56 protein-coding genes (1 of these 56 running past the window's edge) are annotated in these 57,671 nt (G+C 40.8%); 31 read left to right on the forward strand and 25 right to left on the reverse strand.

What is annotated here, in order from left to right; translation table 11 throughout:
• A partial coding sequence (locus ACOAOT_RS08840; protein ID WP_420216676.1) for an ABC transporter substrate-binding protein occupies positions 1-495 on the reverse strand: 495 nt, incomplete at its 3' end.
• A gap of 106 nt (positions 496-601) precedes the next feature.
• Complete coding sequence (locus tag ACOAOT_RS08845; protein ID WP_420216677.1) at positions 602-868, reverse strand: DUF1858 domain-containing protein; 267 nt, start codon at positions 866-868, stop codon at positions 602-604.
• A gap of 369 nt (positions 869-1,237) precedes the next feature.
• Between ACOAOT_RS08845 and ACOAOT_RS08850 the strand changes: the two genes are divergently transcribed.
• A complete protein-coding gene (locus tag ACOAOT_RS08850; protein ID WP_420219401.1) occupies positions 1,238-1,936 on the forward strand; it encodes an EFR1 family ferrodoxin in 699 nt (232 codons plus the stop codon).
• A 61-nt stretch (positions 1,937-1,997) separates the two neighbouring features.
• Here ACOAOT_RS08850 and eutC read toward each other — a convergent pair whose 3' ends face one another.
• The 4 genes from eutC to ACOAOT_RS08870 are packed head-to-tail and all read right to left on the reverse strand — an operon-like array spanning position 1,998 to position 6,900.
• Entirely contained in the window at positions 1,998-2,771 is a 774-nt protein-coding gene (gene eutC / locus ACOAOT_RS08855) for an ethanolamine ammonia-lyase subunit EutC (protein ID WP_420216678.1), read from the reverse strand.
• A complete protein-coding gene (gene eutB, locus ACOAOT_RS08860; protein ID WP_420216679.1) occupies positions 2,772-4,139 on the reverse strand; it encodes an ethanolamine ammonia-lyase subunit EutB in 1,368 nt (455 codons plus the stop codon).
• A 12-nt stretch (positions 4,140-4,151) separates the two neighbouring features.
• Positions 4,152-5,480 (reverse strand): ethanolamine permease, encoded by a 1,329-nt coding sequence (gene eat, locus ACOAOT_RS08865; protein ID WP_420216680.1) that lies wholly within the window; start codon positions 5,478-5,480, stop codon positions 4,152-4,154.
• Between the two features lie 28 nt (positions 5,481-5,508).
• Complete coding sequence (locus ACOAOT_RS08870; protein ID WP_420216681.1) at positions 5,509-6,900, reverse strand: ethanolamine ammonia-lyase reactivating factor EutA; 1,392 nt, start codon at positions 6,898-6,900, stop codon at positions 5,509-5,511.
• Positions 6,901-7,225: 325 nt separating this feature from the next.
• Between ACOAOT_RS08870 and ACOAOT_RS08875 the strand changes: the two genes are divergently transcribed.
• The 18 genes from ACOAOT_RS08875 to ACOAOT_RS08960 all read left to right on the forward strand — a co-directional run bounded on the left by ACOAOT_RS08875 (position 7,226) and on the right by ACOAOT_RS08960 (position 27,028).
• Complete coding sequence (locus ACOAOT_RS08875; protein WP_420216683.1) at positions 7,226-8,362, forward strand: carbohydrate kinase family protein; 1,137 nt, start codon at positions 7,226-7,228, stop codon at positions 8,360-8,362.
• Positions 8,363-8,382: 20 nt separating this feature from the next.
• Positions 8,383-9,264 (forward strand): class II fructose-bisphosphate aldolase, encoded by an 882-nt coding sequence (locus tag ACOAOT_RS08880; protein ID WP_420216685.1) that lies wholly within the window; start codon positions 8,383-8,385, stop codon positions 9,262-9,264.
• Positions 9,261-9,941, forward strand: coding sequence for a D-lyxose/D-mannose family sugar isomerase (locus tag ACOAOT_RS08885; RefSeq protein ID WP_420216686.1), 681 nt, complete (start codon positions 9,261-9,263; stop codon positions 9,939-9,941). The genes ACOAOT_RS08880 and ACOAOT_RS08885 overlap by 4 nt, the downstream gene beginning before the upstream one ends.
• A gap of 179 nt (positions 9,942-10,120) precedes the next feature.
• A complete protein-coding gene (locus tag ACOAOT_RS08890; protein WP_420216688.1) occupies positions 10,121-11,227 on the forward strand; it encodes a sugar ABC transporter substrate-binding protein in 1,107 nt (368 codons plus the stop codon).
• A 112-nt stretch (positions 11,228-11,339) separates the two neighbouring features.
• A complete protein-coding gene (locus ACOAOT_RS08895; RefSeq protein ID WP_420216689.1) occupies positions 11,340-12,827 on the forward strand; it encodes a sugar ABC transporter ATP-binding protein in 1,488 nt (495 codons plus the stop codon).
• Between the two features lie 18 nt (positions 12,828-12,845).
• Complete coding sequence (locus ACOAOT_RS08900; protein WP_104436244.1) at positions 12,846-13,814, forward strand: ABC transporter permease; 969 nt, start codon at positions 12,846-12,848, stop codon at positions 13,812-13,814.
• 86 nt (positions 13,815-13,900) lie between these two features.
• Positions 13,901-14,848 carry a sugar ABC transporter substrate-binding protein gene (locus tag ACOAOT_RS08905; protein ID WP_420216691.1) on the forward strand — a complete coding sequence of 316 codons (948 nt, stop codon included), beginning with the start codon at positions 13,901-13,903 and terminating at the stop codon, positions 14,846-14,848.
• A gap of 7 nt (positions 14,849-14,855) precedes the next feature.
• Positions 14,856-16,169, forward strand: coding sequence for a sensor histidine kinase (locus tag ACOAOT_RS08910; protein ID WP_420216692.1), 1,314 nt, complete (start codon positions 14,856-14,858; stop codon positions 16,167-16,169).
• Positions 16,162-16,857, forward strand: coding sequence for a response regulator transcription factor (locus ACOAOT_RS08915; protein ID WP_420216693.1), 696 nt, complete (start codon positions 16,162-16,164; stop codon positions 16,855-16,857). The genes ACOAOT_RS08910 and ACOAOT_RS08915 overlap by 8 nt, the downstream gene beginning before the upstream one ends.
• Positions 16,854-18,170: an ABC transporter substrate-binding protein gene (locus ACOAOT_RS08920; protein ID WP_420216694.1), complete on the forward strand. Its 1,317-nt coding sequence runs from the start codon at positions 16,854-16,856 to the stop codon at positions 18,168-18,170. The genes ACOAOT_RS08915 and ACOAOT_RS08920 overlap by 4 nt, the downstream gene beginning before the upstream one ends.
• Before the next feature lie 177 nt (positions 18,171-18,347).
• The gene (locus ACOAOT_RS08925) at positions 18,348-18,707 is read left to right on the forward strand and encodes a GntR family transcriptional regulator (RefSeq protein ID WP_420216695.1); all 360 of its coding nucleotides are present in this window, start codon (positions 18,348-18,350) and stop codon (positions 18,705-18,707) included.
• 29 nt (positions 18,708-18,736) lie between these two features.
• Positions 18,737-19,435 (forward strand): ABC transporter ATP-binding protein, encoded by a 699-nt coding sequence (locus ACOAOT_RS08930; RefSeq protein ID WP_104436260.1) that lies wholly within the window; start codon positions 18,737-18,739, stop codon positions 19,433-19,435.
• Complete coding sequence (locus ACOAOT_RS08935; protein WP_420216696.1) at positions 19,429-20,229, forward strand: hypothetical protein; 801 nt, start codon at positions 19,429-19,431, stop codon at positions 20,227-20,229. The genes ACOAOT_RS08930 and ACOAOT_RS08935 overlap by 7 nt, the downstream gene beginning before the upstream one ends.
• A 235-nt stretch (positions 20,230-20,464) precedes the next feature.
• Positions 20,465-22,330 (forward strand): TIGR03960 family B12-binding radical SAM protein, encoded by a 1,866-nt coding sequence (locus ACOAOT_RS08940; protein WP_420216697.1) that lies wholly within the window; start codon positions 20,465-20,467, stop codon positions 22,328-22,330.
• Positions 22,314-23,024: a TIGR03936 family radical SAM-associated protein gene (locus ACOAOT_RS08945; protein WP_420216698.1), complete on the forward strand. Its 711-nt coding sequence runs from the start codon at positions 22,314-22,316 to the stop codon at positions 23,022-23,024. The genes ACOAOT_RS08940 and ACOAOT_RS08945 overlap by 17 nt, the downstream gene beginning before the upstream one ends.
• Positions 23,017-24,216 (forward strand): ribonuclease E/G, encoded by a 1,200-nt coding sequence (locus ACOAOT_RS08950; RefSeq protein ID WP_420216699.1) that lies wholly within the window; start codon positions 23,017-23,019, stop codon positions 24,214-24,216. Before ACOAOT_RS08945 ends, ACOAOT_RS08950 begins: the two co-directional genes overlap by 8 nt.
• Positions 24,213-25,568: a Trk system potassium transporter TrkA gene (gene trkA, locus ACOAOT_RS08955; RefSeq protein WP_420216700.1), complete on the forward strand. Its 1,356-nt coding sequence runs from the start codon at positions 24,213-24,215 to the stop codon at positions 25,566-25,568. The genes ACOAOT_RS08950 and trkA overlap by 4 nt, the downstream gene beginning before the upstream one ends.
• 17 nt (positions 25,569-25,585) lie before the next feature.
• Positions 25,586-27,028, forward strand: coding sequence for a TrkH family potassium uptake protein (locus tag ACOAOT_RS08960; RefSeq protein WP_420216701.1), 1,443 nt, complete (start codon positions 25,586-25,588; stop codon positions 27,026-27,028).
• Positions 27,029-27,085: 57 nt separating this feature from the next.
• Here ACOAOT_RS08960 and ACOAOT_RS08965 read toward each other — a convergent pair whose 3' ends face one another.
• On the reverse strand, positions 27,086-28,282 hold the full coding sequence (locus tag ACOAOT_RS08965) for an MFS transporter (RefSeq protein WP_420216702.1): 1,197 nt from the start codon (positions 28,280-28,282) through the stop codon (positions 27,086-27,088).
• A gap of 230 nt (positions 28,283-28,512) precedes the next feature.
• On the opposite strand from ACOAOT_RS08965, the gene rplU reads away from it, so the two are divergent.
• The 8 genes from rplU to rsfS all read left to right on the forward strand — a co-directional run bounded on the left by rplU (position 28,513) and on the right by rsfS (position 32,770).
• Complete coding sequence (gene rplU, locus ACOAOT_RS08970; protein WP_025233053.1) at positions 28,513-28,821, forward strand: 50S ribosomal protein L21; 309 nt, start codon at positions 28,513-28,515, stop codon at positions 28,819-28,821.
• Positions 28,822-28,823: 2 nt separating this feature from the next.
• On the forward strand, positions 28,824-29,162 hold the full coding sequence (locus tag ACOAOT_RS08975; protein ID WP_420216703.1) for a ribosomal-processing cysteine protease Prp: 339 nt from the start codon (positions 28,824-28,826) through the stop codon (positions 29,160-29,162).
• A 3-nt stretch (positions 29,163-29,165) separates the two neighbouring features.
• Positions 29,166-29,456, forward strand: a complete 291-nt coding sequence (gene rpmA / locus ACOAOT_RS08980; RefSeq protein WP_104436269.1) for a 50S ribosomal protein L27 — start codon at positions 29,166-29,168, stop codon at positions 29,454-29,456.
• A 116-nt stretch (positions 29,457-29,572) separates the two neighbouring features.
• Positions 29,573-30,856, forward strand: coding sequence for a GTPase ObgE (obgE, locus tag ACOAOT_RS08985; RefSeq protein WP_420216704.1), 1,284 nt, complete (start codon positions 29,573-29,575; stop codon positions 30,854-30,856).
• Between the two features lie 13 nt (positions 30,857-30,869).
• Positions 30,870-31,166 (forward strand): ribosome assembly RNA-binding protein YhbY, encoded by a 297-nt coding sequence (gene yhbY, locus ACOAOT_RS08990; protein WP_420216705.1) that lies wholly within the window; start codon positions 30,870-30,872, stop codon positions 31,164-31,166.
• A 34-nt stretch (positions 31,167-31,200) separates the two neighbouring features.
• A complete protein-coding gene (gene nadD, locus ACOAOT_RS08995) occupies positions 31,201-31,821 on the forward strand; it encodes a nicotinate-nucleotide adenylyltransferase (protein ID WP_420216706.1) in 621 nt (206 codons plus the stop codon).
• A complete protein-coding gene (gene yqeK / locus ACOAOT_RS09000; protein ID WP_420216707.1) occupies positions 31,818-32,414 on the forward strand; it encodes a bis(5'-nucleosyl)-tetraphosphatase (symmetrical) YqeK in 597 nt (198 codons plus the stop codon). The genes nadD and yqeK overlap by 4 nt, the downstream gene beginning before the upstream one ends.
• Complete coding sequence (gene rsfS / locus ACOAOT_RS09005; RefSeq protein WP_104436274.1) at positions 32,411-32,770, forward strand: ribosome silencing factor; 360 nt, start codon at positions 32,411-32,413, stop codon at positions 32,768-32,770. The genes yqeK and rsfS overlap by 4 nt, the downstream gene beginning before the upstream one ends.
• Before the next feature lie 112 nt (positions 32,771-32,882).
• Here rsfS and lexA read toward each other — a convergent pair whose 3' ends face one another.
• The gene (gene lexA, locus ACOAOT_RS09010; protein WP_349674158.1) at positions 32,883-33,503 is read right to left on the reverse strand and encodes a transcriptional repressor LexA; all 621 of its coding nucleotides are present in this window, start codon (positions 33,501-33,503) and stop codon (positions 32,883-32,885) included.
• Between the two features lie 171 nt (positions 33,504-33,674).
• Here lexA and yneA point away from each other — a divergent pair, with 171 nt between their 5' ends.
• A complete protein-coding gene (gene yneA, locus ACOAOT_RS09015; RefSeq protein WP_420216708.1) occupies positions 33,675-33,977 on the forward strand; it encodes a cell division suppressor protein YneA in 303 nt (100 codons plus the stop codon).
• 171 nt (positions 33,978-34,148) lie between these two features.
• A complete protein-coding gene (locus ACOAOT_RS09020) occupies positions 34,149-34,916 on the forward strand; it encodes an EFR1 family ferrodoxin (RefSeq protein WP_420216709.1) in 768 nt (255 codons plus the stop codon).
• Positions 34,917-35,036: 120 nt separating this feature from the next.
• Here ACOAOT_RS09020 and ACOAOT_RS09025 read toward each other — a convergent pair whose 3' ends face one another.
• From ACOAOT_RS09025 to ACOAOT_RS09085, 13 genes are all read right to left on the reverse strand, one after another.
• Positions 35,037-36,092 (reverse strand): tyrosine-type recombinase/integrase, encoded by a 1,056-nt coding sequence (locus tag ACOAOT_RS09025; RefSeq protein ID WP_420216710.1) that lies wholly within the window; start codon positions 36,090-36,092, stop codon positions 35,037-35,039.
• Between the two features lie 606 nt (positions 36,093-36,698).
• Entirely contained in the window at positions 36,699-37,163 is a 465-nt protein-coding gene (locus tag ACOAOT_RS09030; RefSeq protein ID WP_420216711.1) for a histidine phosphatase family protein, read from the reverse strand.
• 43 nt (positions 37,164-37,206) lie between these two features.
• Positions 37,207-37,620, reverse strand: coding sequence for a VOC family protein (locus ACOAOT_RS09035; RefSeq protein ID WP_420216712.1), 414 nt, complete (start codon positions 37,618-37,620; stop codon positions 37,207-37,209).
• Positions 37,621-38,030: 410 nt separating this feature from the next.
• Positions 38,031-38,504: a hypothetical protein gene (locus tag ACOAOT_RS09040; protein ID WP_420216713.1), complete on the reverse strand. Its 474-nt coding sequence runs from the start codon at positions 38,502-38,504 to the stop codon at positions 38,031-38,033.
• 105 nt (positions 38,505-38,609) lie between these two features.
• Positions 38,610-42,053 carry a phage tail family protein gene (locus tag ACOAOT_RS09045; protein WP_420216714.1) on the reverse strand — a complete coding sequence of 1,148 codons (3,444 nt, stop codon included), beginning with the start codon at positions 42,051-42,053 and terminating at the stop codon, positions 38,610-38,612.
• 45 nt (positions 42,054-42,098) lie between these two features.
• Positions 42,099-43,136 carry a hypothetical protein gene (locus ACOAOT_RS09050; RefSeq protein ID WP_420216715.1) on the reverse strand — a complete coding sequence of 346 codons (1,038 nt, stop codon included), beginning with the start codon at positions 43,134-43,136 and terminating at the stop codon, positions 42,099-42,101.
• Between the two features lie 212 nt (positions 43,137-43,348).
• Entirely contained in the window at positions 43,349-44,875 is a 1,527-nt protein-coding gene (locus tag ACOAOT_RS09055) for an LCP family protein (protein ID WP_420216716.1), read from the reverse strand.
• A gap of 246 nt (positions 44,876-45,121) precedes the next feature.
• Entirely contained in the window at positions 45,122-45,982 is an 861-nt protein-coding gene (locus ACOAOT_RS09060; RefSeq protein ID WP_420216717.1) for a Cof-type HAD-IIB family hydrolase, read from the reverse strand.
• 7 nt (positions 45,983-45,989) lie between these two features.
• Positions 45,990-46,721, reverse strand: coding sequence for a glycerophosphodiester phosphodiesterase (locus ACOAOT_RS09065; protein WP_420216718.1), 732 nt, complete (start codon positions 46,719-46,721; stop codon positions 45,990-45,992).
• A gap of 21 nt (positions 46,722-46,742) precedes the next feature.
• Positions 46,743-48,140: an ABC transporter substrate-binding protein gene (locus ACOAOT_RS09070; protein ID WP_420216719.1), complete on the reverse strand. Its 1,398-nt coding sequence runs from the start codon at positions 48,138-48,140 to the stop codon at positions 46,743-46,745.
• A gap of 42 nt (positions 48,141-48,182) precedes the next feature.
• Entirely contained in the window at positions 48,183-49,094 is a 912-nt protein-coding gene (locus ACOAOT_RS09075; protein ID WP_420216720.1) for a carbohydrate ABC transporter permease, read from the reverse strand.
• Positions 49,091-49,957, reverse strand: coding sequence for a carbohydrate ABC transporter permease (locus ACOAOT_RS09080; protein ID WP_420216721.1), 867 nt, complete (start codon positions 49,955-49,957; stop codon positions 49,091-49,093). The genes ACOAOT_RS09075 and ACOAOT_RS09080 overlap by 4 nt, the downstream gene beginning before the upstream one ends.
• 11 nt (positions 49,958-49,968) lie before the next feature.
• Complete coding sequence (locus ACOAOT_RS09085; RefSeq protein ID WP_420216722.1) at positions 49,969-51,069, reverse strand: ABC transporter ATP-binding protein; 1,101 nt, start codon at positions 51,067-51,069, stop codon at positions 49,969-49,971.
• Between the two features lie 236 nt (positions 51,070-51,305).
• Between ACOAOT_RS09085 and ACOAOT_RS09090 the strand changes: the two genes are divergently transcribed.
• Entirely contained in the window at positions 51,306-51,515 is a 210-nt protein-coding gene (locus ACOAOT_RS09090; RefSeq protein WP_420216723.1) for a hypothetical protein, read from the forward strand.
• A 27-nt stretch (positions 51,516-51,542) separates the two neighbouring features.
• Positions 51,543-53,360, forward strand: coding sequence for a glutamine--fructose-6-phosphate transaminase (isomerizing) (gene glmS, locus ACOAOT_RS09095; RefSeq protein ID WP_420216724.1), 1,818 nt, complete (start codon positions 51,543-51,545; stop codon positions 53,358-53,360).
• A gap of 62 nt (positions 53,361-53,422) precedes the next feature.
• Here glmS and ACOAOT_RS09100 read toward each other — a convergent pair whose 3' ends face one another.
• The 4 genes in view from ACOAOT_RS09100 to ACOAOT_RS09115 are tightly spaced (at most 1 nt apart) and all read right to left on the reverse strand, a layout consistent with a single transcriptional unit that may run on beyond the window.
• Entirely contained in the window at positions 53,423-54,643 is a 1,221-nt protein-coding gene (locus ACOAOT_RS09100; protein ID WP_420216725.1) for a phosphopentomutase, read from the reverse strand.
• Positions 54,640-55,797 carry an alanine racemase gene (locus tag ACOAOT_RS09105; protein WP_420216726.1) on the reverse strand — a complete coding sequence of 386 codons (1,158 nt, stop codon included), beginning with the start codon at positions 55,795-55,797 and terminating at the stop codon, positions 54,640-54,642. The genes ACOAOT_RS09100 and ACOAOT_RS09105 overlap by 4 nt, the downstream gene beginning before the upstream one ends.
• A complete protein-coding gene (locus ACOAOT_RS09110) occupies positions 55,798-56,892 on the reverse strand; it encodes an aminotransferase class V-fold PLP-dependent enzyme (RefSeq protein ID WP_420216727.1) in 1,095 nt (364 codons plus the stop codon).
• Position 56,893: 1 nt separating this feature from the next.
• On the reverse strand, positions 56,894-57,671 hold the 3' portion of the coding sequence (locus ACOAOT_RS09115) for a phosphotriesterase family protein (protein WP_420216728.1). Its footprint extends 101 nt past the window's final position; 778 of the gene's 879 nt are visible here — the last part of the coding sequence; its start codon lies beyond the right edge, outside the window; the stop codon is at positions 56,894-56,896.

Raw genomic sequence — 57,671 nt, forward strand, 5'->3', positions numbered from 1 at the left:
TTTGATCATCTGAGCCGGATGCATACTCTGTAAGAGGGCTTTCCCCATCTTTTCGATTCCTTCTTCCCCATAATAGCGGTAGATGTGAAGCAGGAATGCATTAAACATATCCAGATCCTTCATGGGAAGGCTGATGCTGTTTTCAAACTCCGGCTTCATTAAATCTGCCCAGCTCTCAGGGAATGGGCGGTCTCCTAATACATTGGTGTTAACCATGAAAACAGCAGGAACAATACCGATAATGGCATACTGGTTTTTGGGGTCCTTCAGTGATAAGTTCTCATTATCAAGATCAGGGTTTAAATGCTCCATACCGGAAAGATCTTCAAATACGCCTAAATCCTGATAACCGCCAATCATCTTTTTGTCAAAGAATAAGTCAAAACCAGCTGAAAGATAAAGATCTGACAGACCGTCAGGATTTCCATCTGCTAAAATAACCCGATCCTTTACATCATCAAGTCCCAGGTTTGCAGATTTTAAATGATACTCCACCTCATATCCAAGGGAAGCTTTATTTTCCTCAAGCCAGGATTCGAATTTTTCTAAAAGAGGTATGCGGATAGGACAGGGCAGTACGCCCTCGATACGGATATCCCCTTTATTTTCTGATTGTGCAGGAGTAAGACACGTCCGTTAGGCTGGGCGCCTTCTCACCGATTACTTCCTCCAGTTTCTTTATAAAAAGTTCCTGGTTTACCTTTCTCATAGCCAATGCTGTTTCTAAAGAAATGGTTTTTCCAAGAGTTCTGCGCATAACGGGATTGCTTAAATTTTCAAAACCATTGGCAATAAATACTTCAATGGTTTCCGGATAGGTTTCCGTGATATGAAAGATCGTATCAGAAGCTTTAAAATAATTTGACATAATAGTTCCTTTCTCTATGTTAATTGTAAGTTGGTTTCTGAAATTACGTTTATCATACCATAGTTTCTCTGTTTTGTTTGTTGTAAAAACAACTTATTTGAAATACTTTTGATATTATTTCTTGTTAAGACACTATCTTTTTCATTACTGAGATAGTATGATGAATTCATAAAAATTTGATTCGCAGAGGGGGAATACCATTGTTAAAACCAAAAAAAATCACCCTGGCTTATTTTTCAGGGACTGGTTGTACAAAAGAAGTCTGTCTGTGTTTCGCACAACAATTGGCAAAGAAGGGATTGGAAAGCAAAACCATCAGTCTGGAAAATCATGATCCGGGAAATTTAAAACCGCCGGATCTTCTGGTGAATATTTTCGCCTGTAGATGCCTTCCGCCTGGCTTCCATTACCGAAAAATGGGTAAAAGGGCTTCCAAAATCAAGCCGCACCATGGTTGCGATCGTACCTGTGTCGGGAGGAGGAGATATCTCACCCAATACAGCCTGCACCAATGGCCTGCAGACGGATGTCAAAAAAAAGGGATATCATCTGATCTATGAAAGAATGATTGTAATGCCGTCTAATTTCGGTACCAATGCGGGGGATGAAATTAATCAGCAATTAATACGCATATTACCGGAAAAAACAAAAGAAATGATTGAAGATATTCTGAACGGAGAACATCATTTTCTGATGGCAAAGCCCCAGGATCGTCTGCTTGCAATGCTTGGAAAAGGAGAACATGTGGGTGCAAGATTTTTTGGTGCTTCCATACGCCCCTCCTCACAATGCACTCACTGTGGGAAATGTTCACAAAAATGTCCAACACGGAACATTAAAATGGATCAGGGAATTCCCAAATTCGGCTTTCGTTGTATTTTGTGCTTAAGATGCATCTATTCCTGTCCGGTTCATGTACTGAAACCAGGAATCTTAACCTCTGCAGTTTTAAAAGACGGTTTTCATTTACAGAAGTATAAAAAACAGGAGTCAGTCGATATAAGTCAGGAACAGACTGAGTTTCATTTAAAAGGTGCCTGGAAGGGCGTTAGTGACTATTTACAATAAGCATGAAATCAGGCGGGGTATGAGTTCCTTTAGAGGAATCCGTACCCCGCCTGGTATGTATTTATAATTTTAAATCGATTCCGCTTGCTTTTGCTTCCATCATCGCATCCACAATTGAAATAATCTGTGCGCCAGCTTCAACTGGAGGCATACCATTCTTATGGATGTTAGAGACTACCGTTCTCTGGGATTCCGGCTTTTTCGTGCTTGATTCATATGCCATATAGGCACTTAAGCTTTCTCCGGTTGCAAGACCAGGTCTTTCTCCTATGAGAATAATGGTGATTTTCGAATGTAATGCTTCACTGATCCGGTCCATAGTCGCAACTCTTGCATATTTAACAAAGATTGGATCACCAACTTTATAGCCTTTTTCCTTCAGCCCATCCATAAGCATGGGATAAATATCCGGAAGATTACTGGTAATTGCAGGAGAACTGAGACCGTCACCTGCGATGATCTGTACGTCTGCATCGTGTCTGCAGTTTTCACTAATTATCTTCAGGGTGTCTTCGGAAAAACGTCTTCCAAGATCTGGCCTTGTTATATATTCATCTTTATTTTTGCATAAACTCTGAACCTTTAAAAATCCCAGCTGATCCACCACTTTTTCATCGACCTCTGACCAGACGGCATCCATGGCGACAGCATGATCAGCACGAAAGCGGAGATAGGTTTCCGTTTTCAGCCTGGTTCCTGCCTTGCCCACACAGATTCTTGCAGCCGTAGTCTTCTTTCTCAAATTGACACAGGACTGAAGGTCAGCCGGCTGGTTAACTGTTACCCGTTCTGTTAAATCAAGGGTAGAGATATCCCTTACAAGATCCTGATCCATTTACTTCACCTCCTGTGTGAAAATAGAGGGATCACCGGCGCGTTCCGTCAGTTGTCCGTCTTTCATAATCCCCAGTTCTTCCATGCGTTTTTCAAATTCTCTCATGGGGCGTTTTCCGCTTGTTTCCCGAAAGGCTGCTGCGTCATGATAACTGGAGGACTCGAGCATCAGCATAATATCATCCCCTGCCGGTATTCCCATTACATAATTGACACCGGCGCTGGCAAGGAGAACACCTAAGTTTTCCAGGTCATTCTGACTGGCTTTCATATGATTGGTATAACAGACATCGCAGCCCATGGGGATACCGGTGAGTTTTCCCATAAAATGATCTTCCAGTCCGGCCCGGATTACCTGAGCTCCGTCATATAAATATTCCGGTGCGATAAAACCTACTACGGTATTGACGCAGTAAGGGTGGTAACGCTTTGCAAATCCGTAGCACCGTGCTTCCATTACCAGCTGATCTGCATCATGATGACCTTCTGAAGAAAGTTCGGCCCCCTGACCTGTTTCAAAATACATGAAGTTGGGACCTTTGGAGCTTTTCTTTTCCTTCATCACCTCATAAGCCTCATCCATTAAGGCTGTACTGATTCCAAATGCCGTATTGGAGATCTGTGATCCGGCAATGGATTGAAACATTAAATCCATAGGACTGCCTTTTTTTAAAGCCTCCATCTGGGTGGTCACATGGGAGAGGACGCAGTTCTGGGTGGGAATCTGCCATTTCTCCATAAAGTCACGGAAAGCCCGCAAAATTTTATCCGTTTGCTCCACAGTATCTATGGCAGGATTTAAACCGATTAATGCATCGCCATTTGCATAGGAAATTCCTTCAAACACAGAAGCCATAACCCCTTCAATGCTGTCTGTGGGGTGATTGGGCTGCAGCCTGGAGGCCAGAGTTCCCGGAAGACCGATTGTTGTATTGCAGGTGGCCGGGACAATCAGTTTTTTAGAAGCCACAATGATATCAAGATTGCTCATCAGCTTTGTCACACCCGCTATCACCTCGGCAGTGAGACCATCACGAATCTCTTCAATGGCAGCAGCAGGAGAGGCAAGAATAAATTCCCGCAGTTCTCCAAGGGTTATGGATTTGATTTTTTTATAGGCTTCCTCATCCACTCCATCCTGAATGACTCTTGTGACTTCATCGGTTTCATAATCAACTACCGGATGGTTTCGTAAATCAGAAACGGATAAATCGGCAAGTACAACTTTGGCAGCAATACGTTCTGCTGCATCTGCTGCGGCAATTCCAGCCAGTGTATCACCGGACTTTTCTTCATTCGCTTTTGCCAGGACCTCCCTGACGGAACGAAATTCGTAGGTTTTACCGAATAATCTTGTCTTCAATTTCACCTTTTCGGCCTCCTATGCTTCCATTTCATTTTCTGCGGATACAAATCCATTTGCAAAAACCTTGTCTTTTACAAGGTAATAAAGAATAGCAGCTGCATAAACAATGGCAGCCAGGAACAACAGAGAGGCCTGGGAAACTACCAGGGCAACTACGACTACTGCACAGGTAACTGCCGCAATGGTTGGAATAAGGGCGGATTTTAACCGGTAAGGACGAGCCAGTGCCGGCTCTTTTTTTCTGAGAACAAACCAGGAGGCAATGGATAAAACTGCCATTACAGAAGAGCCGATGCAGGAGAAGACAACCAGGCTGCCTACATTTCCGGTGATTACAAAAAAGAGACCAATCAGACTGGTGCTCACAAGAGCAAAGACCGGAGTACCTTTTTTATCAAGGTTTGAAAGTGCTTTTGGAAGATAGCCGCTTCTGGACATGGCGTATGCCTGCCTGGAATATCCGATCATTATTCCATGAAGGCTGGCTGCCAGACCGAATAATCCAAAAAATCCCACCAATTTCACAAGAAATGAATGTTCACCATAGACTTTTGATAAGATTGCCGGAAGTGGATTATCAGTGGATGCCACAGCAGACAAATCTGAGGCAGAGTTTCCGGCAGTAACGATAAGGACAGCAACCGCCATAACAACCAGTGCTCCGATTCCCGATATAAATGCTTTTGGTATGTCTTTTTGCGGATTTTTACATTCTTCCGCCCCCATTGCTCCTGACTCCACAGCCAGATAAAACCAGACCACAAATGGAATGGCAGCAAATATGCCATGCATGCCGTTCATGGAAGCTCCGGAATAGAACAGACCGTGTACATCTACAGTTGGAATTCCAAGGATAAAATAAACAGCTACTCCAAGAATCGCCACTGCCGTAACAATTACACTGACGATGGCAGCAGATTCAATTCCCTTGATATTAATAAAAACAAAGATACAAAAGGCAGTGATAGCGGCGATATTGGCCGGGATGACAGGAAGCAGTCCATGTACATATGCACCAATGGAAAGTGCAATTCCTGGTGTTGCAAAGATATACTCAAGGAGTATGGAGAAACCGGCTATAAAACCGGCGAACTTGCCGAATGATTTTTCTGCATATGCGGTTGGACCGGCTGCAGACGGGATGGCCGTTGCCAGCTCTGAGTAACAAAAGACAAAGGAGACATAGAAAAGTGTGACAATGAATGTTGCAATTAAAGCTCCTGTAAAATTAGTCTTTTCAAACAGGTAATTCCAGCCAAAATACATACCGGATACAACTGCACCTACAATAATCGCCCATAGCTTAACCGGTGTAAGAGCTTTGTTCAAATTTTTTTCTTCCATAATGGAATCCTCCTGATTTTTCTTGTTTTTATTGATACACTAATGTTTTAATCACAACGGGTACCGCGCTTCCAACCGGTGATCCGATATCTATATAATCACCGTCCTCAACCTGGATCTGATCCAGGCAGATAACTGGTTTGCTGCATGGCGTATGAATCCGGATCATCTGACTCAGTGCTTTTGCAAAGTCTTCTTTTAAAAGCACAATTACAGGACTTTTTAATCCCTCATAAAGTCTGGCGATCTGATTTGCAAGAAGTTTAAGTTCCACGTATCCAGGGCTTTTTCCCCCTTTTATACTCACTGCAAGAATCTCATCCTCGTAAAGCTCCATAAGTGGTCTGGTACTTCTATATACATCTTCCCACTGGCTGGCAGCTGCCGGGCATTTTACTATGGGAATATTTCGCATAGGTAAAATAGAGGGTTCAACACCTACCGTACTTCCGCTGACGGACAGAGAGTGGCTTCCTGCTCCGATTACGGTTGCCCTTATTTTTTCCTCCGGTATGATAAGCCTGCTCTTATAGGGGGTAAGAGCCTGAGTGATTTTGATTCCAAGTAAAGGACCGATGTCGCCATACTGAAACCATTCTGCATGGCTTTCATTTTCATTTAATGATCCCACGTATTCGCCCACTCCACCGGATATGGATATAAAATCAAGATTCTCTGGAATGGTGAAATCTGTGATATATAACGGGAAAGTATCCTTATTCATTTCACGTAATCCAAGTGCCTGAAGGCAGCTGTCTGCCAGATAATCGCAGAAACGTTCCAGCACATTGATATCAGCAGTTTCACCCTGTCTGATTGCCAGTTTATGCCTGGTAATTATATGGAGAATCCGGTCTGAAATATAGGTTACGCTGCCAGTGTCATCCAGTTTTATCAGCCTTCCGCCAATATCCATTGCAAAAGAATCTGTACAGATACCGCAGTCAAATACAGCCGCATTTAAGGTTCCCCCGCCGATATCCAGGTTAACGATTCTTTTGCTCCTCCTTTTTGATTCTTCGCTGATTCCGGCTCCCCTCCCGGCTAAAACCGCTTCCAGCCTGGGTCCTGCGGCAGCAACAACAAAATCACCCAGATACTCTGATAACCAGATATTCACCTGCCGGGCATTATCCTTTCTGGCTGTTTCACCCGTAATGATAACGGCTCCGGTTTCTATGTTCTCCTTATGAATTCCACTTTCTTTCATAGCCGATTTTACCTGTTCCCGGATCTGTTCAAAATCTATGATATCTCTTGAAATCAGTGGTGTGAAGATAACCGGACTTCGATAGATAACCTCAGTCTCATCGATTTTAGTGGTGGGAAGAAGGGATGGCCCCATTCTGGTTGAGATCTTAATATTGCTGATAATAATTTCCGTTGTACTGGTTCCTATATCCACGCCAATACTGTACAACCATATACCTCCTCCCGGCAGCTTCACAAACGAAAGAACAAATAAAAAAGACGAAGGGGATTTCCTGGCAGGAAACGTCTTCGTCTTTCATATTTCGTATGAAGTTTTTATATTAACAACTAATATAAGGACTTTGTATTCATTTGTCAACAGTTAAATGAGAAAGTTTTTATATCGTTAGAATCTTAAGTAGGAAAGGAAAAAACATTGTGCAATATTCACATGACAATTGTCATATAGACAAGCTATGTAGTGATATATGCATAAATATTATTGACTTTCCTCCTGCGGTTGTTATGATGAAGACAGGAAAGGGGGTATTTATATGCCAGATGAGGCGGGAAATAAAAAAATAATTGTTGCCGGACACATTTCCCTGGATATTACACCGGTCTTTAAAAGCAGTGACGGAAGAAAAATTTTAAAGTCCTTTCAGCCCGGTAAACTTTTAGAAGTGGGAAAAGCCAACATATCCGGAGGCGGAGCGGTTTTTAACACTGGGCTTGGGCTGCATGCATTGGGAGCAGATGTCCTTTTGATGGCAAACACAGGGGATGATGACTTTGGACAGATCCTAAAAGGAAAAATACAGGAAAGAGGGTGTGAAAGCTGCATTACGGTTATTCCCGGAGAGGATACATCCTACACGATTGTTCTGGCACCAAAGGGGGTTGACCGGTTATTTCTTCATAATCCCGGTTGTAATGACACCTTTGGCTTTGAACATGTGGATTTTAGTAAAGCGGCAAAAGCAGCTCATTTTCATTTTGGTTATCCGACACTGATGAAGCGGTTCTACCAGAATGACGGACTGGAATTAAAAGAGCTTTTTTGCCGCATGAAAGAGCTTGGACTTACCACTTCACTGGATCTGGCGGCGGTGGATCCGGAATCGGAAGCTGCATCCTGCCGCTGGGACCGGATTTTTGATTCCGTGCTTCCCTATGTGGATTTTTTTGTACCCAGCATTGAAGAACTGGGGTTTTTGTTAAACCGTCCGCTCTATGATAAATGGCAGGAAATTGCTGACGGCGATGATATTACCTCCATTCTCTCTTTAAAGAAAGACGTGGAAACCATTGCAGATCAGGCTCTGCATCTGGGCACAAAGGCAGTTCTTTTAAAATGCGGTGCAGCGGGAATGTACTTAAAGACAGCTTCAAAACAGGCGTTTGCAGATGGCCCGGATTTCTTAAAAGGCTGGTCAGATATTTCTTACTTCCAGAACAGCTTTCTGCCAGACCGGATTCTTTCTGCCACCGGAGCCGGAGATACCAGTATTGCCGCATTTATTAAAGCCGTGCTGGAGAAACGTTCTCCAAAAGAATGTGTGAAACTTGCGTCGGCAACAGGTGCTTCCTGTGTGACAGCTTATGATACAGTAAGCGGACTGCTGCCCTTCGAAACATTAGAGGAAAAAATCAAAAACGGGTGGGAAGAACAGAAACGAATCCTGCCATAAATAAAAAGGAGGAATTACATATGCTTGTTACCATGAAATCAATTCTTAACCTGGCAGAAGCCAGAAACATTGCTGTAGGTGCCTTTAATATTACTTCTCTGGAAGGAATCCAGGCAGTGTTGGGAGCTGCGGAGGAAACCGGACAGCCGGTCATTTTACAGTTTGCACCTGTCCATGAAACAATTATCCCCCTTACCGTAATGGGACCCATCATGGTTATGATGGCAGAACATGCCGCCGTTCCCGTCGCAGTACACTTAGATCACGGAGACGATTTTAAGAAGTTAAAACAGGCCCTTGACATGGGATTCACCTCCATTATGTATGATGGTTCCGCCCTGTCTTTTGAGGAAAATGCAGCAGGTACTCAAATTGCGGTGGAGCTTGCAGCCGCATATGGAGCTTCTGTTGAAGGAGAGATTGGTGCAATGGGCAGAGAAGAATTCAAAAGCGTAGGGGAAAGCGAGGGAAATGAAGCGGCCGAAAGTTGCTACACAGATCCGGATCAGGCGGAAGCATTTACTTCACTTACCGGAATTGACGCATTGGCCTGTTCCTTTGGCACTGTACATGGACTCTATTTAAAAAAGCCCAATCTGGACCTTGACAGAATCAGCCGGATTCGGGACAAAGTGGCTCTCCCCATTGTCATGCACGGAGGTTCGGGAATCAGCGATGAAGATTTTTATCAGTGCATCAAACGCGGGGTCCGTAAGATTAATTATTATACCTACCTGGCAAAGGCCGGCGGCATGTATGTGAAAGAAAAAACCGCTAATGCAGAGGATGTGGTATTTTACCATGATGTGACCCTTTGGGGCGTGGAGGCAATGAAAAAAGACGTGCTTCATACCATTAAAGTGTTTTCTGGTATGGAGCAGAAAGAGAGCGGAATGCTATGAAACGTTCTGAAGTTAACAAAGCCTTAAAGGATATGGAACAGATGATTCAGACATGTGGATTTTCCCTTCCGCCTTTTTGCAGCTTTACTCCAGAGGAATGGATAGAAAAAGGACATGATTACGATGAAATCCGTGACAATATGCTTGGCTGGGATATTACGGATTTTGGACTTGGGGATTTCGACCGGACCGGTTTTTCACTGATTACTCTTCGAAATGGGAATGTAAAGCAAAAGGAATATACAAAAACCTATGCAGAAAAACTTCTCTTCTTAAAAGAAGGACAATCAGCCGCCATGCATTTTCACTGGACAAAAATGGAGGACATTATAAACAGAGGGGGAGGCAATGTGCAGATCCGTGTTTACGAATCCGGCCCAGACGGAGGTTTTTCTGATTCCGACGTAACAGTTAACAGGGATGGAAGAAGTTATATGGTTCCTGCCGGAACCGTGGTAACACTGCACCCTGGGGAGAGCATTACCATTTATCCTTATCTCTACCATGATTTTCATGTGGAACCCCATTCCGGTCCGGTGCTGCTTGGTGAAGTATCCATGTGTAACGATGATCAGGAGGACAACCGATTTTACCAGCCAGTCGGCCGCTTTCCAAAAATAGAAGAAGACGAGCCACCTTACCGCCTCCTTTGCAACGAATACCCGAAGGCAGAGTAATTGTGCAATGTGATGAAAATTCAGCCATGGGCAATCCAGATTCGCTTAATACAGCATATTAAATATGACAAATGTAATGAAAAACTAATTACATTGTGCACATGTTTTAAAAACAGTGGGATGATATGATGTTTATGCAGCACATAACACAACTGTATAATGTATAAGGAGGATTTACCATGAAAAAAAGCACAAAAAAGCTTGCCGCAATTCTGATGTGCGCAGCTCTTGCCGGAATGTCTGTGGCAGGCTGCAGCAATGGGGAACCAGAAACAAAGGCGCCTGAAACAACAAAAGCAGCGGAAACCACAAAAGCGGAAACAAAGGCGGAAACAAAAGCTGAGGCAAAAACAGAAACAAAGGCTGCTGTAAAATCAGAATCTGCCGTAAACATGGCAGACGCAAATGTAAAAAAGAAAGATCCAAGTAAGCATTATAAATTCGGATATACCTGTATGGACGGTACCAATCCATTCTTTGTAACGATCGAAAAAACCATGCGGGAAATGATTGAAGCTCAGGGAGACGAACTGGTTTCAGTGGATCCGGCCAATGATGTAACCCTTCAGATCACCCAAGTTGAAGATTTGGTATCACAGAAAATTGATGCCATGTTTATGAATCCGGCAGAAGCAGAAGGAATCCTTCCCGCTCTGGACCAGTTAAAAGAAGCAAAGATTCCAACGGTAGGCTTTGATACGGAAGTTGCTGATATGTCCTATCTGATTTCTTACACCGGCTCTGATAACTATAATGCAGGTTTCGTATGCGGAGAAGATTTAGTAAAGAAATGCCCCAATGGCGGAGACATCATTGTTCTTGATTCCCCAACCATGAATTCCGTAACAGACAGAACAAACGGATTTTTGGATGCCATTAAAAACCACAACTTCAATATCGTTGCCCAGCAGGATGCAAAAGGAAATTTAGAGGTCTCCATGGGGATTGCAGAAGATTTACTTCAGGCTCATGGCAATGTAGTTGCCATCTTCGGCGGAAATGATCCCACTGCATTGGGCGCACTGGCAGCTGCAAATGCAGCAGGCATTAAGGACTGCAAAATCTATGGTGTAGATGGTTCTCCTGATATTAAGGCAGAAATGGCTTCCGGCACTTCTCTTATTGAAGGAAGCGGCGCTCAGTCACCAGTTAAAATTGCTCAGTCTGCAGTTAACATTATGTATTCCTACTTAAACGGGGAAGAAGTCGCTGACCGGTATCCCGTGGAAACATTCCTCATTACATCTGAGAATGTAAAGGATTATGGCACAGACGGCTGGCAGTAAATACAGATAAGAGGAACATGCCTCCTGGAATAAGCGTGTTACATGCTCCGGGAGGCGGTGCCTTTTTTCCAGACTGACGTCATAAATGGATAACGAACAGGCAGGTGAATATATGAGTGAAAAAATTCTGCTTCAAATGAAAAACATACATAAATCTTTTCCAGGAGTTAATGCATTGCAGGGAGTGGATTTTGAACTGTTCCCTGGGGAAGTTCATGCCCTTCTTGGTGAAAACGGGGCCGGAAAATCCACGTTAATCAAGGTATTAGGCGGAATCTACATTGCAGAAGAGGGAGAAATTTTCATTGAAGGACAGAACGTGGTCATTGACGGAGTAAATGCTTCTCATGCCAACGGAATTTCCATCATCCATCAGGAACTGGTACTGGTCCCTCATATGACCGTAGCAGAAAATATCTTTCTTGGACGGGAACCTGGGAAAGGCGGTTTTATAGATCATGAAACAATGGAGCGGGAAGCAGGTAAGCTCTTAGATGATTATCATATGAGCATCTCTCCGGGAGCCTTTGTCAAGGATTTAACCATTGCCCAGCAGCAGATGGTAGAAATCGTAAAAGCCATTTCCTACCGTTCAAAAATATTGGTCATGGATGAGCCAACCTCCTCCATATCGGATAAAGAGGTGGAGTTCCTGTTTCAGACCATGCGTATGCTGACCCAAAAAGGTGTGGGAATTATATATATTTCTCATAAAATGGATGAGCTTGAGCAGATTTGCGACCGGGTGACTGTTTTAAGGGACGGTACCTATGTGGGAACAAAAGTTGTGAAGGACACTTCAAGAGACCAGTTAATCTCCATGATGGTTGGGCGGGAACTGACAAAATATTATACCCGGGATTATAAGGAACCGGGTGATGTTGTATTAAAATGTGAAAACATAACAGACGGCAGGATGGTAAAAGGAGCCAGTTTTGAACTGCGTCAGGGAGAGATCATCGGCTTTGCCGGATTAGTGGGAGCAGGCAGAAGTGAAACCATGAAATGTATTTTTGGTCTGACCCCATGTCTGTCCGGGGAAATCTATGTAAATGGGAAACCGGCAAAGATTAAATCTCCTTTGGATGCCATGAACTACAAAATAGCACTGGTGCCGGAGGACCGGAAGCAGGAAGGCCTTTATCCGGTGCAGAGCGTGCGCTTTAACTCCACAATAGAAGTGCTAAAATCTTTTATCAAAGGCATACTGGTCAATCTGAAAAAAGAAGAAGAAATAACCGGAAAATATATTGAAATGATGGATACAAAGACACCATCCCAGGAACAGCTGATTGGAAACTTATCCGGCGGAAACCAGCAGAAGGTTATGATCGGAAGATGGCTGGCCACTTCTCCTGACATCCTGATTCTCGATGAGCCAACCAGAGGCGTGGATGTAGGGGCGAAATCTGAAATATATGCAACCATGAATGAACTGGTCAAAGAGGGAATGTCAATTATCATGATTTCTTCCGAACTGCCGGAAATTCTTAACATGAGCGACCGGGTATATGTCATGTGTGACGGAAGAACCACCGGCTGTTTCCACCATAGCGAAAACATAACCCAGGAACAGATTATGAAGCTGGCAGCCAAGTAGGAAAGAGGGAGAAATCAGATGACAACAAGAATTCAAAAAAATGTAAAACAGTATTTAAAAGATAACATCGGAATTATCGGTGCACTGCTGATTCTGTGTATTTTCCTGTCCATATTTCCAAAGACCAGCGGTGTATTTCTCACACATAAAAATATATTTAATGTACTTAGGCAGATTTCTTCCAACTTATTCCTTGCATGCGGAATGACCATGGTAATTATTTTAGGAGGAATCGACCTGTCCGTAGGTTCCATTATAGCCCTGTCCGGCTGTGTTGCCGCAGGCTGTGTGGCACGTTACAATCTTCCTATATTTGCAGCCATATTAATCGGCATTCTCATCGGTACGGCAGTTGGTATGGCAAACGGTGTGGTTATTTCCAAAACAACCATTCCGCCGTTTATCGTCACACTTGCCACCATGAATGTGGCAAAAGGTCTGGCTTACGTTTATACCGGCGGCTCTCCCGTAAGAGTCGTTACGAAGAAATGGCAGTTTCTTGGTGCCGGCTACATTGGAGGAGTTCCAACCCCTGTTATAATCCTGGTATTTGTATTAATCATCACCGCAGTTATTATGAATAAGACAAAGCTGGGGCGCCACATCTATGCAGTGGGAGGTAATTCCCAGGCCGCCAGATTCTCCGGAATCAGTACGGCAAGAGTAAAATTACTGGTACATACCTATTCCGGACTTATGGCAGGTCTTGCAGGTGTTGTTCTCGCTTCCCGTATGTATTCCGGCCAGCCCACTGCAGGAGACGGAGCAGAAATGGACGCCATTGCGGCAGTTGTGGTTGGAGGAACTTCCATGGCAGGCGGTTCCGGTAAAATCGGAGGCACCATTATCGGAGGACTGATTATTGGTGTATTAAACAACGGACTGAATCTTTTGAATGTCAACTCATTCTGGCAGTATGTGGTAAAGGGTATTGTCATTCTATTGGCAGTATTTGTAGACTACCTGCGGAACAAGAAAAAGGGCTAAAATTCTGCTAAGAGCAGGGAGCGTTTCCTTAACAGTGAAACGCTTTTTGTGGTATAATAAATAAAAAAACACGGGGGTGTTTATACATGAAGAGAAAGGCTGGGGTATTTCTCTTAATTGCACTGACTATAGCTTTGTTTGCCGGCTGCAGCAGGAGGAAGGACGAAGCACCTCCTCACGAAGCTCTCATATTTGGTGCCACCTATATGACGCGGAATAATCCCTACTTTAATGTTTTGGGACAGGGGATTGAAGAAGTGGTGGAAGCCAATGGAGATATTCTTTTAACCAGAGATCCCTTGCAGGATCAGAAGAAGCAGAATGAACAGATTGAAGAACTAATCGACGAAGGAATCAGCATGCTTTTCTTAAATCCGGTGGACTGGGAAGAGGTTCGCCCGGCTTTACTTGCCTGTAAAAAAGCAGGCGTGGCAGTAATTAACGTAGATACTGTGGTGAAGGACCGGGATCTGGTCATATCCGTGATTGAAACGGACAACTATCAGGCAGGTCAGCTTTGCGCCCTGGATATGATGAAGCGAAGGAAAGCTGCGGACATTGTAATACTGGATAATCCCATTCAGATGTCCATTACCTACCGTGCCCAGGGATTTACCGATGCTATTGCAGGCAATCCCAACTACCGGGTGGTATACCGGCATGCGGCAGCAGGGGAAATTGAGGTTTCGTCCAAAGTGATGGAAGAGTTTTTAAACCAGAATAAAGGGTTTGATGTGGTTCTTGGAGGCAACGACCCTACGGCTCTTGGCGCACTGGCAGCACTTCAGCAGGCCAGAAAGGAAGATGGAGTCCTGATCTACGGGATAGACGGTTCTCCTGACTTTAAGGCGATTCTGGACATGGGGTATGTGACCGGAACCAGTGCCCAAAGCCCCAAAGCCATTGGTAGGGTTGCTGCCGAAACCGCCTACCGGTACTTAAACGGAGAACCTGTGGACCCATACATAAGCCTGTCCAGTACTTTCATTACAAAGGACAATCTGGCTGAATACGAAATTGATGGCTGGCAGTAGGTGAGAGATGGAAGATAATAAATTTAACGGCAGGATCAGGATTTTGCAGACCGCAATCCTGATTATTAACATTATATCCGTAATGGGAATCAGTATTTTTATATACGCTACCATCGAAAAAATCAGAAGAGCCTACGATGCCAGAGAATTTTTAAATGAAATTCAGGCCATCGTCTGGTATCCCTATGCAAAAATCTGGCTCTGTGCCCTGCTGTTGGGCTTTCTCACTTTAAGTATGGTAATTAGAGACCGGTTGTTTCCCAATAACAGCAAGGTTATTTTAACCAGTCTGGTTGCAGATTTTATTGCCTGCTTTGCCATTATCATTGAACTGAATTTCAACTATAACGGAATCCTGCTGCTGGTTTTTTCCAACGTTATTCTGTACGTAAAAAACGGAAAATCCAGATATATACTGGCAGCCGTTGCTATTGGAAGTTTTATTCTTGCTGATTATGAACTGCTGTCAATCTCTTACAGACTGTATTCCATACAGGATTATATCGCTTTTTACAGCGCCTCAAAACAGCAGTATTTTCTGAGTGTTTATAACATTTTCATATCTTTAAATGTAATTCTGTTTGTTGCTTACTGCGTCAATATTATCAATGAGCAGCAGGGAAATATTGACGAAATACACGGATTAAACGAAAAACTCCACGATGTGAACGAACAGCTGCAAAAGTATTCTCTTATGGCGGAAAAAATGGCGGAAACAAGAGAACGCAACCGCCTGGCAAGGGAAATTCATGATACGCTGGGGCATACACTCACAGGGATTTCAGCCGGAATTGATGCCTGTATTGCGATAATCAGCATCTCACCGGAACAGACAAAAAAGCAGCTGGAGCTGATAAGCAAAGTTACCAGAGACGGGATTAAGGACATCCGCCGTTCTGTCAGTGAACTAAGGCCTGATGCCCTGGACCGTTTCAGCCTGGAATTTGCCATTAATAAGATGGTAACAGACATCAATGCAGTATCAGAAACAAGAGTCTATTTTGACTGCAGGGTAAGTAATTTAAAATTCGGCGAGGACGAAGAGAATGCCATTTACCGTGTGGTTCAGGAAGGAATCACCAATGCCATACGTCATGGGCAGGCAAAGGAGATCTGGGTAACCATGAAAATGGAAAAAGAAGATATTCTGATACAGATTAAAGATAATGGAATTGGGTGTAAAGAAATGAAAAGCGGTTTCGGCACCAAGCATATGAAAGAGCGGATTCGTATGCTCAACGGAGCTGTTACATTTGATGGAAGTGATGGTTTTATCGTAAATGCAAGAATACCGATCCGGAGGGGAGAGACCTATGATTAAAGTATTGATTGCCGATGATCAGGAACTGATACGCCAGAGTCTGCAGATTGTCTTAAACAGCAGGAAAGATATGGCCGTTACCGATGTGGCGGCAGACGGCCAGGAAGTGATGCGGTGCATCCGCAAAAACAAACCGGACGTGATCTTAATGGATGTACGTATGCCTAAAATGGATGGGGTGCAGTGCACGAAACTCATTAAGGAAAGTTACCCTCAGATTAAGATCATCATACTGACTACATTTGACGATGATGAATATGTTTATAATGCCCTGAAATACGGTGCAAGCGGGTATTTACTAAAAGGAGTCTCCATGGAAGAACTGGCCAATGCCATCACGACTGTTTACAATGGCTGTGCAATGATTAATCCGGATATAACAGCAAAGGTTTTAAGGCTGTTCTCCCAGATGGCAAAAGCCGATTACTCCATTACAGTCAAAGAAAAAAATATGGATGAGCTGACGAGAGCAGAATGGAAGATCATTGCCCAGGTTGAAAAAGGAGCAAGCAACCGGGAAATCGCGCGGACTTTAAACTTATCAGAGGGAACCGTACGAAATTATTTAAGCACTATTTTAAATAAACTGAATTTAAGAGACCGGACCCAGCTTGCAATCTGGGCGGTTCAGACCAACGTGAGAAATAAGGTGGAAGGGCGGTCCTTGGAAACAGAGGGAGCTTTATGAAAAAAAGGCGCTATCTTTTAAGTGGGATGATTGGCTTGCTTCTGCTTTCGGCCTGCTTCTTTCTCTACAATAAAAACAGCCGTCCCGTTATTCTGGAATTTGGTATGTTTACCGGCAGCAACTGGGATGTTGCAAGTGCCAACAGTTTTAAGATATTCGACCGGGCCATTGCTGATTTTGAAAAAAATCATCCCAATGTTAAGATTCACTATTACAGTGGAATTGCTAAAGAGGATTACTCCGAGTGGTGTGCAAGAAAGCTTTTAGAAGGAAAAACGCCGGATGTATTCATGGTATTAGATTCTGATTTTGATAAGTTTACTTCTCTTGGAGTGATGAAGGATCTGGAAGATTTAATGTCCTCTGATGACAACTTTCACAAAGAGGACTTTTTCGCTACTGCTTTGGATACCGGACGCAACGGAGGGCATCAGTATGCCCTTCCCTATGAAGTTGTTCCCACCCTGATGTTTGTAAATAAGTCTCTTCTTGCAAAAGAAGGAATCGATATGCCAAAGGAAGACTGGAACTGGGAAGATATGGCTGAGATCTGTCAGAGGGTTACAAAGGATACGGATCAGGACGGACTATTAGATCAGTTTGGGACTTATAATTACAGCTGGCGGGATGCCTTATATACGTGCGGAGGCAATCTGTACGAGAACAATCAGGCTCAGATATCCTTTACTGACAGCCGGGTTTTAAATGCGGTTAAATACATCAAACGCCTGAATGATATTAATCAGGGTCAGAGCGTAACACAGGAAGATTTTAATGCTGGAAGAGTGGCTTTTATGCCTCTCACCTTTGCAGAGTACCGAACTTACAAAACCTATCCGTACCGGATTAAGAAATATACCAAATTTCAGTGGGACTGTATCACGTTTCCGGCAGATAAAGAAGGTGGGAACACATCCAAGGTAGATGCCCTGCTAATCGGAATCGGCAGCAAAACCAGACATGAAGCCCTTGCCTGGGAATTTTTAAAACAACTGACCTATACCGGTGAAATGCAGATGGATGTTTACCGCTATTCCCAGGGAGTGCCTGCACTGAGAGCAGTGGCCTCTTCCCAGGAGGGGGTGGATTGCCTTCAGGAGGACATGGATGAAGGGGAACAGGTTATCAGCAGTACTCTCTTGTGCCATGTCATTGAAAACGGAATCATCGAACCCAAGCTTCTCCAGTATCAGCAGGTCATGAATCTGGCAGATGGAGAAGTCTCTAAAATCCTGCAGGAAAATAAAAATGTGGACAGCAGTATGAAGATCTTTCAGCGGACTGTGAGTAAATATCTGCAGCAGCAGAAATAATCTGCTGTGATTAGCAGATTGTATATGAATAGAGTTGTTGTAAGGGTAAATAATTAATTTACTGGTACAGCAGCTCTTTTTTTATAAAAAAATAGTTGACAAATAAATTTCATAGCTGTATTATTGTATTAAGTCATTAGTACAGTAATACAATTTGACCAGGAGGAGGAATAAAGAATGTCATGGGAACTTAAGAATGACCGCCCTATCTATATTCAATTAATTGAGCAGATTCATTTTCGGATCATATCCGGAGAATACAAATCCGGTTCCAAGCTTCCTAGTGTCAGGGATTTAGCTGCTGAAGCTTCTGTTAATCCCAATACGATGCAAAAAGCACTTTCAGAACTGGAGCACAGCGGATTGCTTGTCACCAATCGAACCAGTGGGCGTTTTATTACGGAGGATCAGTCAATGATACAAAAAATGAAGCTGGATCTGGCAAAAGAACAGCTGGAGAACTTTATGGAACAATTAAAAAAACTGGGTTTCAGCGATGAAGAGGTTAAAACATTTATCCTGGAATCGATACAGTAAATCAAATTCATATATGGGAGGTAATCAGTATGAATCCATTACTTGAATGCAATGCGTTAAGCAAACGCTATGGTAATGTAACTGCTTTATCAGATATCAATCTGACATTAGAACGAGGTAAAATCGTAGGTCTTTTAGGACCCAACGGAAGTGGAAAAACCACATTAATCAAGCTTATTAACGGATTACTGGTTCCGTCAAAGGGCCAGCTTTTAATCAATGGCACAGCACCTGGAACAGAGACAAAAAAAGTAGTGTCCTATCTGCCGGATAAGACTTACTTAAACAACTGGATGAAAGTGAAAGATCTGCTTAATTTCTTTGAAGATTTTTATTATAATTTTGATAAGAAACGTGCCTATGACATGTTGGAAAAACTTCATATTAATCCCAATGATTCTTTAAAGACTATGTCTAAAGGTACAAAAGAGAAAGTACAGCTGATTCTTGTTATGAGCCGCAATGCTGATCTGTATGTTCTGGATGAGCCAATCGGCGGTGTAGACCCTGCCTCCAGAGACTATATTCTGGATACCATTATCAGCAATTATAATGAAAATTCAACCGTCCTCATTTCTACTCATCTGATTGCAGATGTTGAAAATGTACTGGATGAAGTGATTTTCATTCAAAATGGACGCATCAACCTTCAGTCATCAGTGGATGATATCCGTATGAAAGAAGGCAAATCTGTTGATGCATATTTCAGGGAGGTATATAAATGTTAGGAAAATTAATTAAACACGAACTAAAGGCAACAGCGCGCTATTTTTTACCCTTGTTTTTAATTGCAATTGTGCTGACGCCAATTACCAGATTTACACTCTGGATCGGAAATTACCCTAAGATTTTACAATTCATCCCAACTGTTATTGTTTTTGTATACGTAGCTTCCCTGATTATGGTTGCAAGTGCAAGTATACTGTTGATTATTTATCGTTTTTATAAAAGCATGGTAACTGACGAAGGGTATTTAATGCATACTCTCCCGGTTTCTTCGGAAAGCCACATATTATCCAAGCTGACCGTGGCAAGTATATGGACCGTCAGCAGCTGGTGTGTTATATTTATCTCAATATTCGGTATGTTTTTTACACCAGATCGTTTATCCCTGTTAATCGATAAACTTTCATATGCCTGGTTCTATTTTAATACCACAGTAAACAGTTCACTGGTGGCCCTGCTTATTATAGAAATTATTTTTATAGTATTACTGGGGATATTTACAGCACCTCTGATTTACTATGCTTCAATCGCCATTGGTCAGGTAATCAGCAAGAATAAAATATTAGGTTCCATAATCGGATTCTTTATTATCCAGGTTGTTTCACAGATTATAAGTGTTATTTTAATGGTACCGGTTGGTTTTTATGGTGACAGGGTCAGTGATTCGGCAAACTCCATGCTATCCTTTTTTGTGAATTTCTTTTTCCCAGTAACCATACTTCTGGCTGTCTTCACTCAGATAATCCTTTTCGGGATTACCGATTATATTTTCAAGAAAAAACTTAATCTGGAATAGTATGGGGCGTTGATTCTTATTGGGGATCAACGCCTTCTTTCTGTCAGATATGGCGCAGGATGTCAGATTTTGTTCCAATTTCTGCAGTTTTAGCAAATAGTGTTGCTTAATCCTATAAAGTATTTTATAATTAAACTTTGTGGTGATTGTTGATTTTTTCTTTTTTACACATGCTATTCCAATCACACAGAATTAATAATAATGTGCATCTGGCACAATTCAAAAAGGAATAATTATGAAAAAATTAGCTTTATCTGATGAAATACTATTAAGTATTGAAAAGCCTGCCCGATACATTGGGAATGAAGTCAATATGGTAAGAAAGGACACTGATTCCGTAGACATCCGTTTTGGTATGTGTTTCCCTGATGTTTATGAAATTGGAATGTCTCATCTTGGAATGCAGATTTTATATGATATGTTTAACAGAAGAGAGGATATCTACTGTGAACGTATTTTTTCTCCATGGACCGATTTAGATAAGATCATGAGAGAAAAAAAGATCCCTCTTTTTGCATTGGAATCACAGGATCCTATTAAGGAATTTGACTTTATTGGAATCACACTTCAATATGAAATGTGTTATACAAATATTCTGCAGATCCTTGATCTTGGTCAGATTCCCCTTCATGCCAGCGAAAGACAGGAGAGCGACCCGATTATAATCGGTGGCGGTCCCTGTGCCTATAATCCTGAGCCTCTTGCAGAGTTTTTCGATATGTTCTATATTGGAGAGGGAGAAACCGTTTATTTCGAACTGATGGACCGCTATAAGGAGAATAAGAAAAAGGGAGGAAGCCGGAGAGAATTTCTTGAGATGGCTGCTGAGATCGAAGGAATCTATGTTCCTTCTTTTTATGATGTATTCTACCATGAAGATGGTACAATCAAAAGCATGACTCCCAACAATCCCCATGCAAAGGCAACTGTAACGAAACAGCTGGTTGTTCATATGGATGATGCTACCTACATTGAAAAACCGGTTGTTCCATTTATAAAAGCAACACAGGACCGAGTTGTTTTAGAGATTCAAAGAGGCTGCATCCGTGGCTGCCGCTTCTGCCAGGCAGGCAACGTCTACCGGCCGATGCGGGAACACAGCCTGGAATATTTAAAAGATTATGCATATAAGCTGCTAAAGAATACCGGTCACGAAGAAATTTCCTTAAGTTCCTTAAGCTCCAGCGATTACAGTGAACTGGAAGGAATCGTTACGTTCCTCATCGATGAATTCAAGGGGAAGGGCGTGAACGTTTCCCTTCCATCTCTTCGAATTGATGCATTTTCTCTGGATGTTATGAGTAAAGTCCAGGATATCCGTAAGAGCAGTCTGACCTTTGCACCAGAAGCAGGCTCTCAGAGACTTCGTGATGTAATTAACAAAGGACTGACTGAGGAAATTATTCTAAAAGGTGCAAGCGAAGCATTCCAGGGCGGCTGGAACCGGGTTAAGCTTTATTTCATGCTTGGGCTTCCTACAGAAACCGTAGAAGATATGGAAGGAATCGCAGAACTTTCGGAAAAAGTGGCAGAAGTCTATTATGAGATCCCCAAGGACCAGCGAAACGGAAAAGTACAGGTCATTGCCAGTTCTTCTTTCTTTGTGCCGAAGCCGTTCACACCGTTTCAGTGGGCAAGAATGAGCACCAAGGATGAGTTTTTACAGAAAGCTTATCTTGTGAAAGATAAATTCCGCACCATGCTGAATCAGAAGAGCTTAAAGTACAATTATCACGAGGCTGATTTAACCGTACTGGAAGGTGTTCTTGCAAGAGGTGACAGAAAGATATCGGCCCTCATCGAAGAGGTTTATAAAAATGGTGCTCTCTATGATTCATGGTCTGAGCACTTTAAAAATGATGTGTGGATGAAAGCCTTTGAAACCTGTGGGCTGGATCCCGATTTCTATACAATAAGGGAAAGAAGCTTAGATGAAACATTCCCCTGGGACTTTATTAATGCCGGAGTTTCCAAAGAATTTTTAAAGAGAGAATGGCAAAATGCCATTGGAGAGAAAGTCACCCCCAACTGCCGCATGCAGTGTATTGGCTGTGGTGCCAAGAGCTTTAAAGGAGGTGTCTGCTATGAAAATCAGAATTAAATTTACCAAACAGGGGCCAGTTAAATTTATCGGTCATCTTGACGTAATGCGTTATTTCCAGAAAGCCATGAGAAGAGCGGACGTGGATATTAAATACAGCGAAGGCTTCAGCCCTCATCAGGTCATGTCATTTGCAGCACCGCTTGGAGTCGGTCTTACCAGCAACGGGGAATACATGGATATAGAAGTTCATTCCATGTCAGACTGTGACACCCTGATGAAGCAGTTAAATGATGTGATGGCAGAAGGTATTTGTGTTACGGAATGCCACCGGTTAAATGATAATGCCAAAAATGCCATGTCTCTGGTTGCTGCCGCTGACTACACAGTCACTTTCCGGGAAGGAAAAGAGCCAGAAGATATAAAAGGATTTTTTGACGGTCTTCTTAAGTTTATAGATCAGGATCACATACTGATTGTGAAAAAATCAAAAAAGGGAGAGAGAGAAGTAGATTTAAAAAATTACATCTACCAGCTTTCTGTCTCCGATCATAAAATTTTTATGAAAATATCAGCAGGAAGTGCAGATAATTTAAAACCCGAACTGGTAATGGAAGCTTACGACCAGTGGAGAGGGGAAGCCAGTCCTGAATTTGCATATTGTATCCAGAGAGAAGAAGTTTACGGGAATACAGGTGATGAAGCAAATCCTGTTCTTGTCCCTCTGGGTCTCATAGGAGAATCCGTTGAATAAATTGATCATTACCAGATGGAATGGGTGTATTATCACTCTTTTACAGTCAGGGAGGGAAACCCTGCAAATTGATATTGAGCCGGAAGAAAGTCATTCATTCTTAGGAAACATCTATATTGGCAAAGTAAATAACATTGTGAAAAATATCAATGCTGCATTTGTGGACATTGGGAACGGGCAGATGGGTTATTTAAGTCTTGGTGACTCATCTGTTCATTTTGCCGATGGCCGTATGTCTGACGGGAAACTCCGTCAGGGAGATGAAATTGTTGTTCAGGTGGAGCGGGATGCGGTAAAGACCAAAGCTCCGGTTCTCACAGGGAATTTAAATATTACCGGCAGATACTTTGTTCTCACTTCTGGAAAGAAACAGATCGGTTTTTCATCCAAAATCCAGGATTTAGGTTGGAAACAGCAAATGAAGGAATATCTGGAGGGTGAAAAAGAGGATTGGGGTATCATTGTCAGGACCAATGCTTACAGCGCTCCCATGGAATCCTTAAAAGAGGAACTTCATCTGTTAAAAGGACGTTTATCTGATATCCTTACCCATGCGGGACACAGGACCTGCTACAGCTTGCTCTACGGTTCTGCGCCCTCCTATTTAAGTGGCTTGCGTGACAGCTTTCAGTCTTCTCTGGAGTCGGTGGTAACAGATGAACAGGATATTTATGACGCAATAAAAGAATATTTAAGTGAACACCAGCAGGAAGATCTCCATCTGCTGACTTATTATGAAGATTCACTGCTTCCTCTTAAAAAGCTGTACCGGATTGAGAAAACCATGAGTGAAGCTCTTGGAAAAAAGGTCTGGATGAAATCCGGAGGATATTTAGTCATTGAACCCACAGAAGCTTTAGTGGTGATTGATGTAAATACCGGTAAATATTCAGGTAAAAAGGCACTTAGGGAAACCATCATGAAAATCAATCTGGAAGCCGCTGAGGAAATCGGACACCAGATCAGACTTCGAAATCTATCGGGTATTATTGTGATCGATTTTATTGATATGGAACGGGAAGAAGATAAAAAGTTTCTTTTAAAACGACTGGAAGAAATTGTCTCAAGAGATCCCGTTAAAACTACAGTAGTTGAGATAACTAAATTAAATCTGGTTGAAATTACAAGAAAAAAAATAAGAAAGCCCCTTTGCGAGCAGGCGTTACAGATGAAGGAGAAGATTTCACTATGAAAATCATAATAGTGGGTTGTGGTAAAGTTGGGTCAACCCTGGCAGAGCAGTTAAACAAAGAACACCATGATATCGTCATTATCGATAAAAATGCCAGTGTGGTAAATTCCATTTCGGAAAGAATCGATGTCATGGGTGTTGTTGGAAATGGTGCAGTAAATAAGGTACAGATGGATGCGGGGATCGAAGATACAGATCTTTTAATAGCAACAACGAATTCAGACGAACTGAATATGCTGTGCTGCCTGATTGCAAAAAAAGCAGGTAACTGCCATACAATTGCCAGAATCCGAAACCCTGAATATGATTCCCAGATCAGCTACATCCGTGAGGAATTAGGTCTTTCCCTGGCCATTAATCCTGAAATGGCGGCTGCCATGGAAATTGCAAGACTGCTGCGTTTCCCTTCTGCAATTAAGATTGATACGTTTGCAAAAGGAAAAAAAGAAATCTTAAAATTCATTGTTCCTGAACATTCTGTTCTTAATAATATGAAAGTCAGGGATGTTCTGGTAAGACTAAAGTGCAATGTCCTGATCTGTGCCATTGAGCACAATGCAGATGTTATTATACCAGGAGGAGACTCCATAATTAGTGCAGGTGATAAGATTTCTTTCATTGCATCTCCTGTTGAATCCAATGAATTCTTTAAACAGGTTGGAATTGACAACAATGTTATTAAAACTGCAATGCTGGTAGGCGGAGGTAAAATTACTTATTACGTAGCTAAACTGCTGGAAAATACAAAAATCAAGGTGAAGATTCTGGAACAGAATGCAGAACGTTGTAACGAACTCAGTGAATTGCTTCCAAGAGCCATGGTAATAAATGGCGACGCCTCTGACCAGGAACTGCTTTTGCAGGAGGGGATTGGCCAGACTGATGCATTTGCATCTCTCACCGGCTTTGATGAAGAAAATATTATGCTGTCCCTTTATGCAGCCAGCCAGTCGAAGGCCAAGCTGATCACTAAAATAAACAGGATTGCATTCGAAAATGTCATAGATTCCATGAATCTGGGAAGTATTATTTATCCGAAACTGATCACTGCAGAAACCATTTTACAGTATGTCCGCGCCATGCAGAATTCCATGGGAAGCAATGTGGAAACACTTTATAAGATTGTGGCGGACCGGGCGGAAGCGTTGGAATTTAAAGTGGTTAATGAACCATGCATTGTAGGAATTCCACTGGAAAAGCTGGAATTAAAAGATAATCTTCTGGTAGCTTATATCATGCGCAAAGGACGTTTTATCAGTCCACGCGGAAAGGACACCTTAGAAGAGGGGGACAGGGTCATCGTTGTTACAACGATAACCGGACTGAATGATTTGAAAGATATACTAAGGTAGGAAAAGGCGATAGAGTAATGAATAAAAAAATTATCATTTATGTTTTGGGCTGGATCTTAAACATAGAAGCAGTATTTATGCTTCCCCCCTGTGTGGTTGCATTGATTTACAAAGAGATAAGCGGCATCTGGTTCCTTGCAGTAGCTGTGGTATGTGGTGGAATTGGATTGTTATGTACCCGCAGGAAACCGGCTAATATGGTATTTTTTGCAAAAGAAGGTTTTGTCTCAGTAGCGTTAAGTTGGATCGTTCTCAGTTTTTTTGGGGCGCTTCCATTTTATTTCAGTAAAGAAATCCCAGTATTTGAAGATGCCATGTTTGAAGTCATATCCGGTTTTACCACAACTGGTGCAAGCATCCTTCCTGATGTGGAATCACTTTCCAAATGCATGCTATTCTGGCGCAGTTTCACCCACTGGATCGGAGGAATGGGGGTTCTTGTATTTATTTTATCCATTCTGCCCCTGGCCGGTGGTTACAATATGTATATTATGAAAGCAGAAAGCCCGGGACCCTCCGTAGGTAAACTGGTTCCAAGAGTGAGGACTACTGCTAAGATTCTATATGGTATTTACCTGTTTATGACGGCGCTGGAAGTGGTACTCCTTATGATTGGGGGGATGTCATTGTTCGACTCCCTGACGATCAGTTTTGGTACAGCCGGTACTGGTGGATTTGGTATTAAAAATAATAGTATGGCATTCTATGACAGCTACTATTTACAGGGCATTGTCACTGTATTTATGATTCTTTTCGGTGTGAATTTTAATGTATATTATCTTTTTTTAACACGTCATCCAAAAGAAGCCTTGTTCAGTGAAGAGGCGAGAGCTTATTTAGGGATCATCGGCGTCTCCATATTGTTAATTACAATCAACATTCATCGGGGTTTTGGAAGTGTCTTTGCTGCATTCCATCATGCTGCATTCCAGGTGGGTTCCATCATTACAACCACCGGTTACTCTACGGTTGATTTTGATTTATGGCCTGAATTTTCCAAGGGAATTCTGGTAGTACTTATGTTTATCGGAGCCTGTGCCGGCAGTACGGGCGGAGGTATTAAAGTATCAAGAGTTGTTGTATTATTAAAAGCTGTTAAAAAAGAGCTGGATTCTCTCCTTCACCCAAGAAGCGTAAAAGTTTTAAAGCTGGAGGGCAAACCGGTAGAGCATCAGGTAATGAGATCAATTAATACGTTTCTTGGTGCCTACATCGTTATTTTTATCTTTTCCGTATTAATTGTCAGTCTGGATAATTTTGACTTTACCACAAATTTTACTGCGATTGCGGCAACTTTTAATAATATTGGCCCAGGATTGGCAGGTGCCGGTCCCGCCAAAAACTTTTCTCTGTTTTCACCGTTATCCAAGTATGTCATGATGTTTGATATGCTGGCAGGACGATTGGAGATATTCCCTATGCTTCTTTTATTTGCACCATCTACATGGAAGAAGAGCTAAGTAGAAAAAGCCCCCGGAGTTTTCTCCGGGGGCTTAACAATTTTATAAAAGCGCAAATCAGGCTTTCTTTTTCTGGTGCCAGATCTTAAAATTAACTGCCGAAAGAACGATTACAAATATCACGTTGAAAACCAGGATGCTGATCGCAGCAACGATTCCCACACGGTCAGCCACACCGCCTACAAGCTGAGGCGTTATGATTCCTCCCATAGCAGATATAGCTGTGAGAAGAGACATTCCCAGGGTAGAACCCTGAATCAGAGGTCCGGCATTGGCGATACAGGTAGGATAAATACCGGAAAGAAAGAAACCAAGTCCAAGGAGAGAAGCAGTAACCAGAGGTAAGCTGTTAACTTTTATTAATATAAAAAAGCAGACAGCACTGCCAATGGAGTTAATCAGTAATATAGTGCTTCTATGTACTTTCTTAGACATGGCGGCACACAGTAACCGTCCACCCATAATAACAAGCCAGGTTAGTGAAACGAGAGTTGTGGCAAATTCCGCACTCATAACGCCTGTATTCTGAAGATAAGTGACAAACCACCCATTAATGCAATTTTCTACTCCAAGATAGAAGAACAAAATAAAAGCTATGCAGTAAAATGCAAAGGAACGAAGAAATCCTTTGTTTCCAGCCGCTGAACTTTTGGTCCTGCTTTTCCTTTCTTCGATTTCTTTCTGAGCCTGGTTTATTAAATTATAATTCATGGTTCCATATGAAATTGCGGATATAATAGTAAGAACTACAATCATATAGAGTGTCACCCGCCATCCAAATCCCAGTTTCATCATCATTGCTGTAAGTAAAGGAGCAAGGAATGCGCCGATTGCAAACGTACAGTGAAGAATGTTAAGCTTTCCTGTGGCAGAATCTCCATAAATATCATTGACTGCCGCATTGTTTAAAATTGTAATGCATCCTCTGGTAAAGCCGTAGAGCAGCATAACTGCGTACATGACTGGAAGAGGAGGTAAAAGACTTAAAACCATGAGAGACGTTGGCACAAAAAGTGTAACCAGAGTGATAGCCCTCTTTTTTCCCATAACAGGAACCATAACAGGAAAAATAAAGCTGGATGACAGGTTGCCGATTGCCATGACTGATAATAGTCCTCCAGCTGCAAGAAAGCTGATTCCAGCTTCTTTAATAATGGATGGAAGTATGGCTCCTATAACTAAAACAGCCATACCGCTGACAGCATATCCGTAGCAGCAACGGATAAATACTGAATTTCTTGGATCTGATTTCATTGGTATTACCCCCTTTTATGATCAAACATTGACCATTATACTAAGAGAAATGGAAAAATACAAGGAGAAGTCATAAAACCCCCGTTTTTTCTAATAAATTTCCAGAAAAAATTATTGACATAACCGTTAAGGAATGCTATATTTATAAAGTATGCCGCACAATGAGGTTAAAAAGTTTCTGATTTTTCAGAGCACCATAGTTGGCGAGTAATGATAATAGGAGGTGCCATATGTACGCGATTATTGCAACAGGTGGTAAGCAGTACAAAGTAGCGGAAGGCGATATCATTAAAGTTGAAAAGCTTGGTGTTGACGCTGGTGAAGCTGTCACATTTGACCAGGTTCTTGTTGTAAACAATGGTGAATTAGCAGTAGGCTGCCCGACCGTAGCAGGTGCTACCGTAACAGGTACAGTTGTTAAAGAAGGCAAAGCTAAAAAAGTTATTGTTTACAAGTATAAGAGAAAATCTGGATACCATAAGAAGAATGGTCACAGACAGTCTTATACTCAGGTTAAGATCGAAAAGATCAACGCTTAATCATGATAAGAGTAACCGTATTTGTTGATTCAGAACAACGTTATACAGGAATTGATATGTTAGGACATGCAGGGTTGGCTGATGATCATCAGGATGGACAAGAGCTTGTCTGTTCCGCTGTTTCAGCTCTGACTTTTAATATGGCTAACAGTGTGGAGCAATTCACAGAGGATTCTTTCGAAGTAAACCAGGAAGAAAAGACAGGATCTTTTCAGTTTCGGTTTACATCTGACATAAGTTTTGGGTCGCAGCTCCTAATGAATTCTCTGGTATTCGGATTACAGGATATTGAGGAAGAATATGGAGAACCATATATTAAAATCCGATTTAAGGAGGTGTAAGTGATGTTAAAGATGAACCTTCAATTTTTCGCTCATAAAAAGGGTGTTGGTTCTACAAAGAACGGCAGAGATTCCGAGTCTAAGAGATTAGGTGCCAAAAGAGCTGATGGACAGTTCGTATTAGCTGGCAACATTCTTTACAGACAGCGTGGAACTCACATTCATCCAGGCATCAACGTAGGCCGCGGCGGTGATGATACATTATTCGCTTTAGTGGATGGCGTTGTGAAATTTGAGAGAAAAGGCAGAGACAAAAAGCAGGTTTCTGTTTATCCAAAAGCAATTAACGAATAATTGGACCGGCTTCATACCTTGACGTATGGAGCCGTTTTTTACGATACGCCCATTAATCTGAACATAGAATAATGGGATTCCGTTTTTTTATCACAAGAAAGGAAACAGGTGAATGAATGTTTGCCGATAGAGCAAAAATATATATAAGATCCGGAAAAGGCGGCGATGGTCATGTCAGCTTCCGGAGAGAACTTTACGTTCCCTGCGGCGGTCCTGATGGCGGCGATGGCGGCCGGGGCGGTAATATTATTTTTGAAGTGGATGAAGGGCTTAATACTTTAAGTGACTTCAGACACATTCACAAGTATACTGCACAGGACGGAGAACCAGGCGGAAAGCGCCGGTGTCACGGAAAAGACGGCGGAGACTTAATCATAAAAGTACCGGAAGGAACTGTTTTAAAGGATTTTGAATCCGGAAAAGTAATTGCTGATATGTCAGGAGATAATCGCCGTGAAGTTATTTTAAAAGGCGGCAGAGGCGGACAGGGCAATATGAACTTTGCAACCCCTACCATGCAGGCACCGAAATACGCACAGCCTGGACAGCCTTCTCAGGAACTCTGGGTGCAGATGGAATTAAAAGTAATTGCCGATGTAGGACTGGTAGGATTTCCCAATGTAGGAAAATCAACTCTTTTATCACGTGTCAGCAATGCAAGACCTAAAATTGCCAACTATCATTTTACTACTTTAAATCCCCATCTTGGAGTAGTTGATATCGATGGAGGAAAAGGCTTTGTCATGGCAGATATCCCTGGTCTGATTGAAGGTGCTTCTGAAGGGGTAGGACTTGGACATGATTTCCTTCGCCATATTGAGCGGACAAGAGTACTGGTTCATGTTGTAGATTCTGCTTCCACAGAAGGAAGGGATCCCATTGCCGATATCAAAGCCATTAATAAAGAGCTGGAGGCCTATAATCCTGAATTAATCAAACGTCCCCAAATTATAGCTGCCAATAAGATTGATGCCATTTATGAAGATGGTGAGAGTCCAATCGATAAGCTGAAAGCTGAATTTGAACCTCAGGGTATTAAAGTTTACCCCATCTCTGCAGTAAGCGGCCAGGGCGTTAAGGAGCTGCTTTATGCAGTATATGAACTTCTAAAAACCGTTAATTTAAGTCCTTTGATCTTTGAAAAAGAATTCGACTTAAAGAGTCTGTCAGGCATAATGCTGCCTTATTCAGTAGAAGTAACGGAAGACGGAGTTTATGTGGTAGAAGGTCCCCGTATTGAAAAGATGCTTGGTTATACAAATCTGGAATCAGAAAAGGGCTTTACTTTCTTCCAGAAGTTCTTAAAAGACAACGGTATATTGGAAGAACTGGAAAATGCTGGCATTCAGGAAGGCGATACGGTCCGCATGTATGGTCTTGAATTTGACTATTACAAGTAACAAGGAGAATAATATGACAAGTAAGCAGAGATCCTATTTAAAAGGATTAGCGATGAATATAGATCCAATCTTTCAGATTGGCAAATCCAGCCTGACTCCAGAGATCACAAATGCGATCGCAGAGGCTTTAGAAGCAAGAGAATTAATTAAAATAACCATTTTAAAAAATTGTTCCGATGATGGTAACAGTATTGCTTCTATTTTGTCTGAACGGACACGTTCTGAAGTAGTTCAGGTCATCGGAAGAAAAATCGTCCTTTATAAACAGGCGAAAGACGAAACAAAGAGAAAAATTGCTCTTCCTAAATAACAGGTCTTATCATTAGGCCAGGGAGTCGATAATTATGGGTAATATAGGGATTATGGGCGGAACATTCGATCCGATCCACAATGGTCATCTGATGCTTGGAGAACAGGCTTATAAAGAATACCAGCTGGATGAGGTATGGTTTATGCCATCCGGGCATCCACCTCACAAAAAAAATCAGAATATAACCGATCCGGACATCCGCCTTACGATGACACAACTTGCCATTGAAGGTAAAACCGGTCTGGTAAGCTCTGATTTTGAGGTCAGAAGAAACGGAAGTACCTATACCGCTCAGACCTTAAGATTGCTGCGGAAAGTTTATCCACAGCATCAATACTTTTTTATCATTGGAGCTGATTCGCTTTATGAAATTGAAAACTGGTATGAACCGGATCAGGTTCTGTCTCAAGCCGTAATATTAGCCGCTCGGCGGGAATATGAAGATGCGCGCCTTTCCATGGAACAGCAGATTGCCTACCTGAGCACCAGGTATAAGGCAGATATCCGCATTCTTCATTGTAAAGAGATGGATATTTCCTCCGCCATGCTGCGGGAACGAATTGCAGGCGGTCTTTCTGTTTCAGAGTATGTACCCTCTAAGGTACTGACATATATTAAAGATCAAGGCTTGTATCAGGAGAAGGATAAAGCATGATAGATGTTATAATGGAATTGAGAAATGATTTAAAGGAAAAATTGAACCCTTTAAGATTTGAACACACATTAAGTGTATCTTTTATCTGTACCGCATTGGCCATGCGATACGGTTGTAATTTAGATCAGGCAGAGCTTGCAGGTCTGCTTCACGATTGTGCAAAGCATTACGGAAACGAAGAAATTATTAAAAAATGCCGAAAACAGGATATTCAATTAACTGATGATGAACTTAAGGCCCCAGTCGTGCTTCATGCCAAATACGGGGCATGGCTGGCGGAGAATAAATATAATGTAACTGACCAGGAGGTTTTAAGTGCCATTCGGTGGCATACAACAGGAAGACCCCAAATGTCCCTGCTTGAAAAAATCGTTTTTACGGCAGATTATATTGAACCCAGGCGGGAGCGTGCGCCTGATCTGCTTCATATTCGTTCTCTTGCATTTACAGATTTGGATGAATGTGTTTATCAGATTCTTAAGAATACTCTTGAATATCTGGAAAGCAAAGGAAGTTTTGTGGATTCTGTTTCTAACCAGGCATATGCTTATTATAAACAGGTTCACAATGAAAAGAAGGGAGAAACAAGATGAATCAATCCATGGATATGGTAAAAACAGCTTATGCGGCTTTATCGGATAAAAAAGGTGAGGATGTCAGCGTTATTGACATTCGCAACGTATCAGTTCTTGCTGATTACTTTATTATTGCCAGCGGTACTAACTCAAACCAGGTACAGGCAATGGTAGACAACGTGGAAGAGGAACTGGGTAAAAAGGGATATGTATGCAAGCAGGTAGAAGGCTATCAGACTGCCAATTGGATTCTCATGGACTATGGCGATATCATCGTGCATGTCTTTGATAAAGAAAACCGTCTTTTCTATGATCTGGAACGAATCTGGAGAGATGGAAAGACAATCTCAGTGGAAGATTTAGATGTAAAATAGATCTGAATATAATTAAATTAAAAATCAACGGCTTAACAAATATTGTGAGCCGTTTTTTTTAGGCTTAAAGTTAACATAAAATAATTATGTTAACTTTAAGCCTAATTACTTCTTAATGAATCCCTAAACGAAACAAACCAATTACTTTACCAAGAATCTCCACATGATCGACTATAATAGGATCCATGGTATCATTCTCAGGCTGAAGACGATAATGTCCGTTCTCTTTAAAAAAGCGCTTTACCGTAGCGGAATCATCTACCAGTGCTACAACGATCTCCCCATTCTGGGCAGTGGAACAGTGCTCGACAATAATCTGATCCCCTTCTAATATACCTGAATTGATCATGGAATTGCCCCTTACCTTTAACATGAAAGTCTCTGCATTGGGCAACAGATCAGAGGGAATAGGATAGTAATTTTCAATATTCTCTTCTGCATATAAAGGCTGTCCCGCAGCAACTGTTCCAAGTATAGGAACGTTCACGACTTCCCGGCGGGTAAGGTTAAAGCAGTCATCAATAATCTCAATGGTACGGGGCTTGGTCGGATCCCTTCTTATATATCCTTTTTCCTCAAGTGTTTCCAGATGAGAGTGTACAGAAGATGTGGATTTAAGATGGACCGCTTCACAGATCTCCCTGACTGCAGGCGGATATCCCTTCCTCAAAATAGTCTCTTTTATATATTCTAAAATTTCCTGCTGTTTGGGTGTAATTTTTTCTTGCGCCATATCACAGCCTCCTCATTCCTATTCATTAAAACTATAGTAACATATGTTCGGTAAAAATGCAAACCTTTGTTCGAAAAAATGCAAAACAGATTGACAAACATATGTTCTTAGTGATATGATAAATCCAGAAAAAGGAACGTATGTTCTTGTGTTTGAGGAGGTATGCATAATATGAAACAGTTGATCATGTTGGCCCTGGCAGTCATGTTGGGAGCTTATTTTTGCGGACATTCCCTTATGAATTCATTGGCAGGTGAGGTTGGAACACCGCTCATGGAGAAGTATTATACCAGTATAGAGATTAAGAACGGAGACAGTCTCTGGAGCATTGCAGATCAGTATGTGGAAAACAGCGGAATGTCCACTGCCCAATATGTACAGGAATTAAGAAGTATGAATAAATTAAGGGAAGATACCATTCATTCCGGCCAGTATCTGACGGTAGCATATTTTGTACAGAGCCAGGATCAGTAACCTGGCTCCGTACCGATCCGGTATTTCCGCTTAATGGATGACTTGAATTTATGTCTCGCAGCTGATATTATTAGCTTAAGAAACAATCATTGCTGAAACAGGGGTAACTTAATTATGAAGTCCCAGCCTTTCTAAGCAAGCTGCCATTCTATCACAGGGGGGAGATTGATTATGAATGTCTTAATTCTTTACTTTAGTGGAACAGGGAATACAAAAGCAGTTGCAGAGGAGTTTAATCATGCTTTAATATTAAGGGATTATTCAGTCGAAATTCATTCAATAGAAGAGAAGTTCAATCCCGCATCATATCCATATGATTTTTTGATCGTAGGCTTTCCTAAATATTATGAATATCCTGTACTTTATGCCTTGGATTATTTAAATCACAATCTGAAAAAGAGGGGGCAGGTCATTCCAACCCTGGCGTATTGCACACAGTCAGGACATTCCTTAACCGACTTTTCAGGATTAGAACGATTATTAAGGAAAAAGAATCACCGCCTGATTACATCTAAGAGTTTTCCTTATGCCAACAATCTTTTGATTTTTTCTATGTTTGGTTCAACCACTCCGGAGGTTTTAAAGGAAAATAAAAGGATTTTAAAGTCACAGATTGATCCGCTGTTAGATGGTTTTTTTCTTGGAAAAGAGTGCAAAGAGAGGGTAGCCTGGTCCAGAAGGGTCTTATATCATATTACTGCAGTGGTATTTACAAAATTAATGCCTATTGCAGGTATGAAATATTCATCTTCAGAAGAATGTATCGGTTGTAAAATATGTGCCTGCAATTGTCCCAGAAAGAATATAAAGATGGTCCAGAACAAACCTGTATTTGGCCGAAAGTGTATATTTTGTATGCGATGCATTAATTTATGTCCGGTAAATGCAATTTTGTATAAAGGAAATAAGTGTGCACAGTATCTGGAAAAAGGGGATTGAAATACGTTAACTTTTATAGAGCGGAGAGTACATCAATAGTTAAAAATATTACACTCCCCATCTTGCCATTCTATAAGGAATAGTGGTGAGGAGTGTGATTTTAGTTTCTATTTCTTTTATTTATTCTTCCCGTAATTTCACTTTATTTCTGGCACTACGACGACGTTCGTCTTCTAATGCAGCATAATGCTTCTTTGTAGTATTTACATCTGAATGCCCCAGAACATCCGCCACCAAATAGATATCACCAGTTTCTTTGTAAAGTGAGGTACCATAGGTACTGCGAAGCTTATGAGGAGTAATCTTTTTTAAAGGAGTCACCAGCCTGGAATATTTCTTTACAAGATTCTCAACGCTGCGTACGGCAATTCTTTTTTTCTGCATGGAGAGAAAGAGAGCATTTTCACTACCTTCTTCGGCGATCATCTGATTACGTTCTTCCAGGTAATCCAGGAGAGCATCCTCTACTTCAGTTCCGAAGTAGACCGTAACTTCTTTTCCACCTTTTCTATGTATCCGTATTCCACCATTTTTAAAATCAATATCATTAAGATCCAGGCCTACACATTCAGATACCCGAATTCCAGTGCCAAGTAAAAGTGTTAATAGTGCCAAATCCCGAATCTTGGTTTTCTCGTGATAGGCCTTTTGTTTCTCTGTTAAAGACTCACCTTTTTCTACTTCATCAAGCAATAAAGCAACCTCATCAACGTCCAAACGTATAATTTCTTTTTCATGCAGCTTTGGCAGCTGAATTAAAGCTGCAGGATTGTTTTGAAGTCGTTCATTGCGGTAATAATAATTATAGAAGCTTTTCAAAGAGGAGATTTTCCGCATAATTCCCCGTTCTTTATTGGTTACTTCCTGATTTCTATCATTAAACCGGTATTTTAAATACTCCATATATTCCTCTATATCAACAACCCTGAGGGTGTTTAAAAAATCTAATGGAATTTCTTTCATATCAACCTTGCCAATAACCGGATTTTCTTTCTGCAGGAAGTCAAAAAACACCTTTAAATCGTAAGCATAGGCGATCCTGGTGCGGGAAGATGTACGTGGCTCAATGCCCCGAAAGAAATCACCGCAGAAACGAGGAAGCTCTTTGATCAGCTCACGTAGATGCTTTACATTTTCAATATCTTTTTGCTGATGGTAGGAGAGTGTAGCTTTCATGAAATCACCTCTTGTTCATTAAATAAGATCTTAATTTTGTTTTCACAGAGTTTATGTAGAAACAAGCATAACTTATAAAATCTGAATATAATCATTATAACATATAGACCGCATTTACAGTTGAAAACATATAGCAGCAGCGATGTAAATGCAGCGATGTAAATGCAGCGATGTAGTAAATAAGATAATATAGGAATTGAAGCTTTACATTGGTATGTATTAATTATATATATTGATTTCTATATAACTATGCGTTAAACTAGACTTTCGCGAATAGTTTGATCAGTCACATACTATTATATCATGATTCCAACATCTTTACTATTTATTTACTGATGTACTGCTGTTTAAAAATATAACTGCTGATAACCGAAAAAAAATTTACTACTGTTTTGACGCTTTTCCATAAGATACTATCAGTATAGCAAACTGGCATTATCATAGTCCAATGACATAATGAAATTTGCTACTGAACCTCAACTATTTGATTCAATCTGATGATCTTCCAAAGTTTATTTTCGGCGTCATAATAAAGCTCCATAATGCCACAATAATCAAATTTGAATTGATTTCTTTTATATACAGGTATCCCAAGTATATGACAAGCTAATACCTGATATAGCCCTCATGGCTGAACAACAATACATCCTGTCCATATTTAAGTATATCATCAAATAATTCTTTTTGCCGTGCCTTAACCTCTTCACCGGTTTCTCCATCTGGAAATCTAACATCTTTAGAATAACTGAAAAAGTCTGTCCAAAACTCAGGATATCGCTTTTTTATTTCATTATCACTTAAAGATTCAATTATACCATTGTCTATTTCATTCAGCCGCCTATCCTCTATGGGAGTTATATTCTTCAATTCGGCCACATATTTTGCAGTCTGCTTTGTACGCAGATATTCACTGGTATAAATTTGGGTAATACTTATATCTTTAAAATAAGTACATAATATTTTTGCTTTTGCTTCACCTGATTCGCTTAACGGCTCATCCTGATGTTTAAGATATTCGTTAAAATAATCACCTTCTGCTTTATCACCGTGTCTGACTACGTAAACCTTCATTCTTCAACTCTCCTTTCGCAAAAAGTCCATTGAAATTTCACAATTAAAAGTCACACATCAGCTCCCATTTAACTCCAAAGCGATCCTTTACAGTACCAATTAATAACATGTATGGTGGTCTTTCAAGTGGCCTTATTACCTCTCCCCCATCACTAAGTACTGAAAAGGCCTTTTCAACTTCTTCTGCTGTATCAAACCCAATAATATGAATCACTTTCCTGGTAAGTTCCACTTCCGCTTCATCGGATAGATCATTCATCCTTACCTCCTGTTCGCCAAACATAATCTCAGAATGATACACCAATGATTCCTTTGCTTCATCTGGCCGTTCCCAGCCATTTTTCACGGCATCGGAATAATGTAATAAATTCCTTATCGTACAGCCAAAAGCTTTCTTGTATTCCTCCAAGGCTTCCTCTGTCTCTCCTGAAAAGCATAATTTCTGTATAAATTTCATATAGATACTCCTTTGTTTTAAATTGGTCTCTCCTACTCTCCGTTCGAAGTTATCCGGTACACATATGTCTTAAGAGGTGGCTTGGGCTCATTTTTGTCATATTGATATTTGTCCGTAGAAAGCACATAGAAATCACCTGTTTTACTTATCCAGGTTTGTCAGATCATTCCTTTAAACAGGTGTCTGGAAGCGTAGCAGTTTGGACAGTTTTTTGCGCCCGCTTAGGTGTTTCTGTATAATTCAGATTTTCTGGTAATATCGCCAGCCAGTCCTCAGCTACGTGACATAATGTATCAACTGGCGCCAACTGATGTGTCCCGCTACTTTAGAATAAAAAAATGGGACTATTCGTTACCATAGATTTCTCTACTTTACCAATAGTCCCGTCACAAAATAAATATTTATAAAATTTATTTCTTATCTTCAAACACTACCCAAAGTGGGAAATCATAAATTTCATTCCAATTACTATCCCTAAATGTGAATCCAAAATACAATGGCTCTTTGGATAAGTCTTCAATATCGCCATCTAAAAATGGAACGTAGCTGACGCGGCCATTCTCAAGACCCGTCATTAAATCGCCTGCATATTCATGATTTAAATTATAAACAGTTGAAGTTATGGATACTGCATTTGTATCAGTTGTCACAACATCAAAAAAACGATACTTATTCTCAGCATTTTTTTCTGGTTTTTGAACAACGATTACTGTTGTGGTCTGTCCATTAATAGTCATGTCTCTTGCTTCAATAAAGCCTGGTACCATAATCTGATATCTTTCATCTCCCCAGTTAACAGCCTGGTCTTCTGCAGCGCTTGCAGGTATAATCATCAAACCAGCAAGTATAATTGTTGCAAATATAGCTCTTAAAAACCCCTTCATACATGAAACCTCCTTTTTTTTCCATAATATCATAATAAATCCTTCATTACAATTTTTTTTATAAATATGAATAAATATTCCCCTATTAGGTTAATGTTCGTAATGTTACCAAGTAATTCCTCTAACCCAATTATAATTATTTAATGTATGTTTTTCTTCATATCCGAAAATGCCACTGTAAGCCAGAGCAATTCCCGAACCCCCAAAGCAATCAATTGCTACACCTATATAGCCAGATATACTTTCTGTTGCAATTAGTAGTGATTTTAAGAAGCAAAATTTAGATGTTTCAACAATACTTGGTATAAAATTTGTTAAATGCGCAGATGCACCACTAGATTCATTCCCTATTCTTGCACAGATGGACTCAGCTAAATGTCCAACACCATATATAACAGTCAGCACCCGCCCGAATTCAGAAAAATCAGTATATCTACCAGATACATAAGTAATAATGTAATCCATGGATAGCCCCATCCAGCAATATGACCAGCATACAATATCAACGTCTACCGGTTTATCAGCAAACCAAAATGGAGAACAGCATATCTGCCATATGGTTTCGGACAGGCAGCAAAGAATTGATAAAGGATCAATCGTAATCTTTTGCACGTTCTCTACTTGTTCCAGTGTTGGCTTGGGAATACCCAAATAATCACCAAGAGCAGTTAAATAATAGAAACTAAATGAAGATATACCACTTATTGCATTTAATGCATTCTGAGATTTTTGAGGTACTGCTTTTACGTAATTACCTCCCATAAACAGCTGCTTAAATGAAATATCTCTTTTAAATTTTTCCAGCGCATCATCATTAGGCATTAGATTTTCATGAAAAGCAACTCTGCAGTATCCAGAGACTGGTAACGCAAGAATCAATGAAATAAGATCAGAAAATGTCAATTCATCTTTCGATATATATTTATATAAATCTGACAGAAATGGTATCTTTATTCTGGCATTTATCAGACTACGGATGCTGTTTAATATAATGCGGATACCTGTAAATACTAATTGGATCACATTACAGATTATATCACCAGCAAATTGCATGACACCTTCCAGCGTTTTTAATATACCAGCCATTAGTTTACCAAATATATTCTTTTTGTCTTTAGTGATACTTGAGAAATAATCCGATGCTTCTTGAAATGCCTTTCTTGACTGCATATTTTCAGAGTTTTTTATTAATTCATCAAATATATCTTGTATGTTTTGTGCTGATTCTGCAGAATATTCAATTGAATCAATCATTTCTAATTGATTTATATTGCCCAGGCATCGATCCATTAAAAAATTATTACTAATCTGGACCTCAAGTTCTTCATTGTCTTTAGGTTTTTTTAGAATACTTCCTACCGATTCATCAGATACCAGCTGCGCAATATAGGTAAAATAGTCATGTAATTTAGACTGCAATTCCTGAACTTTCTCTGTTAACAATGCAGATAAAGCAACTGAGGAATAATCTAAGTACGAAAAGGCCTGATCCAGTGTATAAGATATTGCTTTTTTATAACGTAGAATTGTATCCCAGTTTACGATATCGCCAATCCACTGAAATATATCATTAAAAAAGACCCCAACTTTTCTCAGAATGATCTGAGCCATTTCTAAAGCCTGCTCTGCTATATTAATAATTTCATTGAAAACGTACTTTATACCATCTACAATAAATTCAGCCGCAAGTTTTATAGCATTAAGTATTTTTTGACCAACTATTACAACTGTATCTACAACTTTCTTACCAATTTTTTTAATAAAATCACCAATTCTTCCAAAGAAAGATTTAGCGCTGTTATCATAACCGAATTGTAATGTTTCAAAATAAGCATTTGTTTCTTCAGCTGATATATCTGAATATGAAATATTACCGTGATCTAATATGATCCTCCAGCCATCTGGCTGAGCATCGCATTGAAAATAACTGGCTTCTTGTAACATATTTTCATCACATAAAAATAATTGACTGTTAAAATTGCTACTCTCTGCGGAATTTGTTAAGTGTGTAAATTTCTGTAAAGATTTTGATAAATCTTCTGCAGTTTTGTATTGACGATGCTGATCATCAAGCAGATAAGTTCCATCACTTTTTTTTGCATCAAGTAATTGTTCCGGTGTAATATATTCCAATTGTTTTTTTACTACAACAGATGGCTTCATTACATATGTTTTGCCTAATGGCATCAAAGAAGGAACATTAATTACCAACGCACTGGAAGCCAATTCCAAAGTAGGTTGAAAAACCTTTATTTTTCCATTGCTATCAGTAGAAATTTGTATTTTGTTTTGTAAACTCAATAGATAAAAAATATCATTAATCTTAGCCCTGCTAATGTCATTCGACCATAAATTCACTGACAAGTTGGGGTATGGAATTCCCTGATCATCCTGAAATATAAATTCGGTTGAGTAGCCAGACAGTGACTGCATATAGGTTTCTTTTGGTATGGTAATTTCTTCTTCATTCCAAAGGCTTGTCAGGAAACCATAAGATATTTTCATTATTTTCTTATGGTCGGTAAAAGAAATATATGCCTCTAAATCTATAGGATTATTTTTTACAAAAGAAATACTCTCAACCTGTTCAAAACCAAGATCATTTAATGTAGAATAATAATATATAGAGTCATTCTTGTTATAACGAATACGGCAATGCATCAGATTTTTCTTATCGCTTAATGCTAATACATGGATCTCACGTTGATAAGACTCATACGGATTGATATAGACAATTGTCTGTAAATCCGTAATTGAATCTGTATAATCGATTATATTAACTGCAGCAGTTAGCGTAGCCGGATTTTGTTCTATATATGCAAATATATAACCAGATGCTGTTTTCCCAGATGCGAACAGGCATGAGTGCTGCTCATCAAACTGAGCTGATGCCATTAGTGAAGGAGAAATATTATCTGATATTGTATAGTTTAACCATTTTCCCTGGGAAAACTGAAATTCCGATATATGCTTATCCCATACTGTAAAACGTAATGTTTCTTGTGTTTTTCCCTGAAAAACACCACAAGGATTAACAAATCCATTGGGCAGCTGCTTAAACACAGGTACATTTTCTAGCCACAGCCCATAAATCAAATAATATAAATTATTTGATTTGCAATGTGCTATGATACCAGCAGCAAACCCTTGTTCAAGAGGTTGAATCAAAATAGAATAAATTTTATCTGTATCTGTAGGGAGAGGCATGGAGATTGGGATTTCCCTTAAAAATTTTCTACTACCAACAGTTTCTTCCTGAACGCAAAACAGTTCCTCAGACCTGGTATATAAAAGGATTAAACGCCCATCTCCTGCTTTTCCAACGCAAAGGTTGCTTCCGTGATAGGGAAGAATGCGTTTTGTGAAACCAGTATCTGAATTTTGATCCGTTGTAATTTCAGTGAAATTTTCGTAGCCGTTACTAAAATAGGTAATTTCGTTATCAGATTCCGGCGAAAAAGATGTCAATTTCCCAGAACTTTGACAAAAAGATGAAATCTGAAATTCTTCCATAAACTTGGTATTTGTTTTGATAACAAGATTATTCATTTACCTTCATGCCTCTCAATCAATATGAACTTGTTCTAATAATACTTATTTTGTCATAATTCCAGAATATCCACCAATTTTTAATAGCCTTGTAATAGTAGAATGATCTGATCCCAGTTTATCCATTTGTTTTTCATATGCCGGATCTAAAAGTCCTTTATTCTCCGCTAATGCAATTTCCGATTTACTTAAAACATACTGAAGGTCAATGTCAACACCGCTGCCAACAGGAACTGAAATTGAATTTGGATTATATATATAAACAACTACAAGTCCACGAAAACCGGGTTTTAATCGATTCTTACTAAAGAATCCAAGTTCATCATCTTTTTTTATTTCCATTCGAGGTATTGAAATTGGATTTCCATCAGAATCTGCCGCGCTGCAGGTTAATTCAATCTCACAGCCTTTTAATTTAACAGGTACAGCACAAGTCTGATAATAATCATTTTCATCCTCAACATTTTCAGGTATATCCAGGACATATTCAAAACTGGCAACGGGTACATCTCTATTTAGCATAGTAACATTCCGTTGAGTCCAACGTAAGTTATTTCGTATCAAATCAGCCATGTCTATCGAACGATTTAAGTTCGGAAGAGGATTTGGATCAACATCAGATGTTAATCTCGCAATTAAGCAATAATGATCATTTGTTGGAGGATAGGCTGGAGCTCTCCAAATAAAAGGATGTTCCACAACACCTATATCTTTTGATGGGACATTTACAATTGTATTACAGAATTGGGTTTGACTTAGATCAATCGGGATTTTATTATCTTTCCATTTAGACGGCCATTGAATACAAGAAGCCTCAGAGTAATACAAGAATGCATCAGTAGATGACGTATTTTCTGTATTGTTTGTGGTTCTCAAATATATATAATTTTCCATTTTGGGTGAAATTCCATAGTCTACATCTGATGCATAACTATCTGGTGATTTCAACTCTTTTTGATAATCAGCTATAGGTCTTGTTCCAGCAATGCAGATATCTGGCGATAAATATGTGGGACCAGCAGCTGGAATCATACCTATACTTGCCAGATTAGGGCGCAGATAAAAATTATTAAAACTTCCCATGTTATCTCCTTTCAATTTTGAAATAAAACTATAATAATCATTGGTAGCACCCTTTTTATTATATTATAAATTTCAATTAATATAACATTTCTACTATATAATTTTCTAAAGTATTCTTAGCAGCGCAAATTCATTTATAATAGCCGGATTTTTATGTTTACAGGCAAAAAATCGGAGTTGTTTAAAACAACTCCGATGGAAATTAATTATATTTATGCCCCTGGACCTGCATTTGTCTCTGGTTCCGTGGGTACTTCTTCTTCAGAAGCTTTGTCTGAGCTGACTGGCTTTTTTGTTTCTTTTGTTGTTTCTTCTTTCTTTGTTTCTTCTTTTGTATCAGGAACTTTTGCTCCAGGCCCGATCAGGCTTCCGTCATCATTGGTTGGTGCTTTCCCACTCTCCTGCTCTCTGGTCTCTGGTACCGTTGTTTCCTTTACTGTCTCTTTTATTTCCTCCGTCGTTTCAACAACGGCCTCTGTCTGTGCCGGAGCTGTCTCTACAGCTTCCGTTTGTTTCTTACCCTTTTTGCCGCTGGAGCCGCCTCCAGTCGGGGTGTTTTTACCAGGTTCTGTGAGTCCGGTTTCTTTTGAAATGGATGCACTGATTTTCTTTACTGTGGAGGACGGAGCATAGTTTTCCTGACCATAGAGGAACTGATGCAGCTGCACTACGTTGCTCTCCAGAGTGGTTGGTATTACACAGTCCATTTTTCCAATTTTCATGGTAGTACGTGAGAATGGAAAACCAGCAGTTTCGCCAATGTGATATTTACTGATACCCTTTGCAATCGCCAGAATATCATTCATGCCCACACTGGTGGAGATCTGCGGGAAAACTGTTGCTACCAGCGTTTTTCTGGTGGCAAAATCCGCATTTTTTGCTTTTTCCATAGCCAGATTTACGACTTTTCTCTGACGCTCGGTTCGATTAAAGTCAGTATCCATCAGACGCAGCCTTGCGTAAGCAACTGCCTGTACACCATCTAAATGATTCATTCCGGCATGTTTCAGCTGGTGGGACCCAACTCCCGTGGAATTTACTGTTTCTGTGATGAAACCGTTTATGTAAGCAAATTCTGAGTCTGTGATTTCCAGATCAATTCCTCCAAGAATATTAATGGCATCTGCTACAGACTTCCAGTTAAAGGTTGCATAATCATCAATATTTAAATCCAGATTCTCGTTGAGGGCTTCCATGGCCTGTTTGTGCCCGCCCTTAAAATATGCTTCATTAATTTTATGATAAGTGCCCTTGCTGTTAATCTTTAAATAGGTATCGCGGTAAACAGACAACAGCTTGATTTCACCAGTTTCCTTATTAATATTGCAAAGCATCTCCACATCCGACAAGGCGCCTTTGTCTAAGTTTCCATCTCTGGAGTCCACGCCAAAAACGGCAATTGTCCAATAACCCTTCTGATGGGTTCTCTGTTTAAAAAGAAATATTCCTGCAATCAGCAATGCTGCAATGATAACTAATTTAACTACCAATTTGTGCTTCTTATGATGCCTTTTTTTCTTTTTGTGGTTTGCACTGGTCTGCTGACCACTGTATCTAGCCCGTGGATTCCTGCCATCACCAGTACTGTAATAAGTTCTGTCACCATGGGAAGCCTGCATTGGCTCCTGTGCCTGACTTTTTCTTTCCGGTGTATGTTGTGTAGGCTTCTCACGCATTCTGCCGTTATCGCTTCTTTTTTTCCGGGCCCTCATACGATCTAATTCATCCTCATGATCCATGACTCTGTCCTCAATCCTTTCCCATGTTGTCTTAGACAACCCCACATATTCTAACAGAAATTCAACTCTTATTTCTTGCTTTTCTCTTAATTTTATCGGTCAATCAATAATCTTTCAAAAGATCCGGATAAAACCGGGATAAAGTTGAATTTGAATGTTCAGAAATGAGTCTGAACGGTAGAATAAAAGGGAAAAGATGAGGATTCAGATATGATATCAGATAATCATATGAGTGATAATCGTTTATTAACCGGTTGCTAAAGCTGAATCCGACAAAACCAGCGTTTCAATTGCTGCTGCTACTCCATCCTCTTCATTGGATCTGGTGATGAGCCGTGCACTTTTCCTGATTTTTTCAGATCCATTTTCCATGGCAACGGTGTAACCCAGTGGAAGAATGAGCATAGATAAATCATTTTCACTGTCCCCCATGGCAAGGATTTCCCTGGGATGAATTTTATTATTAATGGCGTATTCAAGCAGTGCATTTCCTTTTTGAGCATAGAAATGTGTTATTTCAAGATTGGTAGCGGCTGAGGAGGCAATGGATATCCCTTCTTCCTTCTCCAGACAGGAACGGATATAAGAAAGAACTTTAGGATCCTCATGCACAACCGACATTTTATAAATATCAGTATCAGATTGAAGCAAAGCCTCTTCCGAAACAAACTGAAAACGTTTCACAATGGTTTCGAAGGTGTGTTCATCGGAAACCATGGAAAGAAAAATTTTGTTTTCGAAGCTTTCCTTAAATTCCTTAAGACTTGAGGTGGTGTAACTGCCCTCATCCGTCATAAAATCGTAAAGCACGGAAAATGGCCGGCATATGGTGAGAATACGGCTAACCTGATTTTTAAATAACGTCTGCTTGCGGATTCGTTCCCCCATGCTGTTGTAAACAGCAGCACCATTCATGCAAATGATATCACAGGATATTCCTGCTTCCTCCAAAGGCGCATAAGCATCTGCATAATTTCGCCCTGTGCATACAACGAAACCAATATTTCTTTTGTTCAATGCATGAACAGCAGCCTGGTTTTTTAAAGTAATTTTACCATAACGGTTTAACAATGTTCCATCCATATCGGAGGCTACTAATCGTATCATATAATTTTTATCCTTTCTTATCCACTATTCTTCTTGCTATGTCAGGGTAATTGGTTATAATTGCTCCAATCCCCTGCTCCGCTAAATATTCCATTAACGCTTCCTCGTTGACAGTCCATACATGAAGAGGAATCTTCTTCTTTTTTGATTCTTTGATCAACTTTTCTGAACGCAGATTATTAACAGACGGGTGAAGAGCGTCTGCTCCGATCAGCTTTGCATAAGCGACCACATGAATCCAGCCATCTGAGTATAAAATACCTGTTTTTGCTTCCGGATCCAGCCTTTTGATTTTTATAATGCTGGGATGATGGAAGGAGGAATAGATTACCCTCTCTTCCATCTCCATTTTTTTAACCAGCTTTAATACTTTTTCTTCAATTCCCTTGTAACGGTATACACCAGTTTTCAGTTCGATATTAACAGTTAAATCCGTTGGCTTTAACAGCTTAAGAACTTCTTTTAACTCTGGTATGACTGCAGCTGCGTATTCCGGGTGTGTTTTATTACAGGAAAATTGTTTTAGTTCAGCCATGGTGTAATCTTTTACATTACCAGAACCATTACAGGTCCGGTCAATTGTTTCATCATGGATTACGGCCAGTTTTCCGTCTTTGGTAAGCTGTACGTCCAGCTCCACTCCGTCTGCCTGCTGCCTGGCTGCCAGTTCAAATGCTTCCAGTGTGTTTTCCGGCGCATAAGCGGAAGCTCCCCTGTGAGCCCAAACCTTTGTTTTCATCTGCTAATATCCTTTCTGATACTATTTATTTAATAAATTATAATCTGCAATGGATTTATTGATGCTATCTGCCATTTTCTTAACGGCATCCTCTGGTGTACCATTGTTGTTAATCATGTTTTCAATTTCTGTTTCCACCGTCTGTCTTGCTTCTGGAAATACACTTAATAAAGCGCCTGCTGACTGCGGTGTGGAATCATGAAGCTGATCAATGGCAGTCTGAAATTGTGGGAACTTTGCTATGTTATCTTTAAAAACTGGTTCATTATGAGCTGCAGTGGTGATTGGGAAATATCCTGTCTGAGAGTTCCAGAATGCCTGGCTTTCCGGTGAAACAAGAAACTTAACAAATTCCCATACCGCTTTCTGTTTGTTTGCATCATTATTATTTAATGCCCACAAAGAACCGCCGCCGATGGATACGCCACCCTTATCATCGTCACTAACTTTAGGAAAATAAGCGGTTCCTACTTCAAATTTTCCATTAACATCATTTAAGATCTGTTTTAAGGATGCAGTTGAACCCAGTGTCATGGCTGATTTTCCAGAGCTGAAGTCTGCAAGCCCGGCATCTCCCCCTCTACCCACGTTTGGTGCATATCCTTTGGTTGATAATTCTTTCCATGCAGTCAGCGTTTTCACACCGGCTCCATTTTTATCAAAATCAACGGCAGTTGCTGCTGATTCTCTTCCATTTCCATTGTCTGCATAGTTGGCCTGCTGCTTGCAGGTAAACTGTTCAAAAAACCAGCCATAAATTCCAAGAGAAAGAACCTCTCCCGCTCCGCCTTTCTTAAGCAGGTCATCTCCCACCCGTTCAATTCCCGGAAGGCTGTCTGGAATCTCTGTAATTCCGGCTTTCTTAAAAATATCTTTGTTATAATATAGAATAGGAGTAGATGAGTTAAATGGCATGGAATATAAAGTACCATTTACTGTATAATATGCCGCAATATTAGGTTCAACCTGAGAGAGATCCCATTTATCCTCATCAATCAGCTGCTGCATTGGAACAACCCAGCCTGAATCAATCATGAATCTGGTTCCAATGTCGTAAATCTGTACAAGATCTGCCCCCATGTTACCGATCTGAGCGCTTTTTAACTTGTTAATGGCATCGTCATAGCTGCCCTGATACTGAGCCTCAACCGTGATCCCGGAAGTATTTTCCTTATTAAATTTTTCTACAAGTGCATCAATTGCTTTTCCATTGACGCCGCCCATGGAGTGCCAGAATGTAATGGAAGTCTTTTGTGTATTTCCTGAAGTTTCTGCGGCAACAGGTGCTGCACTGGTTGTTACTTCTTCTTTCGTTTCAGATGCAGCGGTATTTCCGGATCCGGTCTGGCTGGAACAGCCGGATAACAGTCCTGCAGCCATGATAGCCGCCATACAAAAGGAAACTGCTCTCTTTCTCATGATTGTCCTCCAAATTTTATGTAAGATTTATTCTGAATCAGGTCAGCCTTTTACGGCTCCTGAAAACATTCCTCTGATCAGCTGCTTTTGCCCTAAGATAAATACGGAAATTGATGGTATGATAATCATTACTACTCCGGCTATCATCATGGAAATTGACTGGGAATCCACACTGTCTAACATTCCGATTCCGATCTGAACCGTTCTCATTTTATCTGAACCTGTAACAAGAAGGGGCCACAAATACATATTCCAGGCATTGATGAAGGTATATACTGCCATGGCACCTATGGCTGACTTGGTAAGAGGTATGAGGATGCTGTAAATAAATCTTAAGTCAGAGCATCCATCAATCCGGGCAGATTCGTATAATGATATGGGAAACGATTTATAGAACTGCCGGAATAAAAAGATACCCATAGCAGATGTCAGATAAGGAATAATTAAAACCTTATAGCTGTCAAGCCACCGAAATCCGCTTACTGTTAAGTAATTGGATATAATCGTCGCTTCTCCAGGTATCATCATAGTCGCCATCACAAGCATAAACAGCAGATTTTTGCCCTTAAATTCCAGAAAGGAAAAGGAAAATGCCGCCAGTGAACAGGATATGATCTGCCCTGCAGTGATACAGCCTGCTACTAAAAATGAATTCACAATAAAGCGGGTTAACGGTATTTTAACCATTGCCTGACGGAAATTATCAAGTGTTGGTGTTGCAGGTATTAAGTTCATACTGGTTGTAAACAGTTCACCGGAAGGCATCAGCGCTATGCTGACAGCATATAAAAGCGGTAGCAGAAGAAACAGGGCCATAAGTAAATTAATCCCAGTCAAAGCAAGCCTGCCAACCCTGCGGCGAAAAACCGCTTTCTTTAATGCCTCTCTTTTCAGATTCTCAAGTTCTTCTCTGCTGATATCTTTTACAGCCCTGGAAATAACAGTTTCCATCAATAGTGTACTCCTTTCTTTTCCAATCGAAACATACATAAAGTCAGAACCATAATGATGACGAATAAAATCACAGACTGGGCTGCTGCACTGCCAAAACGGTAATTAAAAAATGCATCCCGGTAAATGGAGTAAACAATTAAATTGGTGGATTCTCCCGGTCCTCCCATGGTTAATACCTTAACCTGGCCAAAGGACTGAAACGCCTGAATAATATTAACAACCAGCGTATAAAACAGGATCGGACTTAAACCCGGAAGTGTAAGGCGGAAAAATTTCTGAAATGAATTGGCTCCGTCTACCGATGCTCTCTCATAAATAACTTCATCAATATTACTTAAACCAGCGCTAAAGTAAAGAAAGTTAATGCCGCTGTTAAGCCAAGCTGTTAGAAGCGCCACACAAATCAGTGCATATCTGGGGTCGCTGATCCAGTTAATATGTAATCCCAGGATCTTATTAACGATTCCAATAGCCGGATGAAGCATGATTTTAAATATCATAGCAGCTGAGCTGGAGGCGATTGCCATTGGGAGCGCATAAGCAGTGCTGAATATCCGGATCCCTGGAAAAGACTGATTACATAATACGGCAGTAATAAGACCTAAAAGCATACTGACACTCACTACGATCAGTACAAATACAAACGTTACAAAAAGACTGTTAAAAAAAGACGCTGAGCTTAATAGTTCGGAATAATTTCCTGCACCCACAAACAACTTTGCCTGCCCCATTTTATTTGTTTTAAAAAGGCTTAAATAAATAGTCTTGAAAAATGGGAAAAACAGAAAAAGAGCAAAAATTGCCATGGCAGGAGCGATGTAAACATATGGACTTAATTTTCTTGTAACTAATTTATAATTCATTGAATTGCTCCTTAACGGTATAATATGTTATTTTCAGTCTCCATATCAAACAGCAAAATCCGACTCATGTCTGCAAAGATGGATACTTCCTTACCCCCTTCAGACGAAAAATCCGGCTTCAGTCTGGCACATACCGGGCTTCTTCCTATTTTTCCATGAAGAAGGATTTCTGATCCCAGAACCTCCTTTATCTCTACATTCAATTTCAGTTCCTGATCTTTGGAACCAGTTTCATGCAAATCCTCGGGACGGATACCAAGATATACTCTTCTGCCCAGATAATCACCGTCTATAAGCCTTTTTGCGCATTCCTCATTTACAAACAATCTGTTCTTTGAAAACTCCACACAAATCCGTTCTTCTCTTCTCTCCACCCAGACTGGAATGAAATTCATGGAAGGAGATCCGATGAAGCCAGCTACAAATTTATTGATCGGATTCATATATAGAGCTTTGGGTTCAGCAGCCTGTAATATAACCCCGGAATTCATAACCACAATTCTCGTTCCTAAAGTCATTGCCTCTACCTGATCATGAGTTACATATATAATGGTTGCCCCAAGCTCCTTGTGTATCTTGGATAATTCAACCCTCATCTGTGTTCTCAGCTTTGCATCCAGATTGGACAGAGGCTCATCCATCAGATAAGCTTTTGGTTCACGGACAATTGCGCTCCCGATTGCCACTCTCTGCTTTTGTCCACCGGATAAAGCGTGGGGTTTCCTGTCCAATAAGTGGCTGATGCATAAAACATCTGCCGCTTTTCTCACTCGCTGATCAATTTCTGTTTTACCAACATTTCGTACTCGTAAACTAAATGCCATGTTCTCATAAACAGTCAGATGAGGATAAAGAGCATAGGACTGAAACACCATGGATAGATCTCTTTTTTGGGGAACAGCCAGATTCATTAATTCACCGTCTATCCATAGCTCCCCGGAGGATATCTCCTCAAGTCCGGCTATCATCCGCAGTGTAGTAGATTTACCACAGCCGGAAGGACCTACCAGAATCAGAAACTCCTGATCTCTTATATCCAGATTGAAATTCTTTACCGCAATCTGACCATTTTTAAATGTTTTGCATACATTTACCAAAGATAGACTTGCCATAGGATGCTGCTTCCTTTCTTATGTCCTGACTTCATTTTAGAGATCCCATGTAAAATGAAAAAGAATCTTTTAGTAAAATGAATGTAAATCATGCTATTGACGCACAAAGAAAGAAAAGTTATAATAAACTAAATTTATGAAGGAGGCATAAATACAAATAGCAAAGCTAAGCGCCATGCACCTGAGGATACGATCGTGAGCGTTTTCGTAGGAAAACGGTATCCAGGGTTAACGAGGTGAAGGGTTATCGAATATTCGGCGGATGCCCTTCCATGCCATCCGGGCGTGTATCCATTGTGAAATATGCAGGTAACTGCAAAACAACCACTCTGGAACCGGTATATGCAGGAGAAAACGTGATAAACAAAATGCTGTCCGTTTTTACAAACGATGGAAGACAGCTTGTTTTTGTGTGCGTAATAGAAAGATTCAGATTATTATATTAATAGAACATTGAAAAAGGAGATTATATTATGTGTGGAATTATAGGATATACAGGACCTTTGGACTCAAAGAAAATATTGCTGGAAGGGCTCTCCCAGCTGGAATACCGTGGATATGACAGTGCAGGAATTGCTCTTTGTATGGAAAATTCCAGAATTCAGCTGGTTCGACATACCGGAAAAGTCTCTAATTTGAAAAAGGGCTGTGAGGATATAAGCCAGGTAACTCACTGTGGACTTGGACACACCAGATGGGCAACCCACGGTGGTGTCACTACAGAAAACACCCATCCTCACAAAGCAGGACGGGTAATACTGGTTCACAATGGCATTATTGAAAACTATCATCAGCTCACCACTGACTTTCACCTGGAAGGAAAGCTTCTCTCTGAAACAGACAGCGAAGTGGCAGCCTGGGTTCTTGAAAGTCTTTATGACGGAAATCCTGCAGAAGCAATAGCAAAGCTGGTTACCCATTTAAAGGGGTCATATAGCTTCTGTATGATGTTTGAAGATCATCCGGGGGAAATCTATGCAATCCGGAATGTAAGTCCTCTTGTGGCTGCATATACCCACTCAGGGTCCTTTGTAGCATCGGATCTGACAGCGCTGATTCCTTATACCAGACAATATTTTGTGGTACCTGAGGATCACATTTTAAGACTCACCTCCTACAAAGTCCATCTATATGACCTGGACTTAAAGGAGCAGGAGCCGGAAATTCTGGAAGTAAACTGGAATATGGATGCTGCCATGAAAAATGGTTTTCCTCATTTCATGCTGAAAGAAATTCACGAACAGCCAGACGCGTTAAAAAATACCATACTCCCCCGCCTTGCAAAGGGGCTGCCTGATTTTACCGATGACCAGATACCTGACTATGTATTTAAGGATTGTAATCAGGTTCAGATTGTGGCCTGCGGGACTGCCATGCATGCCGGTATGGCTGCAAGAGCCTTAATGGAACCTCTTCTTCGAATTCCGGTCACAGTATCCATCGCATCGGAATTCCGGTATGAAAATCCACTGGTTGATGACAAAACCCTGGTTATTATTATTTCCCAATCCGGTGAGACCATCGATACTCTGGCAGCTCTTCGTCTGGCTAAAAGCTATGGTTCCAAAACCCTTTCAGTCGTTAATGTAAAAGGCTCTACCATTGCAAGAGAAAGCGATTATGTACTCTATACCCACGCAGGCCCTGAAATTGCAGTAGCCAGCACAAAAGCTTATTCCGTTCAGCTGGCTGCCCTCTATATGGTTTGCTGTCGTATGGCCCTTGTAAGGGAAAAATACAGCGTAGCTGAAGCTGAGGACTTCATGAAGAAGCTCCTTGACTCCATTCCCGCCATGGAAGCCATGATAGAAAAAAGGGATATGGTGAAAGCACTGGTAACCCATTTAATCAATAAGCCGGATGCCTTTTTCATTGGTCGGGGACTTGATTACGCATTCTCTCTTGAGGGAGCATTAAAATTAAAGGAAATTTCTTATATTCATGCGGAAGCCTACGCTGCCGGCGAGTTAAAACACGGTACCATCGCTCTCATCACACAGGAGGTGCCCGTAATTGCCATTGCCACCCAGGAAAATGTCTTTTTAAAGACCATGTCCAATATCAGGGAAGTAAAAGCAAGAGGGGCCTTTGTAATTCTGCTTACAAAGGAAAGTATGAATGTAGAACCCGGCATCGCAGATATCCAGATCAATATTCCGGATATCGGGGATCGTTTCACGGTATTTCCCATTGCAGTGGTTTTACAGCTCATTGCTTATTATGCATCTGTAGGGAAAAATTTAGATGTGGATCAGCCCAGGAATCTGGCTAAATCCGTGACTGTAGAATAGAATTATAAAGAAATACGAAAGGCTGGGATCTCCATAGACAATGGAAATTCCAGCCTTTTCTCCTATCTTCTGTCTAAAAGCTCATTTAGAAAAGATTCTCCATTTTGTGGTTTCATTGTATTAAAATAATCACAGACAGATGCGCCTGCATCGGAAAGACTTTTTCTTCTTCCCATATTTCTGCCAGTCACCCCATTTTTGTATATTAAAAGAGGGACACATTCTCTGGTATGTCTGCTGTGACCAATTAGTGGATCATTTCCATGGTCAGCCATTACTACAAGAATATCATCCGATGTCAGTTCAGGTATCAATTCTCCAATTCCCCTGTCAGCAATCTCCAAAATATCCTTATAGTTTTTGGTAGACTGAGAGTGACCTGCCAGATCTGTTTCCTGTACATTGGTACAGACAAATCCCTCAGTCATAGCTTTTGTTTCACGGATTGTAAGATCCATAACCTCTTTTGTAGGTACGCAGGAAATGCTTAACCCATTGTCGTTTGCAACAATGTCCGCCACTTTTCCAATCAATGTACAGGAATATCCCTGGTTTGTCAGTATTGTAGGAGCCTGTACGTTCTGGTCTACTCCATATCCTAAGTGTCTGCACTGATATCCACGTTCATAGGATTTTGATTTTACTGAGGAGATACCAATAAAGCGATTCTGCTTTACTTCCTCTGCCTGAAACAGATCCTCCATCGTATTTCCATTACCGCCAAATACAATGACACGGCCAACTAAGGCAATTTCTCTTACCTTTCGGGCAATTTCGTATTCTTTTTCAAATGATATAAAATCCAGTGGAGCCGTTACATTGTAGCACATGCCAGGATCTGCTTCCAGATTATCTGCTACTGTTACATATTGATCCACCAGAAGGTATCTCAAACCCTGATTTTCCATAATCTGAACGTCATGCCCGCTTGCCTTAAGATGGTTTTTTATTTCATCCACCTTCTCCTGGAACGGATGCATCTTAGGCTCTTTCGGAAGTGTCCCCATAATTTCCTGATGTCCCATAAATGTATCAGCACCAAAATGCATCAGCTGGCAGCTGCCGTAATTTGCCTCCGGAGAAAATTTCATCTGTTCACTTTCTTCCCCATACGCATTCATCAGGCCCAGTTTTTCAAGGGTTGGAAGCTTTAGATCCGGGTAATCCTTTAAAATGCTTTTTAAAGTATTGGCTCTTTCATCTCCCGGTCTGACTCTGACAGCATCTTCCATCGCTCCGATGCCAAATCCATCTAAAACGATAACAATAAACCTTTTTTTCATTTTTTCATCCCCATGCTGTTATAGATCCCGGTAATATACGGTTTTTTCTCTTTTAATCCTTCTACCAGTACAACATCAGACCTGGTTACAAATATCTGAAAACGGAAAGCCATTACAACTGTATCCCCTACTGCACACTCTTTCTCCAATCCAATATAGTAATCAATATTTTCATCAGAGGGAGGGATTACGCCTATTTCTTCCGATTTTTCAAGAGATACGCCAACCAATGCATTTTGCAAATGGGAACGCCTGTAATAACCGCCTCCATAACAATAAGCCTTCCCCATAAAATTATGGGATACTTCACTTACGTATGTTACACATGGTAGTTCCGGCATCATCTTTACTGCATGCATTGGTGTTGTACCAGAAAGCCCATGACCTGGTTCTCCGCAGTTACCGCCCTGCTCCTTTATTTTTTCCAAAGCATGGATACAGGTTCCGGAAGGTGTATCAATAACACTGCAGCTTATTCCGTTTCTGTTAAGAATCTCTACAGCCTGTTTTACTGTATTCATATTCTCGGTGGCTCTTAGATCTCCGGCAGTTTCATCATATAAAAAACAGGGGAAAGAAGTTACACCTATTATAGTGACACAGGGATACAAACGTTTTATCCGTGCAGTAAGCGCTTCTAACTCATTCAGATGAAATCCTGCTGTCTGCCCGGAATATATCATATCTGAATCATTGTAAACACGTAAAATCACATCCTGAATCACTCCCAGCTTCTTGGCTGCCACATGTATCCGGCTGATTTTCTCCTCCGAATAAACCGTTATCATCTTTGGACGATATGCCACAAACTCCTCAATCTGGGAGTCGGGGATTTGCACCAGATGACCGATATTGGCTATGGGAATCCGATGATTCATCAGGATTCTGGCTTCCCTGTAATCAACTGCCACCGCTCCTTCAAAGCCAAGTTCCATCAGCTTTCCTGCAAGATATGGGTTCCTGCCCACCTGTTTCAGCATAAAAAACAGCCGGATTCCCATTTTCTTTGCTTCCTTAAGCATCAGAGCAGCATTTTCCAGAAATGTGTCCACGTCTATTACATAGGAATCTGGCTGGATTTGTCCGCTTTGATGCATTTGAAAAGAAACCTCTGCTAAATCCCTGTTTCGTTTTACTGTCTGCTTTAAAAACATCTATATCACTCTTTCCGCTGCTTCTTTTAATATACGTAAAATGGTATCAGCTCCCGAACGCATGGGATTGATACGAATCATGCGATTTTTAAGTGCTGGATCTGCACTCTGAAATGTCCCGGATATCTTGTAAAACATGGGTACGATCTCATATTTCGACTCTGCTCCTACGGGATTAGGCGCTGCACCTAGTTTTTCTGCTTCTTTAAGAACTTTCTCAGCAATCTCTTCTTTAAACTCCACCAGAAGAACCTTTGACTGTGCATTTGCAAGAAACGCCTGCTTTACGCAAGGTATCTCACCTGAATTCAGCCGTGTTACACATTCTTCATTTACCTCTGCCTGTATGGCAAGAGCCACCGGCGCATATGCAAAACCACGGAGTACTTCAAGTGCTTCATGTCCCTGCACCTGCATTCCACCGGAATAATTTTCTCTCACCAGCTTTTCAATATAGGAAGCCTTTCCTACGATTACGCCAACCCCCTCCGGTCCCAGAAGTTTAAAGGCTGAAAAACAGGAGAGATCAGCACCGCACTGAATTCCAATCCGGCTGACTTTCATAACGGCATAATTGTCATCAGTAAGGACTGGCAGACTGCCGCTCTCTTTTATTGTTTTCACCACCTGTGCCATATCATAGGCATCCTCCGGTTTTTGTCTTGTATACTGGATCAGTGCACCTTTTAACTCCGGGTTTTCCTTTATTACCTGCTTTATCTCTCTTAAGTCATTATAATCTGCCTCTACCCCGGAAATGTTCATCATTTCCATGGAAACAGCCGTAGTATTGTAAACAGGTGCTTTGTGAACCAGTATTTTTTCACCTGGTTTTAACATACTGTGAAGTCCCAGGCGAATGGCTCCAGTTCCTGCCCCTCTTACCAGAATACAGGCTTCTGCATCAAAAATATCTGCAATTACCTGTTCTGCTTTCTGAGTTGTGACAGGTTTATTGATTCCGGGAGTGACTCCTAAATCTCCCTGTGTTAGTATTTGATGACCTTCAAATCTTTTCGTAATGCAGTCTATAATTTTAAATTGCAGTCTGGCTGCTTCCTGAACGGATAAGCTGTTAAGTGGACTGGTATTCATGTTAAGCCTCCTGTTTTAATATCCTGTTTGGATTATCAATCATCAACTGCTCGATCTGCTTTTCAGACAATCCGTATTCCTGAAGCATGGGAAGAAATGTTTCAAACAAATATGCATAGCCTGGTCCTCCCCACTTCTTTAAATGTGACTTTCTTGTAATGTCCATGGATAGCACCACCTGATCCAGATAACCTTCTTTGGCAATTCGTTTTAACATCTGGGCGCGGAAAGTATCCGGACAGTAATTATTTTTTCCTACCGTATCAAATCCAATATTTACGCCTTCCTTCAATACCGATATAATGGTATCCGGATTTTGGGACAGATCCAGATGCCCGATAATAATATTTTCCGGCTTTACTCCTTCGGCTTTTAAATATTCTGCCTGCTCCAAAGCCATGGTTCCAAGGGTAGTATGGGTGGTAACAACTGCACCGGTTTGTACGGCTGCAAGAGCCATGGAATCAAAAACTTTTCGTTCCATTTCAGTAAAGGTATCCTTACTGGTGCCGAATTCCCCGATTACACTTGCCTTAATTCCTGTATTTTCGATCCCTTCTGAGATTTCTTTTATCGCAAGCCTGGCCAGTTCCCTGACAGACATGGTATAAACAAATTCCGGAAGAAAGGGTTCCTTATAAAATCCGGTCGCTGAAAGAATCTGGATTCCGGTGTTTTCTTCCATCAGGCGGCAGTAATCGGAGTTTCGTCCCATGCCCATATTGGTTACATCGAGAATTCTTCTTACCCCAAGCTCATACAGCCGGCACAGCTCATTT

Origin of the sequence: Lacrimispora struthionigena (genome assembly GCF_048627165.1) — a bacterium.
GTDB lineage: Bacteria > Bacillota > Clostridia > Lachnospirales > Lachnospiraceae > Lacrimispora.

Excerpts from the sequence above, each read along its gene's own strand:
- ACOAOT_RS08845 (WP_420216677.1), bottom strand. The coding sequence starts at position 868 with ATGTCAAATTATTTTAAAGCTTCTGATACGATCTTTCATATCACGGAA.
- eutC (WP_420216678.1), bottom strand. The coding sequence starts at position 2,771 with ATGGATCAGGATCTTGTAAGGGATATCTCTACCCTTGATTTAACAGAA.
- eat (WP_420216680.1), bottom strand. The coding sequence starts at position 5,480 with ATGGAAGAAAAAAATTTGAACAAAGCTCTTACACCGGTTAAGCTATGG.
- ACOAOT_RS08875 (WP_420216683.1), top strand. The coding sequence starts at position 7,226 with ATGCCAGATGAGGCGGGAAATAAAAAAATAATTGTTGCCGGACACATT.
- ACOAOT_RS08880 (WP_420216685.1), top strand. The coding sequence starts at position 8,383 with ATGCTTGTTACCATGAAATCAATTCTTAACCTGGCAGAAGCCAGAAAC.
- ACOAOT_RS08885 (WP_420216686.1), top strand. The coding sequence starts at position 9,261 with ATGAAACGTTCTGAAGTTAACAAAGCCTTAAAGGATATGGAACAGATG.
- ACOAOT_RS08890 (WP_420216688.1), top strand. The coding sequence starts at position 10,121 with ATGAAAAAAAGCACAAAAAAGCTTGCCGCAATTCTGATGTGCGCAGCT.
- ACOAOT_RS08895 (WP_420216689.1), top strand. The coding sequence starts at position 11,340 with ATGAGTGAAAAAATTCTGCTTCAAATGAAAAACATACATAAATCTTTT.
- ACOAOT_RS08900 (WP_104436244.1), top strand. The coding sequence starts at position 12,846 with ATGACAACAAGAATTCAAAAAAATGTAAAACAGTATTTAAAAGATAAC.
- ACOAOT_RS08905 (WP_420216691.1), top strand. The coding sequence starts at position 13,901 with ATGAAGAGAAAGGCTGGGGTATTTCTCTTAATTGCACTGACTATAGCT.
- ACOAOT_RS08910 (WP_420216692.1), top strand. The coding sequence starts at position 14,856 with ATGGAAGATAATAAATTTAACGGCAGGATCAGGATTTTGCAGACCGCA.
- ACOAOT_RS08915 (WP_420216693.1), top strand. The coding sequence starts at position 16,162 with ATGATTAAAGTATTGATTGCCGATGATCAGGAACTGATACGCCAGAGT.
- ACOAOT_RS08920 (WP_420216694.1), top strand. The coding sequence starts at position 16,854 with ATGAAAAAAAGGCGCTATCTTTTAAGTGGGATGATTGGCTTGCTTCTG.
- ACOAOT_RS08925 (WP_420216695.1), top strand. The coding sequence starts at position 18,348 with ATGTCATGGGAACTTAAGAATGACCGCCCTATCTATATTCAATTAATT.
- ACOAOT_RS08930 (WP_104436260.1), top strand. The coding sequence starts at position 18,737 with ATGAATCCATTACTTGAATGCAATGCGTTAAGCAAACGCTATGGTAAT.
- ACOAOT_RS08935 (WP_420216696.1), top strand. The coding sequence starts at position 19,429 with ATGTTAGGAAAATTAATTAAACACGAACTAAAGGCAACAGCGCGCTAT.
- ACOAOT_RS08940 (WP_420216697.1), top strand. The coding sequence starts at position 20,465 with ATGAAAAAATTAGCTTTATCTGATGAAATACTATTAAGTATTGAAAAG.
- ACOAOT_RS08945 (WP_420216698.1), top strand. The coding sequence starts at position 22,314 with ATGAAAATCAGAATTAAATTTACCAAACAGGGGCCAGTTAAATTTATC.
- trkA (WP_420216700.1), top strand. The coding sequence starts at position 24,213 with ATGAAAATCATAATAGTGGGTTGTGGTAAAGTTGGGTCAACCCTGGCA.
- ACOAOT_RS08960 (WP_420216701.1), top strand. The coding sequence starts at position 25,586 with ATGAATAAAAAAATTATCATTTATGTTTTGGGCTGGATCTTAAACATA.
- ACOAOT_RS08965 (WP_420216702.1), bottom strand. The coding sequence starts at position 28,282 with ATGAAATCAGATCCAAGAAATTCAGTATTTATCCGTTGCTGCTACGGA.
- rplU (WP_025233053.1), top strand. The coding sequence starts at position 28,513 with ATGTACGCGATTATTGCAACAGGTGGTAAGCAGTACAAAGTAGCGGAA.
- ACOAOT_RS08975 (WP_420216703.1), top strand. The coding sequence starts at position 28,824 with ATGATAAGAGTAACCGTATTTGTTGATTCAGAACAACGTTATACAGGA.
- rpmA (WP_104436269.1), top strand. The coding sequence starts at position 29,166 with ATGTTAAAGATGAACCTTCAATTTTTCGCTCATAAAAAGGGTGTTGGT.
- obgE (WP_420216704.1), top strand. The coding sequence starts at position 29,573 with ATGTTTGCCGATAGAGCAAAAATATATATAAGATCCGGAAAAGGCGGC.
- yhbY (WP_420216705.1), top strand. The coding sequence starts at position 30,870 with ATGACAAGTAAGCAGAGATCCTATTTAAAAGGATTAGCGATGAATATA.
- nadD (WP_420216706.1), top strand. The coding sequence starts at position 31,201 with ATGGGTAATATAGGGATTATGGGCGGAACATTCGATCCGATCCACAAT.
- yqeK (WP_420216707.1), top strand. The coding sequence starts at position 31,818 with ATGATAGATGTTATAATGGAATTGAGAAATGATTTAAAGGAAAAATTG.
- rsfS (WP_104436274.1), top strand. The coding sequence starts at position 32,411 with ATGAATCAATCCATGGATATGGTAAAAACAGCTTATGCGGCTTTATCG.
- lexA (WP_349674158.1), bottom strand. The coding sequence starts at position 33,503 with ATGGCGCAAGAAAAAATTACACCCAAACAGCAGGAAATTTTAGAATAT.
- yneA (WP_420216708.1), top strand. The coding sequence starts at position 33,675 with ATGAAACAGTTGATCATGTTGGCCCTGGCAGTCATGTTGGGAGCTTAT.
- ACOAOT_RS09020 (WP_420216709.1), top strand. The coding sequence starts at position 34,149 with ATGAATGTCTTAATTCTTTACTTTAGTGGAACAGGGAATACAAAAGCA.
- ACOAOT_RS09025 (WP_420216710.1), bottom strand. The coding sequence starts at position 36,092 with ATGAAAGCTACACTCTCCTACCATCAGCAAAAAGATATTGAAAATGTA.
- ACOAOT_RS09030 (WP_420216711.1), bottom strand. The coding sequence starts at position 37,163 with ATGAAGGTTTACGTAGTCAGACACGGTGATAAAGCAGAAGGTGATTAT.
- ACOAOT_RS09035 (WP_420216712.1), bottom strand. The coding sequence starts at position 37,620 with ATGAAATTTATACAGAAATTATGCTTTTCAGGAGAGACAGAGGAAGCC.
- ACOAOT_RS09040 (WP_420216713.1), bottom strand. The coding sequence starts at position 38,504 with ATGAAGGGGTTTTTAAGAGCTATATTTGCAACAATTATACTTGCTGGT.
- ACOAOT_RS09045 (WP_420216714.1), bottom strand. The coding sequence starts at position 42,053 with ATGAATAATCTTGTTATCAAAACAAATACCAAGTTTATGGAAGAATTT.
- ACOAOT_RS09050 (WP_420216715.1), bottom strand. The coding sequence starts at position 43,136 with ATGGGAAGTTTTAATAATTTTTATCTGCGCCCTAATCTGGCAAGTATA.
- ACOAOT_RS09055 (WP_420216716.1), bottom strand. The coding sequence starts at position 44,875 with ATGGATCATGAGGATGAATTAGATCGTATGAGGGCCCGGAAAAAAAGA.
- ACOAOT_RS09060 (WP_420216717.1), bottom strand. The coding sequence starts at position 45,982 with ATGATACGATTAGTAGCCTCCGATATGGATGGAACATTGTTAAACCGT.
- ACOAOT_RS09065 (WP_420216718.1), bottom strand. The coding sequence starts at position 46,721 with ATGAAAACAAAGGTTTGGGCTCACAGGGGAGCTTCCGCTTATGCGCCG.
- ACOAOT_RS09070 (WP_420216719.1), bottom strand. The coding sequence starts at position 48,140 with ATGAGAAAGAGAGCAGTTTCCTTTTGTATGGCGGCTATCATGGCTGCA.
- ACOAOT_RS09080 (WP_420216721.1), bottom strand. The coding sequence starts at position 49,957 with ATGAATTATAAATTAGTTACAAGAAAATTAAGTCCATATGTTTACATC.
- ACOAOT_RS09085 (WP_420216722.1), bottom strand. The coding sequence starts at position 51,069 with ATGGCAAGTCTATCTTTGGTAAATGTATGCAAAACATTTAAAAATGGT.
- glmS (WP_420216724.1), top strand. The coding sequence starts at position 51,543 with ATGTGTGGAATTATAGGATATACAGGACCTTTGGACTCAAAGAAAATA.
- ACOAOT_RS09100 (WP_420216725.1), bottom strand. The coding sequence starts at position 54,643 with ATGAAAAAAAGGTTTATTGTTATCGTTTTAGATGGATTTGGCATCGGA.
- ACOAOT_RS09105 (WP_420216726.1), bottom strand. The coding sequence starts at position 55,797 with ATGTTTTTAAAGCAGACAGTAAAACGAAACAGGGATTTAGCAGAGGTT.
- ACOAOT_RS09110 (WP_420216727.1), bottom strand. The coding sequence starts at position 56,892 with ATGAATACCAGTCCACTTAACAGCTTATCCGTTCAGGAAGCAGCCAGA.